This window comes from Streptomyces sp. (genome assembly GCF_019510245.1).
Classification (GTDB): Bacteria; Actinomycetota; Actinomycetes; order Streptomycetales; family Streptomycetaceae; genus Streptomyces.
This window is the reverse complement of sequence record NZ_JAEKKT010000193.1, coordinates 31276-86876: the sequence shown is the minus strand read 5'-3', so window position 1 is coordinate 86876 and position 55601 is coordinate 31276. Positions and strand designations below refer to the sequence as shown.

Below are 55601 nucleotides of genomic sequence, written 5' to 3'. Positions count from 1 at the left end.
CCCCGACGATCTTGCCGTCGGCGTTGCGGGAGACACCGACGTCGAGGACGGCGGCGCCCGGCTTGACGTCCTCGGGGCGGATCAGGTGCGGGGAGCCGGCGGCGGCGATGATGATGTCGGCGCGCTTCAGGTGCGAGGCGAGGTCCCGGGTGCCGGTGTGGCACTGGGTCACCGTGGCGTTCTCGCTGCGGCGGGTGAGCAGCAGCGGCATCGGGCGGCCGATGGTCACGCCGCGGCCGACGACCACGACCTCGGCGCCCTTGATCTCGACGCCGTACCGGCGCAGCAGGGTGAGCACCCCGTTGGGGGTGCAGGGCAGCGGCGCGGGCTCGCCGAGCACCAGCCGGCCGAGGTTCATCGGGTGCAGGCCGTCCGCGTCCTTGTGCGGGTCCATCAGTTCCAGGATGCGGTTCTCGTCGATGCCCTTGGGCAGCGGCAGCTGCACGATGTAGCCGGTGCAGGCGGGGTCGTCATTGAGCTCGCGGACGACCGCCTCGATCTCCTCCTGGGTCGCGGTGGCCGGGAGTTCGCGCTGGATGGAGGCGATGCCGACCTGCGCGCAGTCGCGGTGCTTGCCGGCGACGTACTTCTGGCTGCCGGGGTCGTCCCCGACGAGGATCGTGCCGAGGCCGGGCGTGACGCCCTTCTCCTTCAGCGCCGCCCGGTCAGATCGGACTTGATCGCGGCTGCGGTGGCCTTGCCATCGAGAATCTGGGCGGTCATGGCTCCATCCTCGCGGATGCCGGTCTCCCGGTTCCAGTCGGGTGTGCGGTCATGATCAATGATGTTGCACTTGCACAACACATCGCTAATCGGACTGGACAACAACTCGCCCGTACTTAACGATGAACGGCGCAGTATCGCGGTCCGGTGGGGGGCAAACCGCTCAGATCATGACGTACCTCCGTGCTTGTCCGCGTCGTCCCCGCAGGTCAAACGGAGGAAACCCGTCATGAGTTTCGGCGCGCCCAACAACCCCTACGGCCAGCCGCAGGACCCACAGCAGGGCCAGCCCGGCTACGGTTACCCGCAGCAGCCCGGCTACCAGCAGGCCCCGCAGGGCGTCCCGCCGCAGCAGGGATACGGCTACCCCCAGCAGCCGGGCTACCCCCAGCAGGCCGGTTACGGTTACCCGCAGCAGGGTTACGGCGCGACGCCGCCGTACGCGAACTGGGGCCAGCGCTTCGGCGGCACGATCGTCGACGGCCTGGTCTTCCTGGTGCCGTACATCCTGGTGCTCTTCAGCAGCAAGGCCGCGGTGCTGGGGATCATCGGCGGTCTGGCGATCCTCGGCATCGCCATCTGGCAGCTGATCATGGAGGGCCGCACCGGCCAGACCATCGGCAAGAAGGCGCTGGGCATCCGTCTGGTCAAGGAGGCCACCGGTCAGCCGATCGGCGTCGGCATGGCCTTCGTGCGCCGTATCGCGCACATCCTGGACAGCCTCGCCTGCTACCTGGGCTGGCTGTGGCCGGCGTGGGACGCCAAGCGCCAGACGTTCGCCGACAAGGTCTGCGGCACGATCGTGATCCGCAGCAACTGAGCGTCCGCCGGCACCCCGAGGGCCGTGCCCCCCGCGCAGGGGGACACGGCCCTGGTGTTTGCAGTGATCACGCCGCGGCTGCCGCGCCGCGGCGCTCAGTGCTTCTTGCTCCGTGCTCTGTGCTCTGTGCTCTGTGCTCTGTGCTCTGTGCTCTGTTCTCAGTGCTCTGTTCTCAGTGCTCAGTGCTCAGTGGAAGAAGTGCCGCGTCCCGGTGAAGTACATCGTCACGCCCGCCTTCTTCGCGGCCTCCACGACGAGTTCGTCGCGGACCGAACCGCCCGGCTGCACCACGGCCTTGACGCCGGCGGCGGTGAGGATCTCCAGGCCGTCGGGGAACGGGAAGAACGCGTCGGAGGCGGCGTAGGAGCCGCGCGCCCGCTCCTCCCCCGCCCGCTCGACGGCGAGCTTCGCGGAGTCGACGCGGTTGACCTGGCCCATGCCGACGCCGACCGAGGCGCCGTCCTTGGCGAGCAGGATGGCGTTGGACTTCACGGCCCGGCAGGCCTTCCAGGCGAACGCGAGTTCCGCCAGCTCCGCCGCGCCCAGCGCCTCGCCGGTCGCGAGGGTCCAGTTGGCCGGGTCGTCGCCGTCGGCCTGGAGCCGGTCGGTGACCTGGAGCAGCACACCGCCGTCGATCGCCTTGACCTCGACGGGGTTGGCGGGGGCGCCCGGGGCCTTCAGCACCCGGATGTTCTTCTTCCTGGCGAGGGCCTCGAGGGCGCCCTCCTCGTAGTCGGGCGCGACGATGACCTCGGTGAAGATCTCGGCGACCTGCTCGGCCATCTCCCGGCTCACCGGCCGGTTGACGGCGATGACCCCGCCGAACGCGGACAGCGGGTCGCAGGCGTGTGCCTTGCGGTGCGCCTCGGCGACGTCCGAACCGACCGCGATGCCGCAGGGGTTCGCGTGCTTGATGATCGCGACGCACGGCTCGTCGTGGTCGTACGCGGCACGGCGCGCGGCGTCCGTGTCCGTGTAGTTGTTGTACGACATCTCCTTGCCGTGCAGCTGCTCGGCCTCGGCGAGACCGCCGCCGGCGGCGTCGACGTAGAGGGCGGCGGGCTGGTGCGGGTTCTCGCCGTAGCGCAGGGTGCTCTCGCGCTCCCAGGTTGCGCCGAGGAAGTCGGGGAACCGCGACTCGTCGACCGGGGCGTACTCCGAGGCGAACCAGGAGGCCACCGCCACGTCGTACGCGGCCGTGTGCTGGAATGCCTCGGCGGCGAGCCGCTTGCGGGTGGCGAGGTCGAAGCCGCCCTCGGCGACGGCCTTGAGGACGTCTGCGTAGCGGGCGGGACTGGTGACGATCGCGACCGAGGGGTGGTTCTTGGCGGCGGCGCGGACCATCGACGGACCGCCGATGTCGATCTGCTCGACGCACTCGTCGGGCGTGGCGCCGGAGGCGACGGTCTCGCGGAACGGATAGAGGTTGCTGACCACGAGGTCGAACGGCTCGATGCCGAGCTCTTCGAGCTGGCGCCGGTGGTCCTCGAGGCGCAGGTCGGCGAGGATGCCGGCGTGCACCCTGGGGTGCAGGGTCTTGACCCGGCCGTCCAGGCACTCCGGGAAGCCCGTGAGCTCCTCGACCTTGGTGACGGGGACGCCGGCGGCGGCGATGCGGGCGGCGGTCGAGCCGGTGGAGACGAGTGCGACACCGGCCTCGTGCAGCCCGCGGGCGAGCTCTTCGAGCCCGGTCTTGTCGTAGACGCTGACGAGCGCGCGACGGATGGCCCGCTTGCCGCTCTCGGCCGTGACAGTGCTCTCGGCGGTCACTGGATAACTACCTTTCGTCCCTCAATGCGATAGCCGTTGCGGGCGATCCGCCCCACGACCTCGACGAGCAGCCTTCGCTCGACGTCCTTGATGCGCTCGTGCAGAGCGCTCTCGTCGTCCTCGTCCCGGACCTCCACCACGCCCTGAGCGATGATCGGCCCGGTGTCGACGCCGTCGTCGACGAAGTGGACGGTGCAGCCGGTGACCCTGGCGCCGTACGCGAGCGCGTCGCGTACGCCGTGGGCCCCGGGGAAACTGGGCAGCAGGGCGGGGTGCGTGTTGACCGTCCGCCCGCCGAACCGCGCCAGGAACTCCTTCCCGACGATCTTCATGAACCCGGCGGAGACGACGAGGTCGGGTTCGTGGGCGGCCACGGCCTCGGCCAGCGCCCGGTCCCACTCGTCCCGGGTCCCGAAGTCCTTCACCCTGGTCACGAAGGTCGGGATCCCGGCCCGCTCGGCACGCGCGAGCCCCTCGATGCCGGCTCGGTCGGCACCGACGGCGACGACCTCGGCGCCGTAGGCCTCGGCGCCGTTCTCGGCGATCGCGTCGAGGAGCGCCTGGAGGTTGGTGCCTGATCCGGAGACCAGCACGACGAGGCGCTTGGCCACGGGCTTGGCGGCCACGGTGGGGCCCTTTCTCGGGGAAGCGTCGGTACGGCGGCCGGACTCGCACCCGCTTTGTACATTCGTACGAGTGCTTCGCTCCCCGGGATACGGGGAAGTCTACGAAGCGGCCGACCGTCAGCAACGATACCGGCACACCGGGCGGCCCCCACGGGACGGGGGCGTGGCCGGAAGGTAGCGTCTGGGAGGTACCGAGGCGGGAACGCGTGCGGGATACGACGCGTTCACGGGGTAGGCGGTCGTTTCGGCTGCTGTGCCGATCACCCGCAGCCATCCGCCGTATCCAGCCATCAGCTCTGTTCTGTACATCTTGATCTAGGGGAAGACGCTCACTTGATGCCGGACCGCAGCCTGGGACTTCGCATGCTTCCCCCGCAGTCGGTGCAGGGAGGGACGCGTTCCGCCGTGCTGCTGCGGGAGCGGCCGGCCTCGCCGCCGGACGCGCCCTCGGACCGGCCGAAGGGCGACCAGCAGGACGACAACCCCTTCGCCCCGCCGCCGGAGGGCGCGCCGGACAGCCCGTGGCGGCCGCGCCGTCCGGCCGGTGACGACGACGGGGAAGCGCCGTGGGGCAGTCAGTGGAGCGACCGCCAGCCCGGCCGGCAGTCCGGCGGCTTCGGCCGGCGTCCCGACGGCGGCCCGGGCGGCGGCGGCCAGAACGGCCCCGGCGGCCCCGGCGGCCCGGGCATGCGCTGGGACCCGACCGACCCGGCCCAGCGGCGCGCGCGGTACGCGCTGCTGTGCGGCATGTGGGCCTTCCTGTTCGCGCTCTTCAGCTGGCCGTACGTGGCGCTGCTGCTGGGTGCGCTGGCCCTCTACTGGGGCATCAGCGCGCTCCGTGCCAAGCCCCGCAACCCGGACGAGGCCGTCACCGGCCGCCCCCAGACCACGGCGGCGATCAGCGGCCTGGTCACGGCGTCCCTGGCGCTGGCCCTGGTGGCGGCCAACTTCACGGCCCAGATGGTCTACCGCGACTACTACACCTGCGTCTCGGACGCCCTCACCAACGAGGCCAAGCAGTCCTGCGACCACCTGCTGCCGCAGGAGCTGCGGGGGGTCCTGGGGAGCGGGAACAGCTGACGGTTTCGGGGGTGACGCGCAGCCGGGAGGGTCAGGGGCCGTGGGTGTCCTCGGCCGACTTGGTCGGCTCGGTGGGCTCGGACAGCTTTCGCAGCGCCGTCCAGCGGGCCTTGCGCGCCGCCTCGTCCTCCCAGGGGCCGGGCGGCGGGTCGGTCGGCAGCCCCTCGTGCGGCTCGGCCGGCAGCGCCTCGTACCGCTCGGAGTCCCCGTCGCCGTCGGCCTGATCGGGCAGCAGTCCGACCACGAAGACCGAGGGCGGGGTCGAAGCGGGGGCCGAGGCCGGGGCGGGCGCCGAGGCCGACGGCGTCGGGCTCCCCTGGGCCTGCTCCCTCTCCGTGGCCTGCCCGTCTCGCGGCTTCCGCCCGGCGAAGCCCAGCCATGCGGCGAGCGAGCCGGCGCCCTCCCACCGCCACGCCCGCAGCATCAGGGCTCCCGGCAGGCCCACCGCGAGGAGCCAGCCGCCGGCCGCCGCGCCCGTCTGCCACCAGACCGGCCCGAAGGCGGTGAGCGCGGCGACGCCCAGCGGACCGCCCGCCAACTCGGCCAGCACCGCCAGCAGGAGCGCGCACAGCAGCGCCGCCAGGGCCGCCACCCCGGCCGTGCGCTCGGCCGACCAGCGCCGCTCCGCCGCCCGTGCCGCCACGAACCACGCCATCGTCGCCCCGGCCGCCACCGGCACCGCCCCGGCCACCCAGTGCACCGGAGTCCCGGGACCGTGCTCCGGCACGGCCGCCAGCAGCGGGAAGGGCGGGAGCAGCGGTGCCGGATTCGAGGCCAGCGGGTTCACGAGATGCCCGGCACCGAGCGCGAAGCCGGGGCCCACGGCGTACGACGCGGACCACACCGCCGCGTTCGGGATCAGGGAGACGCAGAGGAACAGCACCGCGCACCGGCCCGTCCAGCCCTCCGTCAGCTGGAGGAACGAGGCCCGCGCCGCATCCCCGTGCCCCACCAGCGACACCGCGAGCAGCAGCGTCCCGCCCCCGAAGAACACGGCCGTGCCGGCGAGGGACGCGCGCAGGGCCGTACCCCACCGCACCCGTGTGTCGCGCCCGAGCAGCCGCCGCCGTACCGCACCCGGCAGCACCGGCACCAGGCGCAGCAGCGGTTCACGCGGACGGCCGTACGCCGTCCACACCCCGGCGCCCGCCGCGCACGCCGCGAGCAGGGGCGGGGAGACCGCCACCCACGCCCATTGGGGCCGCAGCTCCCCGCCGGACGCGTACAGGGCGGCGCAGCCGCCGACGCCGAGGTAGCCGGCGACGACCCCCGCCCAGGCGGTGCGGGCGCGGACCGGCGGCGGCGCGTAGGGGTCGTCGCCTTCCGGCGCGTCCACCGCGTACCGTGCCGCCCGGTGCAGCAGCAGCGCCGGCACCAGGAGCAGCAGCAACGGCGTCACCCCGACCGGGGCCGGTACTCCGGACAGCGTGCCGGTGCGGACCAGTTCGACGCCGTGGGCGAGCAGCCACAGCGCGGCCGCGACGTGCAGCGCGCCGCCCGGGCCGCTGTCGGGGTACGGCGAGCTGACCCACAGCGCGATCGTCAGGACGGCGAAGGAACCGAGCCCGAGTCCGGCCGCGAGCGCACCGGCCGCCAGGCTCGCGCCCAGTCCCGGGGAGCGGTCCCGCACCCGGCTGAGCAGCGGCGGCGAAGACGGTCGGCGGGACGGCAGCGACGGTCGGCGGGCGGTCATCCGAATCACGACCGCCATGCTCCCAACGACACGCGCTTTTCCGTCGTAACCGATGAACAGCCGAAGTGTCGCCCAATATATGTTTATGTGCTTTTTCGAAGGGAGGTGCGCCCGATGACGCAGAGCCCTGCCCGTACCGACGAGGCCGGACCGTCCCCCGCTCTGACGCCCGCTCAGGCCTTCGACGCGCTCTACGCGTTCTGCGCCCCGGCCCTGGTGCGGCAGGCCTACCTGCTCACCGGCCGCCGGGAGCTGGCGCAGGAGGCCGTCGAGCGGGCCTTCCAACTCGCCTGGCAGAACTGGCCGCAGGTGGCCCGCGACCGGGACCCGGCCGGCTGGGTGCGGGCGGTGGCGCACGAGTGTGCGCTCTCTCCCTGGCACCGGTTCCGGCTGCGCTACCGCCACCCCGAACCGCCACCGGCCGACGCGGCCGACCACGCGCTCCTGGAGGCGCTGCTGAAGCTGCCCGCGTCCTACCGGCGCACGCTGCTGCTGTACGACGGCATCGGCCTCGACCTGCCGGAGACCGCGGCGGAGACGGAGGCGAGCACGCCGGCGGCGGCCGGCCGGCTCACCCGCGCGCGGCGGCTGGTCGCCGACCGGGTGCCGGAACTCGCCGACCCCGCCGCGCTGCACCGCCGGCTGGCCGAGCTGGCCTCGGCGGAGGGGCTGGGGGCGGCTCAGCCGCCCACCGTGCGGACGTACGCCGAACAGCGGATCCGTTTCTGGACCCGGTCCGCGCTCGCCTTCACGGCGACGATCATCGCGGCGACCACCCTCACGCTGCGGACGGCGCCGACGCACTACGAGGCGCCGATCGGCCCGGCGCAGGCGATCAGCGGGGTGCCGGCGGAGGTGGGGCTGGGGCCGTTGTCGGCGGGGGAGCGGGCGCTCCGGCTGAAACTGCAGAGCCTTGCTTACAACGGCCCGGAGAGACTCGTGCCGGTGGCGAGGTAGCGCGGTCGGGTGCGGCTGGGTGGGGGCCGGCCGCGCAGTTCCTCCCCCGGCCGAAGGCTGCGGGAGGAGCTGCGCAAGCGCGGGTGAGCGAAACGCCGGTAGGCCCGTCCCCGGGGTGGGGACGGGCCTACCGGCGTTCAGTCAAGCGGCGTCGGGAACGACGCTCAGCCGGCGAGGATCTCGCGCGCCAGCTTCGCCGTCTCGGTCGGGGTCTTGCCGACCTTGACGCCCGCGGCCTCCAGGGCCTCCTTCTTCGCCTGGGCGGTGCCCGACGAACCGGAGACGATGGCGCCGGCGTGGCCCATGGTCTTGCCCTCCGGCGCGGTGAAGCCCGCGACGTAACCGACGACCGGCTTGGTCACGTTCTTCGCGATGAAGTCCGCGGCCCGCTCCTCGGCGTCGCCGCCGATCTCACCGATCATGACGATCAGGTCGGTGTCGGGGTCGGCCTCGAACGCGGCGAGCGCGTCGATGTGCGTGGTGCCGATGATCGGGTCGCCACCGATGCCGACGGCGGTGGAGAAGCCGATGTCACGGAGCTCGTACATCATCTGGTACGTCAGCGTGCCGGACTTCGAGACCAGGCCGATACGGCCCGGCTTGGTGATGTCGCCCGGGATGATGCCGACGTTGGACTGGCCGACGGTGATGATGCCGGGGCAGTTCGGGCCGATGATCCGGGTCTTGTTGCCCTTCTTGCCGGCGTACGCCCAGAACGACGCCGAGTCGTGCACGGCGATGCCCTCGGTGATCACGACGGCCAGCGGGATCTCGGCGTCGATGGCCTCGACGACCGCGTCCTTGGTGAACTTCTCCGGCACGAAGATGACGGAGACGTTGGCGCCGGTCTTCTCGACGGCCTCGGCGACCGTACCGAATACCGGTACCTCGGTGCCGTCGAAGTCCACGGTCTGCCCCGCCTTGCGCGGGTTGACGCCGCCCACGACGTTGGTGCCGTCGCCGAGCATGAGCTTGGTGTGCTTCATGCCCGTGGCGCCGGTCATGCCCTGGACGATGACCTTGCTGTCCTTGTTGAGCCAGATAGCCATGGTGTGTTGTGTCCTCGTCCTGAGTGCTTACTTGGCGGCGTTTGCCAGCTCGGCGGCCTTGTCGGCCGCGCCGTCCATGGTGTCGACGCGCTGCACCAGCGGGTGGTTCGCGTCCGTGAGGATCTTGCGGCCCAGCTCGGCGTTGTTGCCGTCGAGACGGACGACGAGCGGCTTGGAGACGTCCTCGCCGCGGTCCTCCAGGAGCTTCAGGGCCTGCACGATGCCGTTGGCGACCTCGTCGCAGGCGGTGATGCCGCCGAAGACGTTGACGAAGACCGACTTGACGTCGGGGTCACCGAGGATGATCTCCAGGCCGTTCGCCATGACCTGGGCGGAGGCGCCGCCGCCGATGTCGAGGAAGTTGGCGGGCTTGACGCCACCGTGGTTCTCACCGGCGTACGCGACGACGTCCAGGGTGCTCATGACGAGACCGGCGCCGTTGCCGATGATGCCGACCTCGCCGTCGAGCTTGACGTAGTTGAGGTTCTTCTCCTTGGCGGCGGCCTCCAGCGGGTTGGCCGCGGCCTTGTCGTGGAGCTCCGCCCAGTCCGCGTGGCGGAACTCGGCGTTGTCGTCCAGCGACACCTTGCCGTCGAGGGCGATGACGTCACCGGAGGCGACCTTCGCGAGCGGGTTCACCTCGACGAGGAGGGCGTCCTCCTTGATGAAGGTGTCCCACAGCCTGACCAGGACGTCGGCGACCTTGTCGGCGACCTCGGCCGGGAACTTCGCCGCGGCGACGATCTCCTTGGCCTTGGCCAGGTCCACGCCGTCGATCGCGTCGATCGGCGTCTTGGCGACGGCCTCGGGGCGGGTGGCCGCCACCTCCTCGATCTCCATGCCGCCCTCGACGGAGGCGATGGAGAGGAAGGTGCGGTTGGCACGGTCGAGGAGGAAGGAGACGTAGTACTCCTCGAGGATCTCCGGGGCCGTCTCGGCGATCATCACCTTGTGGACCGTGTGGCCCTTGATGTCCATGCCGAGAATGTCCGTCGCCCGGGCGACGGCCTCGTCCGCGGAGGCGGCCAGCTTGACGCCACCGGCCTTGCCGCGACCACCGACCTTCACCTGCGCCTTGACGACGGACTTGCCGCCCAGCCGCTCGGTGATCTCGCGCGCCGCCTCAGGCGTGTCGATGACTTCACCGGCCAGCACCGGTACATCGTGCTTGGCGAAGAGGTCCCTCGCCTGGTACTCGAACAGGTCCACGCGCTTCCGTCCCTATCAGTGATCTCGCGGTTCGTTGGATGCGTGGGCGTGCCGCGAAGGGCAACGTGACGTCCGCAATGTGTCACAAGGGGTGCGCACACGGTGTCCGAGCGCGCGGCATGTCCGTCTCGCAGATTATCGCCGCTCGCTGGGGGTCTCTAAATCGGGAGTCACACCTGAGCGGTGATACCTGTCACATGATGCCGGGTATTCGGGGTTCTCCTGGCACGGCGTGCCGTCCTGCGTGCGAAGTGCGAGGCCTCACCGGGCTGGGGTTGGCCCGGTGAGGCTTCAGGCCCCGAGGACTTCCGGTCCTCGGGCCGGGCGGCCGCCCCCCGCCCCAGGGGAGAGAGCCGGCCCGAACCGTGGGATTCCGGCCGGACGGACCGACGGCGTTCGGCCGTCCGCACCGCGCCGCCCACGGAGTCGCAGGGAGAGCCGGTCACACGGGCCTACGCCCCGCGGCCGGCCTCCGGGGTGACGGAGGTGACCGAGGTGACGGCCGAGGGAGCGGGCGAGGCGTAGGGCGAGGGGAGGTGGTGGTGGCCGGGGGCGGTGTCCGTGAGCATGGCCGCGGCGCGGTGCTGGAGGGCCTGGGCGTGCGCTCGGGCGGTGGCCTGCGCCCGTGCCGTGGCCGACGCGGCACGGGCCGCACGGGCGCCCTGGATGGCCTGGGCACCGCGGATCCGGCCCGCGCGGCCCGACACGGCGGGCGGCTCTTCGGCGGCGGCCGCCGCGGGCCGGCCGAACGCCCCCGCCCAGGTGCCGCCGGCGGCTGTGACCATGGAACGGCCGATGTACTCGTTCATTCGTGCGTCAGTCCTTCGGGGCTCCGGCGCGCTCTCCACGCGTGCACGGAGCCGGGAGAGCTTCCGGTGGGAATCGGAAGCGCGGCTGGGGACATCGCCGCCCGGAGCGCTCGGCAGGGGTACCGAGACGTGCTCACGGAGTCCGGAGGGGGACCGCGAGGGTCCGGGCGGGCGGGCAGACCTGTTCCGCCCCCGCGCGACAGGTCAGTGGCGGGGAAGGGGGGTCGCCGGCCCTAGCCGGGGAAGAGGGGGATGTCCCGGTACCTGTCCCGGGTCCCGGCCGCGTCGAGCCGCGCGGCGGCACCGGGCACGAGGCTGAGCGGCGCCCGGTCGGCGAAGGTCACGGCGTGTGCGTCAGTGTGCCGGGAGGCAGCACCGTCCACCGCCGACTTGCCCAGCGCGCCGTCCGGGTCACCGGCGGGCGCGGGGTGGGCGGGCGCGCCGGTGGCGCGGCCGGCACGGTGGGTGCCGGTGTGCGGCTCCCTGCCGGACGTGAAGGTCACGGCGGCGGTGCTCCGCGGCCCGTACGACGCGGCGGTGGCCGCCGCCGCTTCCGTCGCGGCTTGCGTACGGGGCTTCTCGTGCCCCGCGTCATGCGTGACGGGTGTCCGCGGCTGCGCCTGCGTGGGGCCGGGCGCCGGCGTCACCGGGGCCGGTTCCGACCCGGCCGGCGGGTCGGAGACGACGGGAACCTCCGGCAGCTGCACCACCGGCACCGCGGGCAGCTCCGTCACCTGCCGCACCGTCTCGGTGAGCGTCTCGGTCAAAGCCGTCACGACGGGAGAGGTCACGGTCCTGGTCACCGTGTCGCCCACCGTGCCGGTCACGGACCGGACGACCTCGCCGACGCCGTCCACCACCGGCACGGCCCCGACGACGGGCTTCCGCGCCGCCCCCGGCTCCCGATGCGGCGTCAGCACGTCCGGCAGCGGGGGCTCCTGGTTCGCCGTCACCGTCGCCGTCACCACCGACGTCAACGACGGCGCCGGCGACGGTGCCGACGGCGCCCCCTCGGCCGCCTGCGCCCGCTGCCCGCAGAGGAGAGCGAGCGCGAGCACTCCGCCGACCAGCAGCGCCAGTTGCAGCGCACGCCGTCCCGGCGCCGTACGCGACACGCGCACGACGGCACCGGACAGAACTGCTGGCGAGGTCAAGACGGGGAGGGTCCTCCCGTGCGGCGGAACAGAGCAGAAAAGGTCCAACGGCGTGAAGGCCGGTGAAAGACCAGTGGAGACTTCGATCCTTGCACGGGACTCCCGAGGGTGCGCAAGCCCCCCGTTACCGATGGGTACTCATGTCCCTTTTGGCGACGGCGCGGACATCGTCGAGTCGACAAGTCACCCATCCGGCACGGTCGTCACACGGTGTCCGGCACCGGGATCGGCCGCTTCTCGATCGCCGCCGCCATCACCTCGGGGAAGAGGTCCGGCGTACACGCGAACGCCGGTGCCCCCAGCGCCGCGAGCGCCGCCGCGTGCTCCCGGTCGTACGCCGGCGCGCCCTCGTCGGACAGCGCGAGCAGCGCGACGAACTGGACGCCCGACGCCTTCATCGCCGCGACCCGCTTCAGCATCTCGTTCCGTATCCCGCCCTCGTAGAGGTCGCTGATGAGGACGACGACGGTCTCCGAAGGCCGGGTGATCTGCGACTGGCAGTACGCCAGCGCCCGGTTGATGTCCGTGCCGCCGCCGAGCTGGGTGCCGAACAGGACGTCCACCGGATCGTCCAGCTGGTCCGTGAGGTCGACCACCGCGGTGTCGAAGACGACGAGCCGGGTGTCGATCGACCGCATGGACGCCAGGACCGCCCCGAACACCGACGCGTACACCACCGAGGCCGCCATCGACCCGGACTGGTCGATGCAGAGCACCACCTCCTTCTTCACCGACTGCGACGCCCGCCCGTACCCGACGAGCCGCTCCGGCACCACCGTCCGGTACTCGGGCAGGTAGTGCTTGAGGTTGGCCGCGATGGTGCGGTGCCAGTCGATGTCGTGGTGGCGCGGGCGGCTGATGCGGGCGCTGCGGTCGAGGGCGCCGGTGAGGGTGGCCCGGGTGCGGGTGGCCAGCCGCTTCTCCAGGTCGTCGACGACCTTGCGGACCACCGCCCGGGCCGTCTCCTTCGTCGTCTCCGGCATCGCCTTGTTGAGCGAGAGCAGGGTGCCGACCAGGTGCACGTCCGCCTCCACCGCCTCCAGCATCTCCGGTTCGAGCAGCAGCGCGGCCAGCCCGAGCCGGTCGATGGCGTCACGCTGCATGACCTGCACGACGGAGGACGGAAAGTACGTCCGGATGTCGCCGAGCCAGCGCGCCACCGAGGGCGCCGAGGCCCCGAGCCCCGCCGAACGCTCCCGCCCCGACTGCGCCCTGTCCCCCTTCCCGTAGAGCGCGGCCAGCGTCCCGTCCATCGCCGCGTCCCGCCCCGACAGCGCACACCCGGTCCCGTCGGCGGCCTCGCCCCCGAGCACCAGCCGCCACCGCCGCAGCCGCTCGTGCGCGGGATCAGCGGACCCGGTGCCGCTGCCGGCATCTGCGTCCGTGTCGTCCGGTGTCATCTCCCCGCCTCCACAAGGTCGTTGTCGGGATCCGCCGCGCCCAGCGCCGCCTCTTGCGCCGTGTCCTCCGCCGCATCGAGTTCGTCGAGGCCGAGCAGCAGCCGCAGCACCGGCAGCACGGCGTCGGCGCGCGCGGCGTCCGGCTCGGCGCCGAAACCCGGTGTCCCGGCGGCCTGCCCCGCGCCCCGCGGCCGCTCCCCCGGGCCACGGCGCACCAGTTCGCCGATGGTCCGGCGCACCCCGGGCTCGTACACCGAGAACGTCCGGCGCAGCAGCGGCAGCACGTCGGTGAACGCCTCCGCCGGCACCCCGGTCAGCCAGGCGTCGACCAGGCCGAGCAGCCGCTCGTCGTGCACCAGCAGCATCCCGCCGCCGCCGCTCCCGCCGACGAACCCCTCGATCCAGGCGGCCGCGTCCGCCGGCGGGGTTCCCGGCGAGAGCACCAGCCCCATCAGCCGCGCCGCCTCCTGCGGCTCCAGCTCCCCCTCGTCCAGCAGGATCCGCACGGCCCGCCCGCGCAGCACGCCGGGCACGGTGTCCCGCCCGGAGAGCGTGCGCAGCACGGCCCGCCAGCGGAGGCGGAGGTCCGAGTGGCCGGATCCGGCCTGCGCCGCCTCCCCGAGCAGTCCCACCGCCGTGTGCACCGCGTCCACATGGCCGCGCATCTCGTCGGCCGCGTCCGCGTCGAGGGCGGCGCAGGCCGGCGGCAGCCCGACGAAGACCCGCTCGGCGAGACCCGCGGCGACCCCTGCGAGCGCCTGGGTGTCGGTGCCCCGCACGTCGCCGTAGCGCAGGGAGCGGACCAGGGCCGGCAGGGCCTGGGCGAGCCGGCCGACGTCCGTGTCCAGCGCGGCCCGGTCGGCGAGCACCCGCATCACCACCGGCAGCGCGTCCGGCAGCCCGGCGAGCAGGCAGTGCTCGGCGAGCCCGGTGACGTCGGCGAGGGCACTCGCCTGCACCGCGTCGGCCTCGGCCCTGGCCGTCGCCGCGCCCTCGACGGTCGTCCCCCACACCCCGGCCTCGGCCACCCGCACCGACAGCTCCGGCTCCCAGCGCAGCCGCCACGTCTCCCGGAACGTGCCCGTGCTTCCCCGCGACTGCGCGGGCTCCCCCCATCCGACACCGAGCAGCCGCAGCCTGTGCAGCAGCCGGCTGCGCCCGGCGTCGCCCTCCTTGCGCAGGTCCAGCTCCAGCTCCCGCTCCAGCGCCTCCGGCTTCAGCCTGAGCCTGCGCTGCTCCCGGGCCAGGTCCCGCTGCAACGGCACCGCGGGCGCCGCCTCCGGCACCTCCCCCAGCACGTCCCCGACCACCAGCCGGTCGTGCACCAGCGCCAGCGGGACGTCGGAGCCCTCGCAGAGCACCGCCCGCACCGCGTCGGTCGTCTCCCCGAGGCCGGGCAGCGGGCGGCCGCGCATCACCGCGAGCGTCTCGGCCAGCCGCACCGCCTCGATGACATGGGCCGAGGAGACGATCCGGTCCTCCTCTCGGAGCAGTCCGGCCACCTTGGTGAGCCACCGCTCCACCGGTCGGTCCGGGGCGCGGAACAGGTGGCCGTACCAGCCCGGCGAGTCGATGCCCGCGCCGTAGCCGCTCGCCCGGGCCAGCCTGCGGTTCGTCCACGGCACCCAGGTCATGTCCGCCTTGACCTTGGGGAGTCCCTTCAGCAGTTCGCGGTCGGCGGCGACGGTGGTCTTCGCGCCCAGCGCCGGCACGTGCCACGCCCCGCACACCACCGCGACCTGCTCCCCGAACTCCCGCTGTGCGGCGCGCAGCCGGAGCCGCATGTGGGCCTCGCGCACGGCATCCCGGTCGCGGCCACCGCCCCCGTACGTCTCGCGCAGCGCACCCATCGCCTCCGCCACCGCTGCGAACGGCGCGAACACGTCCCGCTCCCCGGCCCCGCCGCGGTGCTCGACGACGTCCTCCCACCAGCGCTCGGGATCGTCGTGACCGGCGGCCTCGGCGAGCGCGGCGAGGGGGTCGACGCGGACCTGCCGCTGCCCGGCGCCGGGTCCGTCGTCCGGTTCGCACGGGTCCTCCCGCCGCTCCCAGGCCAGCATGTGCGTCGCCGGCAGGTCGATGAAGCGGGCCGGGGCCCCGTGCTCCAGGGCCCAGCGGAGCGCCACCCACTCGGGGCTGAAGTCGGCCAGCGGCCAGAACGCCGAGCGGCCGGGCTCGTCCACGGCGTGCGCGAGGAGCGCGACCGGTGGCCGCATCTCCGGGTCGGCGGCGAGCGGGACCAGCGAGTCGGCCTCGGGCGGCCCCTCGATCAGCACCGCCCGCGGCCGGGCGGCGTCCAGCGCGGCCCGTACCGCCCGCGCGGAGCCGGGCCCGTGGTGCCGTACCCCCAGCAGCAGCGGTCCGGGGCCGGGCGACCGCCGCCACGCCGTGTCGTCGCTCACGCGCTCACCTCGCGGCAGGCGCGGTAGAAGTCCTTCCAGCCGTCCCGCTCGCGGACGACCGTCTCCAGGTACTCCTGCCAGACGACCCGGTCGGCGGCCGGGTCGCGGACGACCGCGCCGAGGATGCCGGCCGCGACGTCACCGGCGCGCAGCACGCCGTCCCCGAAGTGGGCCGCCAGGGCGAGGCCGCCCGTGACGACGGAGATCGCCTCGGCCGTGGAGAGCGTGCCGCTCGGCGACTTGATCCTGGTGCGGCCGTCGGTGGTGACGCCGGCGCGCAGCTCGCGGAAGACGGTGACGACACGGCGGATCTCCTCGATGCCGTCGGGCACGGCCGGCAGCTCCAGGGAGCGGCCGAGCTGGTCGACGCGGCGCGCGACGATGTCGACCTCGGCGTCCGGGCTCTCCGGCAGTGGCAGCACCACGGTGTTGAAGCGGCGGCGCAGGGCGCTGGAGAGCTCGTTGACACCCCGGTCGCGGTCGTTGGCGGTGGCGATCAGGTTGAAGCCGCGGACCGCCTGCACCTCCTGGCCCAGCTCGGGGATCGGCAGGGTCTTCTCGGACAGGATCGTGATCAGCGTGTCCTGGACGTCGGCGGGGATCCGGGTGAGCTCCTCGACCCTGGCCGTCATGCCCTCCGCCATGGCCCGCATGACGGGGCTGGGCACGAGGGCGTCCCGGCTCGGGCCGTGGGCGAGCAGCTGCGCGTAGTTCCAGCCGTAGCGGATCGCCTCCTCCGGGGTGCCGGCCGTGCCCTGCACCAGCAGGGTCGAGTCGCCGCTGACGGCGGCGGCCAGGTGCTCGGAGACCCAGGTCTTGGCGGTGCCGGGCACGCCGAGCAGGAGCAGGGCGCGGTCGGTGGCGAGGGTGGTGACGGCGACCTCGACGATGCGGCGCGGGCCGACGTACTTCGGCGTGATCACCGTGCCGTCCGGCAGGGTGCCGCCGAGCAGATAGGTGGCCACCGCCCACGGCGACAGCTTCCAGCGGGCCGGGCGCGGCCGGTCGTCCTGCGCGGCCAGTGCCGCGAGTTCGGCGGCGAAGGCGTGCTCGGCGTGCGGTCGCAGTGCGCTCTCGACGGTCGTCGGGTCGGTCGGTTCCACGGACACAGTCATGGCTGAGGCCCCCTCCAGCTCGGCCGGTTCGGATCTGGTGTCCACCGTGCACCACGCCACTGACAATCGCTCTGACCTGCGCAGACGCGCCCGTCGGGGCGATTGTCAGTGGCGGGATCTACCTTCGGTGGCATGACTCAGCAGGGGGTGCGCTGGAGCGCGGACCAGGTGCTGGCCCTGGCGCCTGACGCCGCGTCACGCACAGCGGGAAGCAGGCTCGGAGCGGCGGGGCCGTGGTCCGGGGCCGGGAGTTGCGAGGAGGGGACGGTATGGGGACTGTGCAAGGGCAGCGGCAGCAAGCCGTACCAGACGATCGTGGACATCGCCGACCCGGCGGGTCCCGCCTACAAGTGCAGTTGCCCGAGCCGGAAGTTCCCCTGCAAGCACGCCCTCGGCCTGCTGCTGCTCTGGGCCGGCGGGGGCGACTCGGTGCCGGCGGCGCAGCGGCCGCCGGACTGGGCCGAGCAGTGGATCGCGGGCAGACGCGAGCGCGCGGAGGGGAAACGGGCGGCGGGCACCGGGAGTTCCCCGGCCGCGGCTGATCCCGCGGCGGCCCGGCGTCGGGTGGAGCAGCGGGCCGAGCGGGTCACGGCGGGCGCCACGGAGCTGGAGCAGCGGCTGTCCGACCTGCTGCGCGGCGGCCTGGCCGCGGCGGAGCAGGCGGGGTACGGGTTGTGGGAGGAGACGGCGGCCCGCATGGTCGACGCCCAGGCTCCCGGACTGGCCGCGCGGGTGCGGGAGCTGGGGGCGATACCGGGCTCCGGACCGGGCTGGCCGGTGCGGCTGCTCGAGGAGTGCGCGCTGCTGCATCTCCTCGACCAGGGCTGGCTGCGCCGCGACCGGCTCCCGGCGGGTCTCGCGGCCACGGTCCGCTCCCGGGTCGGCCTGCCCGCGCCGGCGGACGGCCCGCCGGTGCGCGACCGCTGGCTGGTCCTCGCCCAGTACGACACGGCGGACTCGAAGCTGACGACCCGCCGGATCTGGCTGCACGGCGCCGACTCGGGCCGTACGGCGCTGCTCCTCTCCTACGGCGCGGCCGGCCGCGCCCCCGAGCTGGCGCTGCCGGTCGGCCTCGCGCTGGACGCGGAGCTGTCCGCCTATCCGGGCGCGGGTCAGTACCGGGCGGCGCTGGGTGAGCGGTTCGCCGCTCCCGCGCCCCTGCCGGCACGGCCGCCGGGCGTACCGACGGCACGGGCGGCGGCCGGGTACGGGGCGGCACTGCGCGACGACCCATGGCTGGATTCGGTGCCGGTGACGCTCGGCCGGGTGGTGCCGGTCCCGGACGGCGACTCCTGGCAACTGGCGGACGCGGAGGGCGAGTCGGCGCTGCCCCTTGCTCCCGGGGCGCGTTCCGGACCGGGTCTGTGGCGGCTGGTCGCGCTCTCGGGCGGCGCCCCGGTCACGGTCTTCGGCGAGTGCGGCCACCGCGGCTTCACCCCGCTGACGGCCTGGCCGGAGGAAGCGGGCGAGGCGGTACCGCTGTGCTGACCCGGCCGGCACCCGAGCCGGCTCGCAGGACCCGTAGGACCCGAAGAACCCGCAGAACTCCTGGATCTCGTGGAACTCGTGGAACTCGTGGAACTCGTGGAAGGGGAACCCCGTGACCGCTTGGGAGGATCTCGTCACCACGGCCCTGCTGGGCACGGACCGGCGTCCGCCCGCGGCCGACGCACCGGGCCGTGAGGCCCCGGTGGCCCTGCTGGACGAGGCGGCCTTGGCAGCCGTACGCCGGCGGGCCGGGCTGCGTCCGGCGCCGGCCGCGCGCCGCCCGGAACCGGCCCCCGAAGACCCGCGCCCCGCGCTGCCGGCCGCCGCGGCACGCAGGCTGGCGATGCTGCTGTCCGACCGTCCCGGCACCGCGGCCGGTGGCCGCCGGGGCACCTCGCCCGACCTGATGGAGCTGCTGCCGCAGTGGCTCGCGGCGGCCAACGCACGCGGGTTCGCCGCGCCCCCGCAGGCGCTGCCCGCCCTGCTGGACGCGGCCCGGGGCCGTACCGACCTGCGGCCCGCCGCGCTGGCCTTCGCCGGACCGCGCGCCCTGTGGCTGGCCCGGCTCAACCAGGACTGGCGGTTCGCCCTGCGCGCGGCCCCGGGCGGCGGTGCGGCCCTGCCCGGTCCCGAGGACACCGACGCGATACGGCAGCTGTGGCAGGAGGGTCTGTTCGCCGAGCGGGTCGCCCTGCTGGCCGCGCTGCGGGCCCGTTCGCCAGAGGCGGCGCGCGAGCTGCTGGCCGGGACCTGGGCGACGGAGCGGGCCGAGGACCGGCTGATGTTCCTCGACTCGCTGCGCACGGGACTGGCCGCCGGGGACGAGCCGTTCCTGGAGCAGGCGCTGTCGGACCGCAGCCGTAACGTGCGGACCACGGCGGCCGAACTGCTGTCCGCGCTGCCCGCCTCGGCGCTCGCCGGGCGGATGGCGGTGCGGGCCGGGGCATGCGTGGCGGTCGACCACACCGGGGACGGACCGGTGATCGCGGTGGAGGCACCGCCGGAGTGCGACCCGGGGATGGAGCGCGACGGGGTCGTGGCCAAACCGCCCACCGGACGCGGCGAACGGTCGTGGTGGCTCGGGCAGTTGGTGGAGGCGGCCCCGCTCTCCACGTGGCCCGCCCGGCTCGGCGGCCGTACGCCCCGGGAGATCGTGGCGCTGGCGGTGGCGGACGGGTGGCAGGGCGAGCTGCACGCGGCCTGGTGCCGGGCCGCCGTACGGCAGGGGGACGCCGAGTGGGCGAGAGCGCTGCTCGGGGTGCCGGGGGCACCGGAGGCGGGCGGCCCGGGCGCGGTGTCCCTGGCCGAGCGGGCCAAGCTGCTGGGCACGCTGGAGGACGGGGAGCGGGCCGGCTGGGTGGCCGGTTTCATCGCGGCGCACGGCCTGTCGGAGGCGTTCCAGCTGCTCGGCGTGTGCGCCGTACCGTGGTCCGCGCCGCTCGGCCGGTCCGTGGTCGACGCCCTCGACATCGCGCGGGACGCCGGGAGTTACCCGTGGAGCTTCAGCGGGGTGATGGGCCTGGCCGAGCGCTGCCTGGATCCCGCGGAGGCCGGCCGCCTGGACGCACTCCTCGCGGTCCCGGACGAACGCGAGGACGCCGCACCGGGAGCCGGCGGCTACTGGGCAGAGGCCTTCCAACGCCTGGTGACGACCCTGGGACTGCGGGCGGCGATGCTCGCGGAGCTCGACGACCGCACCCCCTAAGAAACGCGAGCAACGGCGCCCCGAAGGGGGCGCTGGGGGTATCCCCGGCCGAAGGCTGGGGGATGAACTGAGCGACCAGCCCCCACCGACCCGCACCCCACACACGACGCCGGACCACGAAGTCGGCACCCCGCGAACGCGGCCTACGCCTGGGTCGGCTGCCGTACGTTCTCCCGGACCCACTCCACGATCGACGCCGTCGTCGCCCCCGGCGTGAAGATCGCGGCGACGCCCTTCTCCTTGAGGGGGGCGATGTCGTCCTCGGGGATGATGCCGCCGCCGAAGACGAGGATGTCCTCGGCGTCACGCTCCTTGAGGAGGTCGATGACCGCGGCGAAGAGGGTGTTGTGGGCGCCGGAGAGGATGGAGAGGCCGATGGCGTCGGCGTCCTCCTGGATGGCCGTGTCGACGATCTGCTCCGGCGTCTGGTGGAGCCCGGTGTAGATGACCTCCATGCCTCCGTCGCGCAGCGCCCGCGCGATGACCTTGGCCCCGCGGTCGTGGCCGTCGAGCCCCGGTTTGGCCACCACCACGCGGATCGGACCGGCTGCCACACCCATCACTGCCTCCATGCCCACGAAACGAACACGCCACCATCCATGCGTACCGAGAAGTACCGCACATTCGGCGCGTTCCGCCACCCACCTCAAGTGAACGAACGTTATCTCCAGCATCCCGCACCCGGCAGTTTCGGGGAGGTTACAGAGGGGGAAATCACACACAGCGGGACACGTCAGGGAGCCGCAGCGTGGTCCGCGGGGACGGTACGGGGCACGCGACACGGCACGTCGTCGCACCCCCGCCGCCCCCGCTGCCTTCGCCCGGTCTCCCCATGAGGGCACACGGGGGACGGAGCTGTCCTCGGCGTGCCGACAGGAGGTCGGCCGATGAAGGTCACCGAGGTACTACTGGAGCCCTTTCTCCCGTTCTGCCGCCGCTTCCTGCCGAGCAGACTCGCCGGTCTCTCGCTCGCCCTCCTGAAGTCGACCGCCCTGGAGGCCGCGATCCTGGCCGGGCACCTGCTGCTCTACCCGACCGGCCTCACCCCCGAGCGCCGGCCGGCCGTACCGCCCGCACCGTCCGCGGAGCCCGACGGCACGGCCCGGCTGCCGGTCCGGGCGGCCCCGCCGGTCGTCCTGCTGCACGGCTTCATCGACAACCGCTCGGTCTTCGTCCTGCTGCGCCGCACCCTCGCCCAGCACGGCGGCCAGCGCGTCGAGTCGCTCAACTACTCGCCGCTGACCTGCGACATCCGCACCGCCGCCGAACTTCTCGGCCGGCACATCGAGGAGATCTGCGAGCGCACCGGCAGCGGCCGGGTCGACGTCGTCGGGCACAGCCTCGGCGGGCTGATCGCGCGCTACTACGTCCAGTGCCTCGGCGGTGACCTGCGCGTCCGCACGTTGGTGACGCTCGGCACCCCGCACTCCGGCACCCGGGTGGCGCCGCTGGCGGACGCGCACCCGATCGTGCGGCAGATGCGCCCCGGCTCGGAGGTCATCGAGGAGCTGACCCGGCCCGCGCCCGGCTGCCGTACCCGGTTCGTGAGCTTCTGGAGCGACCTCGACTCGCTGATGGAGCCGGTGGAGACGGCTCGCATCGACCACCCGGACCTGATGGCGACGAACGTGCGGGTGACCGGGATCGGCCACCTCGCCCTGCCCGTCCACCCGGCGGTCGCGACCGGTATACGGCAGGCCCTCGACGAAACACATCCGGAGGAGCGGGTCGCGGGCGGACTGACGGTGGCCTGAGGGAGTACTGGAGAGCCCTTCGGGGGCCGCCGGGGGCCTCCGAGGACCGCCGAGGACCACCCCTCACCTCGAACACTCCTCGAACACAAGGCCAAACCCGCGCCCGTCGTCCCCCGAAACACGACCGAATGCCCGTTTACCGAAACAGCGAAACCTGTTGAAGATTGTCGCGCCCGCATACCGCCGGGTACAGTCGCCGCACTGCTCTGGCAGCCCCTGTTGTCGAGGCGAAAGAGAAGTTGGTGAACGACCGTCACCCGTCGGGGACCATGACCACCCCGGCCCCGGCTTCCGACGCCGACCAGGCGCACTACGCGTCGTACGGCACCCAGGAAGCCCAGTACGGCGACTTCACCACGTACGGCGACCACACCGCCACCGGAACCGGCACCGCTTTCCACAGCGACCCGCTCTTCGGCAGCCTTCCCGGCGAGGGCCAGGCCACCGGGGCGTACGACACCACGCAGTGGCAGACTTCCGGCGGCCACACGCTGAACTACGACCCGTACGCGGCCCAGCACCACGCCGCCTACGACTCCGGCGCCTACGACAGCACCGCGTGGACCGTCCCGGCGCAGGGCACGGCCGCCGACACCAGCGGCCACTGGGACGCGAACGCCTGGCTCCAGCCCGACCAGCCGGGCATGGCCGGTGCGACCCAGCAGTGGGAGTGGGGCACCCAGGCCTTCGACACCGGCGCGTACGACGCCACCCAGTGGAACTCCGACGGCACCCCGGCGCAGGCCCCCGAGCACGGGCACGGGCAACAGCACGAGCCGTACGCGGACTTCGACGAGCACGGGGAGCAGGCGGAGCACGGGCAGTACGGGGAGCAGGCGGAGTACGGAGAACAGGCGGAGTACGGGGAGTACGGCGCGCACGACGGGTTCGGGGAGTCCTCCGCGGACGCCCAGGACGGCACGGAGGTCGCCGCGACCGGGGAACTGCCTGCAGGAACGCCACTGCTGGAGGACCAGGAAGAGGTCACCCCGGCCCCGCCCGCGGCGACTCGCGCCGGCACCCGCGCGGGGGCGCGTTCCCGCCGCCGTACGCCCCCCAAGCGGTCCGCGCTGCTGACCGTCGCCGTGCCCTCGGTGTGCGTGATGGGGGTCGCCGGGATCGCGGCCGCCTCGGTCGGCAGCCTGACCGACGACGGCAAGGACACCACCGCCTCCGCCTCCGCCTCCGACGTGCAGTCGGTGAAGCCGTCCGCCGCCAACAGCAAGCTGGACGCCCAGCTGAGGACGCTCTCGGCGGGCGCCGACGACTTCGCCGACCGGGCCAGCCGGACGCAGGAGCGCATCGACCTCAAGGCCCAGCAGGAGACCGAGAAGAAGAAGGCGGCGGCGGAGGCGGCCCGCAAGGAGCGGCTGCGCCCGAAGTACGTGCTGCCGGTCACGCAGAAGGGCCTCAGCGCCTATTTCGGCCAGGCCGGCGTCAACTGGATGTCCGTCCACACGGGCATCGACTTCCCCGTCTCCTACGGCACGACGGTGATGGCCGCGACCGACGGCGTCGTCTCCACCAAGTGGAACAGCGCCTACGGCAACATGATGATCGTGACGGCGAAGGACGGCACGGAGACGTGGTACTGCCACCTCTCGTCGTACCGCGTCGCCGCCGGTACGACGGTGAAGGCCGGCGACCCGATCGCGTACAGCGGGAACTCCGGCAACTCGACCGGTCCGCACCTGCACTTCGAGGTCAGGCCGGCCGGCGGCGCCGCCATAGACCCGCTGCCGTGGCTGCGCAGCCACGGACTCGACCCGACCTGACCCGGCCGGTTCCGGCGGCCCCGCCGCGGCGGGGCCCGGTACGGGGCCTTCTCCCCTGCGCCTTCTCCCCCTGCGCCCTGTCGCCTAGAGCTTCTCCACCGGCGCGTACCGAAGGAGCAGCCGCTTCGGCTTGGCGTCGCCGAAGTCGATCGTCGCCTCCGCGTTGCCGCCCGTGCCCTTCACTCCGACGACCGTGCCGAGGCCGAACTGGTCGTGGGTGACCCGGTCGCCGACCGCCAGCGAGACCACCGGCTTCTCCGAGGTCCGCCGGGTGGCGAAGCCGGACGCACCCGACGCCGAGGAGCGCGAGCGGGTCGAGGAGAGCGAGGCCGCCACGCCCGCGGCGGGCCCGGAGGAGACCGGCGCCATCGCCCCGGTCCGCTTCCACTCCAGATAGGCGCCCGGGATCTCCTCCAAAAAGCGCGAGGGCGGGTTGTACGACGGCTGGCCCCAGGCACTGCGCATCGCCGACCGCGTGAGGTACAGCCGCTCCCGCGCGCGCGTGATGCCGACGTAGGCGAGGCGCCGTTCCTCCTCCAGCTCCTTGGTCTGGCCGAGGGCGCGCATGTGCGGGAAGACGCCGTCCTCCATACCGGTCAGGAACACCACCGGGAACTCAAGGCCCTTGGCGGTGTGCAGGGTCATCAGGGTGATGACGCCGTCGCCGTTCTCGTCCTCGTCGGGGATCTGGTCGGAGTCGGCGACCAGGGCCACCCGCTCCAGGAAGTCGGCGAGCCCGCCCGGCTGCTCGCCCTCGCCGGACTCCTGCTCGAACTCCAGTGCCACGGAGGCGAGTTCCTGGAGGTTCTCGATGCGGGTCTCGTCCTGCGGGTCCGTCGAGCTCTGCAACTCGGCCAGGTAGCCCGTGCGTTCGTAGATCGCCTCCAGGACCGTGGCGGGTCCGGCGCCGGACTCCACGACCGTGCGGAGGTCCTCCATCAGCGTGTTGAACCGCTTGACCGCGTTCGTCGACCGCGCGGCCATGCCGTACGCCTCGTCGACCCGCTTGAGCGCCTGCGGGAAGCTGATCTTCTCCCGCTGGGCGAGGGCGTCGATCATCGCCTCCGCGCGGTCGCCGATACCGCGCTTGGGGACGTTGAGGATGCGCCGGAGCGGGACCGAGTCCTCCGGGTTGGCCAGCACCCGCAGGTAGGCCAGGACGTCCCGGACCTCCTTGCGCTCGTAGAAGCGGACGCCGCCGACCACCTTGTAGGGCAGGCCGACCCGGATGAAGATCTCCTCGAAGACGCGGGACTGCGCGTTGGTGCGGTAGAAGACGGCGACATCGCCCGCCTTCGCCTCGCCCGCGTCCGTCAGACGGTCTATCTCCTCGGCGACGAACTGCGCCTCGTCGTGCTCGGTGTCGGCGACGTAGCCGGTGATCTGCGCGCCTGCGCCCGCATTGGTCCACAGGTTCTTCGGGCGGCGGGACTCGTTGCGCTCGATGACCGCGTTGGCGGCGGAGAGGATCGTCTGGGTGGAGCGGTAGTTCTGCTCCAGGAGGATCGTCGTCGCGTTCGGGTAGTCCTCCTCGAACTGGAGGATGTTGCGGATCGTGGCGCCCCGGAAGGCGTAGATCGACTGGACGGCGTCGCCGACGACGCAGAGCTCGGCGGGGGGCAGGTCGTGCTCGCCGGGCGGGGTGTCCGCCTGGGGTGCGCCGGTGCCGACCAGCTCGCGCACGAGCGCGTACTGGGCGTGGTTGGTGTCCTGGTACTCGTCGACCAGGACGTGCCGGAAGCGGCGGCGGTAGTGCTCGGCGACGTCCGGGAAGGCGCGCAGCAGGTTGACCGTCGTCATGATCAGGTCGTCGAAGTCGAGGGCGTTCGCCTCGCGCAGCCGCGACTGGTAGAGGGCGTAGGCCTGGGCGAGGGTCTTCTCGAAGCCGTCGCTCGCCCGGGCGGCGAAGTCCTCCTCGTCGACCAGCTCGTTCTTGAGGTTGCTGACCTGGGCGCTGAACGACTTCGGCGGGAAGCGCTTGGGGTCGAGGTCCAGGTCGCGGCAGACGAGGGCCATCAGGCGCTTGGAGTCGGCCGCGTCGTAGATCGAGAAGGAGGAGGTGAAGCCGAGCTTCTTGCTCTCCCTGCGCAGGATCCGCACGCAGGCGCTGTGGAAGGTCATCACCCACATCGCGTTCGCGCGCGGGCCGACGAGGTGCTCGACCCGCTCCTTCATCTCGCCCGCGGCCTTGTTGGTGAAGGTGATCGCGAGGATCTGGCCCGGGTGCACCTGACGCGCGCCGAGCAGGTGGGCGATGCGGTGAGTGAGCACGCGCGTCTTGCCGGAACCGGCGCCGGCCACGATGAGCAGCGGGGAGCCCGCGTGCACCACGGCCGCCCGCTGGTTGTCGTTGAGCCCCTCCAGGAGTGCTGCCGGGTCCAGGGCCGGGCGGGGGGCGCCGTCGCGGTAGTAGGCGTCCCGGTCCGGGGGCACGTCGAACTTCCCGTCGAACAGGTCGTCCGGAACCGACTCCGGAGCGTGCTCGTCCTCGGGCGGCGGCGGAGGTTCCTCGTCATGGCCGCGGGGGGCCTGGAGGCTCGCCAGGAAGCTGTCGTCAAAGAGGCTGCTCATCGCTCTCCGAGTCTAGGGCGCCCCACCGACAACCGGCCCCCGCCCCGAAAACTCACCCCCGTAACCGAACAGATCCCCTCGGTGACGGCCGGTCGACGCACGCCACACAGCCGTGAACGCCACCCCGAACCCCTTGATCCTTCCGGGCAGGTCACCCATAAGTCGCAGATCACCCTGTCTGAACAAGTCCCCACACCGAGGTCACGAAAATGTATCGGGCATATCGCACATCAAACTTCACAGGGCCCACACGAGTTGGCTAGCGTGCCGGGCAGGCCGTACGACCCCCACCGGCGAACGTCGCCGGGCCGCACGGCCTCCGCCGAGTCCGGGGCGCCACCGCGCATCCGGAGCCGGGGACCCACACCGATCCCGGGGTGAATCGGTCCCGACTCCCCTCCGGGGAACGGACCGTAGGGCAACCCTTCCGAACCACCCGCCCGAACCCGACAGCTAACTCGGTAGGCGGACCGCTGGAAGGAGTCGCCCCCGTTGGCGTCGCATCGCAAGTCCCGGCCGTCAGGAACGCGCGCGGCAGGCATACGCACCCCCGCCCTGGCCACCGCCGCCCTCACCTCCATGGCCCTGTTCTCCCAGACGGCCGAGGCCGCACCCTCCGAGGACGGCAAGCCGAGCCTGGAGGAGGTCGAGAAGAAGGTCGACGCCCTGTACCGGCAGGCGGAGTCGGCGACCGAGAAGTACAACGCCGCCAAGGAGCGGACCGGCAGGCAGCGCAAGCAGGTCGACACCCTGCTCGACGACGTCGCCAGACGCACCGACCGGCTCAACAAGGCGCGCGAGGCACTGGGTTCGTTCGCCGCGGCCCAGTACCGGACCGGGGCGAGCGTTCCCGACACGGCGACCTTCCTGCTCGCGGACACCCCCCAGGGCTACTTCGACCAGGACCAGCTGATGAGCCGCCTGACCGCGCGCCAGAAGGGCGCGGTCGACGACTACGTCACCCAGCAGTCCGCGACCATGAGGAAGCGGCAGGAGGCCACCCAGAGCCTCGAGACGTTCACCGAGACGCAGGACGACCTCAAGACCGCCAAGACCACGGTGCGGGCGAAGCTGGCCTCCGCGCGGGAGCTGCTGTCGCAGCTGACCGCCGCGGAGAAGGCCCGGCTGGCGGCGCTCGAGAAGCAGCGGCAGGAAGCGGCGGACCGCAAGGCGGCGGAACTGGCGAAACAGCAGGCCGCGGCGGCCGACCAGGGGACGTCGTCGTCCGCCGCGTCGGGCAGCCCCGCTTCCGGCACGTCGAGCGGCTCCTCCTCCGCCTACGCCACGAAGGCCGACAAGGCGATCGCCTTCGCCCGGGCGCAGATCGGCAAACCGTACGTCTGGGGCGCCACCGGCCCCGGCTCCTACGACTGCTCCGGGCTCTCCCAGGCCGCCTGGAAGGCCGCGGGCGTCTCCCTGCCGCGCACCACCTACGACCAGGTGAACGCCGGCACCACCGTCTCCCTCGCCGACGCCCGGCCGGGCGACCTGGTCTTCTTCTACGACGACGTCAGCCACGTCGGCATCTACATCGGCGACGGCATGATGATCCACGCCCCGAAGCCCGGCGCCTACGTCCGCGAGGAGTCGATCTACTACGGCGGCGAGTCGATCATCCACAGCGTGGTGCGCCCGGCCTGACCCGACGGGGGCGCTCGGCACGCCAGGGGCGCCCCCGCCCGCTGCTCTCCGCCGGCCCGCACGCACCGCGGCGCCCGCCTCCCGCCACGTACCCGCAGCCGCTCCCCCGCAGCCGCCCGCACTCCTGTCCGCCGCGACCGTACGGTTCGCGCGGTCGGCGCGGTTTTCGGGCCGTACGCGCGCGTGCCCCGCCCCTACGGCGGCCGGCTCTCCCTAGCATCAGGGGGCATGTCCGGTCGATCCCCCCTCAGCGCCTGGTGGGCGCAGCGTCCGCCGGCGGCCGGGGCCGCCGTGATGGCCACCGGCATCGTGTCGGTGGGGCTGCACCTGGCGGCCGCGGAGACCCTGTCCCGGGCGGCGCTGGTGCTGACCTGCGTCATGTGGGTGGCGCTGGCCGCGGACTTCGTCGTACGGCTGGCGCGCGATCGCCGGCGGTGGGCGCAGGAGGCGCGGACACCGGGCGCGCTCACCGCCGTGGCGGCGACGACGGTGCTGGGGACGCGGTTCTCGGCGCTCGGGTGGCAGACGCTGGCCGAGGCCCTGCTGGCGCTGTCGGTGGTGCTGTGGCTGCCGTTGCTGATCCTCGTCGTGCGGCACTGGAAGCCGCGGATGCCCGGCACGGTGTTCCTGGCCTGTGTGGCCACGCAGGGGCCGGCCCTGCTGGGTGCGACGCTGGCGGCGGCGGTGACCACGGCGTGGCTCGCGCACCTCTCGCTGGTCCTCTTCTGGCTGGGGCTGGCGATGTACGGGCTCGCCGTGCCCCGGTTCGAGTGGCGGCAGATCGCCCAGGGGCCCGGCGACCAGTGGGTGGCGGGCGGTGCCCTCGCGATCTCGGCGCTGGCCGGGGCGCGGCTGCTGGCCGCCGACAGTGCGCGGCTGTACCTGTGGAACGACGACGACCGCGGCGTCCTCACCGCGGTGACGGTGGCGCTGCTGGTCCTGGGCCTGGCCTGGTACGTCGTGCTGCTGGCCGCGGAGGTGGCGTGGCCCCGGCCGCGTTACGACGTGCGCCGCTGGGCGACGGTGTTCCCGATGGGGATGACGGCGACGGCGACCCTGTCGGTCGCGGCCGCCGTCGGCGGCGCGTGGCTGAAGTGGCCCGGCCGGATGCTCGTGTGGGTCACGGTGGCGGCCTGGCTGGCGGTGGCGGCCGGTGCGGCGGCGGACGCCCGCGCGGCCCTCAGGAGGGCCCGCTGAGGAGGCCGTGGATCAGGTCCACAGGACGGCGATGAAGATGTTCACCGTCGTGAGCAGGCCCACCAGGCCGAAGGCACCCTTCTCGACCTTCTCGTCGTCCCGCTTCACGTAGACGAGCCCGAGGATCACGATCAGCAGGGCGAGCTTCACGCCGATCTTGATGGTGTTGACGTGGTGGTCGTCGGCCTCGTTGAGACCGACCAGGACCACGCCGGTCGCGAGCATGGTGAACGCGCCGTGCAGCATCCCGGGGACGAACCGGGCCGTGCCCTGGCCCATCGCCTTCATCTGGGTGAGGAAGCCGCCGAGGAGCGCGGCGATGCCGATGATGTGCAGGCCGACGAAGAGATGGATGAGTACGTCCATGGCCCCGGAGCCTAATCAGGGGCCGCCGGGGCACCGGCCACCGGCCCCTCCCCCGGCGTCCCCGCCCTCAGCCCGCCGCCCCCGCATATATGCACCCCATAGCACCCTGCGTCCCCCATCAGCCGCGGAACCACCGCTTCGGTCATCCCGCCCCGCGAAGCCGACGACTCCGGACTGGAATCCCGTTCACATACCGTCGGGTAACGATCCGGTCACGCCAATTCCGCGCATCGCGTTACCAAGCCGACACGCCCGGGCCTAGCGTCCTCCCCCAGGTGACCGACTCCCCACCGCCGCCCGGGCCAGGGGCGGCAGTCGGACACCACCGCCGAGAAGGTCCGGCGGCGGCCCGCTCCCCCTGTGGCGGGCCGCCGCCGGACGCGCAACCGCACTCCCCCGCGGCCGGACGGACGCTCCCCCTGGCGTGCCCACGGACGCGACGACGGTCGTACGAAAGGACGGGACAGTCCAGGTGGCAGCGCACCGCAAGCCCCGACAGCGCTCGCTCGGCGGGAGTACGGCCCGCACGGCCGTCACCCTCGCCCTGGCGGGCGCGGCCACCGCCACGGCCTTCGAAGGGACCGGAAACGCCGAGCCGCAACTGACACCGGCGCAGGTGAAGGCCAAGGTGGACCAGCTGTACCAGGAGGCCGAGGAGGCCACCCAGAAGTACGACGGAGCGAAGGACAAGGCCGACACGGCCCAGCGCCGGCTGAAGTCGCTGCAGGACGAGACCGCCCGCGCCCAGCAGAAGCTCAACTCCGCCCGGGACGCGCTCGGTTCCTTCGCGGCCGCGCAGTACCGCGACGGCGGCATCGACCCGGCCTGGCAGCTGGCGCTGTCCAGCGACCCCGACCAGTACCTGGACGACGCGGCGTTCGCCGAGCGGGCCGGCGACCGGCAGGCCGGTGCGGTGGCACGGGTCCGGCAACAGCTGCGGGGGGTCGAGCAGTTGCAGGGAGCGGCAGAGGTCGAGCTGACGTCGCTGCGGTCCCGGCAGGCCGAGCTGAAGCGCGAGAAGACCGCCGTCAACGGCAAACTGGACGAGGCGCGCCGGCTGCTGGAGCGGCTGTCGCCCGGGCAGCGGTCGGCGGTCGCGGCGGACGACGGCACCGGACGCGCCTCCCGCTCCGCTGCGGACGCCCGCGCCCCCCTGACCGCCGGCGGCGTCGCCGCCACCGACTCCCGCGCCGCGGCTGCCATCGCCTACGCGTACTCGAAGCTCGGCAGCCCCTACGTCTGGGGCGCGACCGGCCCCGACGCCTTCGACTGCTCGGGCCTCGCCCAGGCCGCCTACCGCTCCGCAGGCGTCTCCATCCCCCGCACCACCTACGCCCAGATCAACGCCGGCCGCCGCGTCTCCCGCTACGAACTCCAGCCGGGTGACCTGGTGTTCTTCTACTCGGGCATCAGTCACGTCGGCATCTACATCGGCAACGGCCAGATGATCCACGCGCCCAACCCGTCGGCGCCGGTACGGATCGCCCCGATCGACGAGATGCCGTTCGCGGGGGCGACGCGGGTGGTGTGACAGGTCACCAGCGCAGCGGTGGGACAGGTGTCACGCGCCACCGTCGACGCCTCCGAGCCACAGTCGACGGCCAAGGTCGTCCAGTTCGCTCTTGCGGTCCTCGCATTCGGGGATGGCCTGACGCAGCAGAGCCCAGTAGTCGGCTCCGTGTCCCGGGATCCTGATGTGGGCGAGTTCGTGCGCGATGACGTAGTCGACCAGATGCGCGGGCAGCTGAAACAGGGCCCAGTGCAGCGCCATGGTCCCCTGGCCACCGACGCCCGGCCGGTACGTCCCCCAGCGGTTACCGACATCGCGTACGACGATGTCGGGCTCACGGACCTCCATACGGGCGGCCCACGGCTGGAGCCTGCCCTGCGCCCAGCGCTGTCCGGCCCGTCGGTACCAGGCAACGAGCGCGCGACGGGCCTGGACCGGATCCCGCGCGAGTCCTTCACCGATCACCATCCGCCCGGCATGGAGCCGGACCGGGGCCTGCCCTTCGCCGTCGATCAACAGACGGTAGCCACGTCCCAGATAGGTGAAGGGCTCACCGTCCCGGAACTTCCGTTCGGGGTGGGCTGGCGGGTGTTCGGCACGCCGTCGCAACTTATCGGCGAGCCACGCCTGCCCCTCCCGCAGAAAGGTCTCGGCACGCTGGATGTCACAGTCCTGGGGTGTATGCAGGACCAGGGAGCCGTCGCGTTCCACCGTGAGGCCGAGACGTCGGCGGCGGGCGCTGACGGCCACCCGGAAGTCCCGGCCGCCCACCACGACCACCTGACCGTCCTCCAGGACGGTTCGGCACGGGTCGGTCAGGTCGGCTGTCGTCGGCACGCCGCCTATTGTCCCCGAGCTGCGGTCCGGAACGCCGCCGCATGCCGCTGGGCGTGCCCGGTCAGCGCCTGTGAAAGGTTCCGCAGGGGCTCCCGCCCGCGATCTCGCGCCTTGACGCCCGCCTTGCGCAGGCCACGCCAGATCTCGCTCTGCAGCGAGTCCAGACTGGCCTCGCTGTCCGCCCATGCAGCACTCGACACATGCCGCTCGATGATCGCGGCCAGTTCGACCGTCACGTTTCTGAGGAGGGCGGGTTCGGGCAGGTCGAAGGCCGCGTCCTCGGTCATCCGGTCGGAGAGCTTGGTGTAGAGCTGCTGCTCCCCCGGCGTCAGGTCGGCGACCTCGGGATCGACCTCCTCCGCCTGCCGGGCCCGGTCGATCAGCGGCCCGATGCGCACCTTGATCTCGTCCCAGCGTCCTGCGAACTCCTCCAGAACAGCTTCCAGTTCCTCTGAAAGCGTCCGCAGCACCGGCCGGTCTTCCGTCCTGCGTCTTTCCTCCAGGTGGTAGCGCAACGCCTGCACCTGCTCCGCGGCCGATTCCTGCACATCGGGTATCCGCCCCACCACCTCGTCGAAGTCCGGCGCGAGGATGGAGACCGGAGCGATGACCTGCTCGATCTCCGGCAGCTCGAGGTGGTCCGCCACCATGGCGCGCACCTTGCGCCCATACGCCCGCACGGAGAACTCTCCGCCCTCCGCGTCTCGGTAGTGCCTGCGGACGCGCTTCTGGAGCAGCGTCCACTCGCGGGCCTCGGGGATCAGCTTCAGTGCGGCCTCGTGCGGCAGTACCCGCTCCAGCGCGGTGAGGAAGCCACTAATACGGCTGTCGAACTCGGAGCGCACGGTCTCGTCGGCGAGCGTGAGCATGCCGCGCGCGATACCACCGGGGCTGTCGAGCCCGGTGATGCCGATACCGGCCAGGAAGTCCCGCAGCTCCCTCGCGGTCCGTTCCATCTCCGGAACCTCGTCCGTGAGGCTGCGCACGGACCGGAGCGTCCGACCGTCCCCCTTGTACGCGGGCAGGGTGACGGCGAGATCGCTGAGCACGCCGTAGTAGTCGACCACGCGTCCCTCGAACTTGCCTCGGCGCGGCCGGTTCACGCGAGCGATCGCCTGCAGCAGTTCGGCGTCCTGGATGGGACGGTCGAGGTACAGGACCTGCTCGATGGGCGCGTCGAACCCCGTGAGCAGCATGGACTTCACGATGAGGAAGGCGACGGGCCGCGTCTCCTCGGCCTCCGGCCGGGCGGACCCGCTCCAAGGGTTACTGCCGCCGCTGCCCGCTGGCGCCCGGTCCTCCTCGGGGGTGCGGCGCGTCACCCACGGATTGTCCGGCGGAAGCTGCGGGAAGGGCTCCAGGAAGCGCTCGATGTGCTGCTGCTGGGCCACCGGATCGGTCCACTCACGCCACTGACCGCGCTTCTTCTCGCTGCCCGCCGAGATGACGGGCACGAAGTCGATCCTGCGCAGGATCTCCTGGTACTGCCACGCCCGCAGCAGCACGAGATCGTCCCAGGTGTAGTCGGTGATGTCCTTGTGCCGAAGAGACTCGGGATCGAACTCCACCACCCTGTCGAGAAGTTCCGCTCGCGCCTCCTCCAGCATCTGCCGGTACAGCACAGTGGCACTCCGGCTGACGGCCGCGACCTGCGCCTTGAATCCACCGGTCAGCGGCCCGGTGACATAGTGCTCCAGCATGTCGACGGCCTTGGCCCTGATCACCGGTCGCGACTCGGCGACGGTACGGCTGGTCGGCTTGAGCTGCCTGCGCATCCTGGCCTGCCGATCGGCCTGCAACTCGGCGATCAGGTTCTCGAACTTGGCGTTCAGCTCGTCCGTGTCGCGGACCCCGGCCGGACCCGTGCGTCCCTCGTAGCGGACGGGAACGACGACCTTGTCCCGCTCGGCCTCGTCCATGAGGTACGAGTCGAGGAACGTGCCGTCCGGCTCCAGCCCGAAGATACGGCCGGTGTCCGTCAGCCGCCCCTTCATGATCGGCGTACCCGTGAAACCGACCCGGGCCGCCTTCGGCACGGAGTCACGCAGGCAAGCGTGCAGCACGGAGGTGTGCGACCGGTGCGCCTCGTCGACGAGGACCAGAACATACGGCGAGTCGCTGCACTCCGAGAACTGCCGCCGTACCTCGTCGACGGCCGTCTCACCCGGGGTGGGGTCGGATGCCTCCTCCTCCGAGGCGCCCTCGGCGAGCCGCTCCTGCGCGGCCTCGAACTCCGCCACCGGATCCCGGTCGTCACTGGACTCACCGTCCCCGGTGCCGACGACACCGGGGATCCGCCCGAGGTACTTCTGGATCATCGTGAAGACGACGGCGCGTCCACCGCGCTTGCCCGCACGCTCCAGCATGCCTTCCACGTCGGAGCGGGACTGCGCGACCCGGACGTCGGAGCCGCCGACCCGGACGGCGGCGGCCAGCTGCTGTTCCAGCTGTCTGCGGTCGGTGACGACGAGCAGGGTGAAACGGTTGAGCTGCGGGTCGCGGCTGGTGTGAAGCCGACGGGCGAGGAAGGCCATGGTGAGACTCTTGCCGGAGCCCTGGGTGTGCCAGATGACCCCACCGCGCTCGTCCTGTCCGGCGGCAGGATCGTCCACTGTCCTCCCGGTACGCAGCTTCCGGACGATCTTCTCGACGGCACGGTACTGCTGGTGCCGGCACACGGCCTTGACGGTGACGGGCGGCTCTCCCGGCTTGGTCTTCACGGGCATCTCGAAGACGTAGTGCCGCACGATGTTCAGCAGATTGCGTGGCTTGAGAACGATCCCGACGAGACGATGCCGGTCGTTCGGCGCCCCGCCCGGTTCGAGCAGCCGGCTGCCGTCACCCCGCCGTACCGCCTGCAGCGCGCTGGCGAAGTCCTTCGAGCGCCGCGTGCTCCCCTGCGGCGGCGACGAGCAACTGCACGGGCGCGAAGAACTCGGGCACCTGCGAACGCGGATCACGACGGTCGCACGCGTCGTCATCGTCGATCGGTACACCCGCGTACCCTCGCAGGTCACGGATGGCCTCACCGACGGCGTCCTTGACATCCGGTCCCTTGCACTCGATGACGACGAGAGGGACGCCGTTCACGAACAGCACGAGGTCGAGGACGATCTCCGCGCCGTCGAAGGTCCGCACGCGCAACTGGTTTACGACGAGGAAATCGTTCCTCTTAAGGATCTCGGCGTCGTCGAGACCTTCCAGATCCCAGTCGATGAGCTGGGCGTGCACGGTGGACCCGTGGTGGTGCTCCTCGTCACCGGTGACAGGCGTCCCCTTGATCAGCCGACTGGTCACCTCACCGTTGACCGCGACGAGCGAGGTGGTGGCCACGTTGCGGGCGGTACGGCGCAGGTCGTCGATGGCGGCATCGGCATCGGTGTCCGTCATCCAGGCCCCGCCCCCGCCGGGCAGCCGGTTGACGCGCTGCACGGCGGCCCGCAGCCGCTTCAGCAGAAGAAGGTCGCTGTACGCCCGCTCGTCACCGTCGGGGGCGGCCTTGCTGAGGTCGGGACCGTGGACGTGCCGCCACCCCATCGCCTTCAACTGGTCGATGACCGGCTGTTCCGTCTCGTCTCTCTCGGCCGTACCCCGCGTCATGGACTGCGTGCCCCTCCCCCGTGCGCCGCGCCACGTTGCGCTGCGCGCTGCTGATGGGCCAACGGTTGTGCGGCCGTCGACGGTTCCCATTCTGCGACGGGTGGGGTGCGCGTGACACGTCTCCGGGGGCGGCCGGGGGCTAGGGTGCCGGGACCGGTCAGGTTTTGGCCGGTTGTCGACGGTCGCGGGCGGCGACGGCGTCGCGTGCGAGGGCGACTGCGGTGTGACGGGGTACCGGTGGCCTGGGCTGGGGCGGTGCCACCGGGGCGGTGTGTACGGCGTCCCTACGACACCCTCGGCACAGGCCGCCGACGAAGGCCGCGGGGCGTCCGGGGACGCCGCAGTCGGTGCACTCTGGCATGAGGCGGCGGGGGCGGGGCAACGGGGAGGCGGGCAGGTCCTGTTCCGGAGCTGGGGCTGAGGCTGGGGGCAGCTTGTCGCGCAGGCGGCGGGCGACGAACCCACGCGGGGCGTGGACGGTGTCGGGCAGATCGGCAGTGAGGGTCTTAATCACGGAAACAGCGCTCGCACCTCGCTCCAGCCACGGGAGAACCAGGTCGGTGAGAGCGTCACAGTCGGCGGCGGAGAGGGCGAGCCGGGGTTCGACGGTGCCGAGTCGAGCGAGGGCGCGGTAGGCGGTGTCGGGGAGCGGGTCGCTGGAAAAGGTGGGCTGGTCAGGTGTGGAGTTGACGTGGTTCGTCGACTGATGGTCCAGGGCCGGTACTTCTCCCAGCCGGGCACTGATCTCCCGTTCCTCACCGTCCAGGAAGCGGGCCCACCAGGCGTCATCGCGAACGGTACGAGACCAGAAGGTGCGGAACACCCAGCGCGTACCGCCTTCGCTGGTTGCGGCGAGACCACGGACCCGGTGCAGGTGGCCCGCACGCGAGAGGGCGTTGAGGGCGGTACGCACGGCCTGCTGGCCGTAGAGGGGCACGGCCTTGGCGAGGCTCTTGACGTCCATGGCTGCGCCGTCGGGGAGGCGGTCGACGAAGCCTGCGATGTAGGCCTCGCGCTCGGGCAAGTGGGAGATGTCAGCGCCGGTACGGGTGGCTGTGCCGGGCTCGGCAGGGACGGTGCGTTTCCCGTACCCGGGGTTGGCCATGGGGTGTGCGGGGGTGGGCAGGGCGACGTTAGAGTTTTCGCAAGCCACGAGATCGTCCTTACCGATCTTGAGGTGAGACCCCGGCGGGTGCTGGTAACACCCGACCGGGGTTGTTTGTTGTCGCGAACGCTAGAGGGTGGCGACGGCGCGTCGCAAGCTGGTCACGAAAAGTCATGACGGCTGGCAGCGGGGCGGGTTGACCCCAGGGAGGGCGGGTGGTGGGTTCAACCCAACCACCCATTCCTCACAAACGGATCTCGACTCCCGAGCCTTGAGACTCGAAGCTCAAGCGCCGGTACGGGCGTGGGCGAGGAAGGCGCTCCAGGAGGCCTCGGTGACGGCGAAGCGGGGGCTTCGGGGGCCGAGCTTCGAGTCTCGGACGTGGATGGTGTGGGGGCAGGCGGCGACTTCGATGCAGGAAGCGTCCTCGAAGTCGCTATGGGTGGACTTCCGCCAGGCGAGGGCTACTTCGAGGCAGTTACCTCCTTCAGTGCCGCTGTAACTGGACTTGAACCACCGCAGGTCCCCGCTCATTGCTCCTCCGCCATCTTGCCGATGAATCGCGCGGACTCCGTAAGACCCAACGCCTGCCGAAGGATCATCGCATTGCGTTGCATAGCGATGCTGACCCGATCCGCGTCCGAGTACAGCACCCCTGTCGTCTGGCCTTCTTCGTATCCAAGGTGCTCGTGCTCCGGCGTCTCCAGCAAGACCAGCGGCCCATTGAGCCCCGAATGGGCACCGACAGTCGGCAGCACCTGCACGGTCACATTCCGTTGCTCAGCCACCGTCAGCAGGTGACGCAGTGGGCGCGTATGCGCTTCGGGGCCGCCGACCTTGTTCCGCAACGCAGCTTCGCCGATGACGAAGCTGAAAGACCGGGTCTGCCTCCCCAAAAGGTCCTGCCGCTTGAGTCGGGCCGACACCCGTTCTTCGACCGTTTCGTCGTCCAGGGGTGGCCAGTGAGCCTTGGGCAACGCACGGGCAGTCTCCTCCGTCTGGAGAAGTCCGGGAATGAGCAGCGGCTCGTACGAACTCAGCGCCATGGCCTCGGACTCGTACCGGATGAAGTCCTGCGATAACGTCGCGAGCGGCTCCGGCTTCAGATACTCCTGCGCGGCGACGAGCTTCCCGCCCGCCCCGCACACTTGGTCGGCGACTTGCAGCAACCGCAGTGTGGGCCGACGTCGGCCGTCCTCATGGACTTGACGTACTCGTAGTCGTACCCGGCCTCCTTGGCCAGCGCCTCCCGGCCGACACCGGCATCCGTGCGCCACATCTTGATCTGGCTGCCGCAATACCGCCAGGCGATCGGCGGCTGGGAGTTCACCTCGGTCGACACGCACACCTCCGCCGGGTCCACGCCGGGTACAACCACCTGCTGTACCCGCGCCGTTACTCGCGAGGCTACGCGTCAGCCGGGACCGTGATCTGGCCAAATACCGAAAGTGCGCCGCAAGGGATGAGGAGCACATGCAGTCCCCACACCCCTCACTGCCTACGACGACCGCCCCCAAGGACATCGAATGGCGCCTGCCGCGTCACGCCCGAAGCGTGGGCAGAGCACGCGAGTTGTTCCGCGAGCAGGCGGCCTCTTGGGGCTTGCCGCAGGAGCTGACCGACACGGCCGAACTCCTCCTGAGCGAGCTGATGACCAACGCATACCGCCACGCAAAGGTCCCGGCCGGCCGCGAGATCTGGGCCCGCTGCGTGGTCACGGACGACCGAGTCCGCGTGACGGTGACGGACGCGAGCGACACGCTCCCGACGCCGGGCACAGCTTCTGTGTACGCCGAGTCGGGTCGGGGCCTGGCATTGGTCGCGGCACTGGCGGATGACTGGGGTGCAGGCAGGAGGGGGAGCGGAATTGGAAAGGAGCTGTGGTTTGAGTTGACGCTCGGCACCGCCTAGCTCCTCCGCGTTACTGATCACATATGCGCCAAGTTCGTAAGGTTCCTCGATAGCAAATTGCCGACGATGCCCCGGCGAAGAGTTCGAAGCTTCTGCAGCTCTGACGTATCCGACTTTAGCCTGGCATCGAACGCCTCGACCGGGGCAACCATCCACCTCTGCGCTTCAATTGATGGAAGCGGAAGTCGAATTGCCGCAACAAGCGCCCCGTTCAAATTGGTCTGATTTGAACCCTGGCCGATCTTACGGATTTCTTCGTAGTGTCCCTCCAGCCAATAGCGCAGGTACCTGTAGTCAATCTTTTGCGGATCACACACGATGGCGGCAGCCGCCTGATTGACAGTCGCGGCGACCCCCAGGACTGCACTTCTTCCTCGCGTGACGCCTTCTCCATACATGGCTAGCAATACGCTCCCAGGCGGATATACTCGAAGACCCGTCTCCTCCACCGCCTTCGCCGTCACGCGCTCCGCTGTTTCATTAATTATGTCGAAGCAGATCTCCGCCGTCCTTACCCACGAAACAGTGCCTCCTGACCAATAGTCAGAACGGGAGCGGGACGGAGTGCTGCCAGAACCCACGACAGCAACGTCTGCGATAGTTACAATGGGTGCATTCCGATGCGCCAACAGAATGCGAGCAACTTCCTCACGAATCAAACGAGCTTTGGCGATAGCCGTTTCAATGGCACGCTCCTGCTGCCCGAACGCTTCGAGCACCTCGACAGTACGTCGCTGCTCCTCCAGTGGCGGGCATGGAACAGGCATCCGCTTGAGCTGCGTCGAGTTGATGCTCGCCAAATTCGTTGTCTGTTTGGCGATACTCAAGAAGTAGCGGCGCCCATTGTCTGATGCCAGATAAATGGCGAGGTACTCAGGGAGTAGTTTGGCCGGATTGCAGCGCACCCGGAACAGGTGATTCTGATGCAAACACGGAGAAATGCGCCCATCCCATACGGCGCCTCGTCCTACTTTGTCAAAGTCACCACCCTCAGTGATCAGCACATCCCCCTTGCGCACGGAATACCGCTGCACCTCTGACTGAAGAACCCGCACCATCTTCAAATCCGAGGTGTCAATGAAGCCATCCTGCACATTAGCCACACGGAGATACGGCAGTTCTACACTCACGGCCTCCGGGACGGTACGCCCCAGCGTGACACCGCCCGTCACCTCAGCAAGTTCAGACAGCGGTTTAGGCGGAAAATCGAGCTCAGCCGACATACCCCAGCTCCCTCAAAAACCCCTTCAAAGCCTCCGTAGCCGCAACCCGCCGCCCCTCGATCTCGCGCAGCGAAAGCCCGTACTTCTGCTCCCAGACCCGATACGACTCCGCCAACTCCCGCCGCCGCCGAACCACATGCCCGTCCAGCTTGTTTGAAAGGTCCGCGCGGAGGATGCCGAGCACCACGTCCCGCTCCCCGCCCCTCTCCGCCAGCTCCCGGCGAGCCTTTTTGAGACCCACCTTCGGCGACGGCTGAGCGACGTCGGTCTCAGCCTCTTCCTCGGCGGCAACCGGCAACTCCAGCTCAAGCAGCGCCCCTTGAACGGCCGCCGCCTCCTCCGCCGCAACCGCCCGCTTGCCCTTACCAGCGCCCCCCGCAGCCGCCCCCTTCTTCTTCGCGGCCTTCTCCCGCTCCGCGTCCCGTTTCCTCCGGATCGCCGCCACCGGCCAGAACCCGTCCTCCAGGTCCTCGACCAGCCGCTTCGCATCCGTACGGCGCTTGAGCAGGTCACGCATCTCCGTCTTGCTCAGCACCGCCTCCGCCAGCGCGGGATCAATGCCACCGCCCCCACCCGAACCGGACTCAGAATCGGAATCGGCGTCGGAGTCGTCGCCGTCCAGCATCGCCTGGCGTGCCTCCGCCAGCGCGGCCTCCGCCTCCTGCGCCGCCTTCACCTTGGCGTCCAGCTCGGCGTGCGTACGCTCCGCCGCCGCGAGGTCCTCCAGGAACTTCGGCGCGATCGCGGCGACGACCTTGTGGTCGTAGGCCTGCCGCCGCTCCGCCGCCGTACGCTCCCGTCGGCCGCCCGTGCGCGGGTCCGGTTCGGGGGCCAGCATCGTCTCGACCGTCTCCACCCAGCCGTCGACCACGCCCGCGAAGCCGTTCACCGACAACGCCTTCAGCTCGTTCTTCGCATCGTGCCACCAGCCGGCCACCGCGCCCGCGAGGGCATACCGGTCAAGGAGGCCGACTCCCAGCAGGCGTTCCCCGAAGCTGCCGATCAGGTCCTTCCGCAAGCGGGCCAGTTGCGCTTTGCGTTCCTGCTCGGTGCGGTCGTCGCCGGACGCCGGTTCAAGTGCCGCGATCTGGTCCGTCTCTGCCGTCCACCACACGTCGAAAGCGTCCCACAGCTTCTGCTCCCGACCGCTCGCCAGCTCCGTGAGACGCGCGGCGTCGGGACGGCGTTCCGGCGGTGGGAAGTCGACATACGCAGGGTCCTCGGACCGTACGTCGAACAGGTCCGACACCTTGATGTCGTAGGCGTCCAGAAGTTCCTTCTTGGCCTCCACCTCCGCGACCGGAACGCCACCCACCAGGTGCGCCCGGACGTCCTGCGGTTCCGGCGGCGGGGTGTTGTCGACGTAGCGGCGGATGTTGAAGTTGAAGTCGTTGTCGGCCAGTTCGTCACGCGTGACTGCGCAGGCGAAGCCGGGGACGTCCGCGAAGATCTCGTCGTCCTGCCAGGAGTGGAACGTCGAGACGATCTTCTCGATGTGCTCGGGGAGCAGGATGTTCTGTGCCCGCTCGGCGTGGAACTCGCGGTCGGCGTTGATGAACAGGACCTTGCCGCGACGATCCGGGCGACGGCGGCTCGGCGGGCGCAGCACGAGCACGCAGGCGGGGATTCCGGTGCCGTAGAACAGATTCGGCGCGAGGCCGATGACGGCCTCAATGAGGTCGTGCTCCATGAGGAGCCTCGCGCGGATCTTCTGCTCGTCGCCGCCACGGAAGAGCACACCGTGCGGCATGACGGTGAAGACCGCACCGGAACGGCGTTTCACCATGTCCAGCATGTGCTGGAGGAACATCAGGTCCGCCTTGCCGCGCTCGGACGTCTCGCCGTACGGCATGCGTTCCTGCAGGCGCGGGATCTCGTCCTTCTTGTAGTCCATCGAGAAGGGCGGGTTGCTGAGGACGAGGTCGAAGCCGCCCTCGGGGTGCAGCGGGGCGGTCAGGGTGTCGCCGGTACGCAGGGAGAACTTCTTCGCGCCGTGGAACAGCATGTTCATCGTGGCCATGACCCAGGAGCCGCTGTTCGCGTCCTGGCCGGCCAGGCCGAGGTTGCGGGAGTCGCCACCGTGCTCGTCCACGTACTCCATGGCGTGGATGAGCATGCCACCGGAGCCCACACACGGGTCGTACACCCGCATGTCGCCGTGCGGGCGGGCCAGTTCCACCATCATGCGGACGACGGCGCGGGGGGTGTAGAACTCGCCGCCCTTGCTGCCCGCCGAGTCCGCGAAGTCCTTGATCAGGTACTCGTAGGCGGCACCGATCATGTCGGGGAACTCGAAGTCCTCGCCGCGCAGCCGGATGCCACCGAAGTGGTCGATGAGAGAGGCGAGGCGCTTGTCGGCAAGTTCGGCGGCGGACTTGCGGGCGCTGCCGCCGCCTCCGATGCGGTTGAAGTTGACGTGGGCGAACAGGCCGCGCAGCTCGCTGTTGCCGGGCTGTCGTTCGAGCTCGTCCAGGGCAGGCTGGAGGTACTCAGTGGCCACGTTGTCGACGGCGCCGGCCAGCCGGTCCCACCGGGCCTCCACCGGGACGAAGATCGCGCCATGTGCGTCATACCACTCGTACGACTCGGCCTCCTCCTCCGCCTCCTCCTGGCTGTCCCCCTCCGCCAGACGCTCCTTGATGATCGCCTCGCGAGCCGCCTCGAACTCGTCGTTGACCCGCTTGAGGAACAGCAGCACGAAGATGAAGTCGCGGTACTCGGCGGCGTCCATGGTGCCGCGCAGGATGTCGGCCGCCGCGAAGAGATGGCGTTCCAACTGCGCGAGCGTGAGCTTGGCCACGTACGGCTCTCCCCTGGTGACTGGTGATCGGCTTCCGGCGGCAACGTGGGGTTGCGACGCGAGGGTGCAACCGAAGCCTACGGTCTTCCGGGAGCCTTCTTCACCGTGCGCGTGAAGTGACCGAACGTGACCGCGTGCGGAGCGTCGTCAGTAGTCGGAGACGTCCATGCCGTCCTCGACGAATCTCCAGACGTCGGTGTACGGATCCCAGCTGTTCTGGTCGGTGCGCCCGGCGTGGCGGCTCGCGAAACCCTCGGCGTATCGCCGCGCGGTCTTGTACCGGCCGCTGAGCTGGCCGGGCATGACGTGCTTGGCCTGCTCCTCGGAGACCGAGCGGATCGTGGGGCCGTAGGTCTGCGCGAATCCCGGCTGCTGCTTGAGCCGGTTCGCCGCGCTGTCGCACACGCCGCCGAAGTCACTGGTGTAGTTCTGGTAGTGCAGCAGACGCCAGAGTTCGAAGCAGGGGTGCGAATAGGCGACGTGCAGCCCTTCCCTCCTGGCGTCGGCGAACGCCGTGGGGATGTCCTTGTGCTGGTCACGGTCGAACAGGCACCACACCTGTGGCCAGTTCCAGTGGTCCGGTTCGAGCCCAGCCTTCTCAGCCGCACGCCGAACCTCGCGCCACTTGGTGCTCGCGTCCTCGACCAGCGGGAGCGGCTTGCGGCGCTTGGTCGGCGCGGCACGGTTCTCGACCTTGCAGACGATCTCGCGTCCGGGCTCCTTGCGGGTGCCGTTCTCCGTCACGAAGGTGATGAAGCCCGGCTCCGTCACCGCACCCTCGGTGAACACGTATACCTCGCGCCGCAGCTTCCGCTGCCGCTTGGCGCGCGCCGGATTGTCCCGCCCCCTGTCCCTCGCCATCAGGAACGCTCTGCCTCCCCTGCCAGTGCCGTGAGCACCTTGCGTCCGATCTGTCCCTGGTCGACGTTCGGTACGGCTCCGTATGCGCCGGCCAGGTATGAGTCCTCCAGGTCCGCCTCGGACGTGGGGTCGAAGTCGCTCAGCGGGTACAGCTCCGTCGCTCCCCGCTTGTCCTTCTCCGTCAGCCAAATCTGCCCTGGTTCGAGCAGGCGGCCCCCGCGCGGGCTCTTCAAAAGGGACGCGTCATGGGAGGTGAAGAGCAACTGCGCGTTTTTCGTGTTGGACCAGGGTGCCTGAAACAGCCGGACCACCTCGGAGGCGAACTTCGGGTGCAGGCTCGCGTCCAGTTCGTCGACGAGGAGTACAGCACCACTGTCAAGGGCCAACAGCAGCGGGCCGATCAGAGCGAACCAGGAACGGGTGCCGTAGGACTCCTTCGCCCAGTCCAGGGCCACCGCACTGTCGCGGTCGCTTCCGTGCAGCAGCCGGACGACAGGGGCTCTGCCACCCGGCCGGCGTTCCACCTCGGCGCCCTGAATGCCCAGGTCCGCCACTCGCAGCAGCTCCCGGACCCGTTCGCTCTTCTCGGCGTCGAAAAGTTGCTCGGCCGTGTAGTTCTCGCGGTCTCTCAGTTCGGTCTCGGGGGTGATGTCCCAGAGATTCGACCGGAACCAGTCGTAGATACGGGACAACTGTGGGTGGTTGTCGCTCGCCGCACGGCTGAGGAGGAGGGCGTTGTTGCGTGTGGTGCGTGCCAGTCGCGCACGGTCATGAACACGCTCTCCCGGGAAGTCGTACACACTGGCCCGCGTCGCATCCCGATCCAGCCACACCTGCCGACGCCCCTTGGGGTAGGCGTGCAACCACTCCGCTTCGACGCGCCGATCCCCCAGTTCGAATCCGTAGGTCCAGCGCACACCGTCGTCCAGAACGAAGTCGGCTTCGTAGAAAGTGCTCTGTCTCTCGGACTCGGCGTCGAGCGCGAAGGGTTCACGCTCGGGGATACCGGTGTACGACGTCCATGGTCCGTAGGAGTCCAGCACCGCGCTTTTCATCTTCTTCAACGCGGTGATGACATTGGACTTGCCGGAGGCGTTGGCTCCGAAGACACCGAGAACGGGATAGACGTCCAGTTGCTTGCCATCGGAGAGCCGGACCGCCCGCGCGGCGTCGGATTCCTCATCGGGCGGAACCGTGAAGGACAGCTCCTGCTCATCGCGCAGTGACCGTACGTTCGCCGTACGGAAACGCAGCAGCATGTGAGCCCTCCTCCCGTCGGGCACAGCGTATCGGTGTGATCGTCGGTACGCCTACGGGATCGTCAGACCAGGCGGCGTGCCGTCGCCCAGCGGGTGAGCTCGTGCCGGTTCGACAGCTGCAGCTTCCGCAGCACCGCCGACACGTGGGACTCGACCGTCTTCACGGAGATGAACAGCTGCTTGGCGATCTCCTTGTAGGCGTAGCCGCGGGCGATGAGGCGCAGGACCTCGCGCTCACGCTGGGTGAGGCGGTCGAGGTCCTCGTCGACCGGCGGGGCGTCGGTGGAGGCGAAGGCGTCCAGGACGAACCCGGCGAGCCGCGGCGAGAAGACGGCGTCGCCCTCCTGGACCCGGAAGATCGAGTCGACCAGGTCCGTGCCGGTGATCGTCTTGGTGACGTAGCCCCGGGCGCCGCCCCGGATCACGCCGATCACGTCCTCGGCCGCGTCGGACACGGACAGCGCGAGGAAACGCACCGGCTGCTCGGCGTCCGCCGTCAACGGTGCGCACCGGCGCAGCACCTCGACCCCGCCGCCGCCCGGCAGGTGCACGTCCAGGAGGACCACCTCGGGCCGGGTCGCGGTGATCACCGAGACCGCCTGGTCGACGTCGGCTGCCTCGCCGACCACCTCGACGCCGGTCTGCTCGGTCTGGCCGATCTCGGCCTGGACGCCCGTCCGGAACATCCGGTGGTCGTCGACGAGGACCACCCGCACCCGACGCCCGGCCTTCTCCGCGCCTTCCGCCGGGCCGTTCGCCTCGGTCGCGTCGCTCATGACGTCTTCTCCGCCCTCTCCATCTCCAGCTCGACCTCCGTGCCGCCGCCCGGCACGGACCGCAGCCGTGCGGTGCCCCCGTGACGTTCCATGCGGCCGATGACCGATTCTCTGACACCCATCCGGTCGGCGGGTATCGAGTCGAGGTCGAAGCCGGGACCGCGGTCGCGGACGGACACGAAGACCGTCCTGCCCTCGACTTCGGCGTAGACCTGGACGGCGCCGCCCTCGCCACCGTACTTGGCCGCGTTGACCATCGCCTCGCGCGCGGCCTGCATCTGCGCGCCCGTCCGCTCGTCGAGCGGGCAGTCCCCGACCACGACGACCTCGATGGGGACGCCGTGCTTGTCCTCCACCTCGGCCGCGTTGCGCCGGACGGCGTCGGCGAGGGTGGCGGGTTCGTCGGCCTCGTCCTTGCCGGTGCCCTCGGGTTTGTAGAGCCAGGTTCGCAGGTCGCGCTCCTGGGCGCGGGCGAGGCGGCGCACCTCCCCCGCGTTCTCCGCGTTGCGCTGGATCAGGGTGAGGGTGTGCAGCACGGAGTCGTGGACGTGGGCGGCGACCTCGGCGCGCTCCTGGGCCCGGATGCGCATCAGCCGCTCCTCGGAGAGGTCCTGGGTCATCCGGACCAGATACGGACCGGCGAGCAGCGTGATGCCGACGAGCACGGCGAGGGCCGCCTGGAGCACCGCGCCGAGGTGCGCGGCGGAGCCCTGCATGACGAAGACGCCCGAGACGCCCGCGGTGACGAGCAGGACGCCGACGCCCGCGCGCAGCAGGCTGAGCGTACGGCGCCGGCTGCCGACCTCGACCCAGCGGGCCCGGCGGGCGTTGTCCGCCTGCCGCCAGACCAGGGCGACACCGGCGGCGACCAGGACCGCGGGAAGGAGATAGGCCTTGGCGCCCCTGGTCAGGTTGACACTGCCCACGAACACCATGGACACGACGACCATGAGGAGCAGGGCGACGATCTGGCCCTTGTCGGGCTTGCGGGCGACGAGTCTGCGGCGGCCGTCCGCCGAGGTCTCGGTGGCGACCAGGGACGGCGGCTTCTGCCCGCCGACCCCGCCGACGCCGAGCGGCACGAAGAACCAGAACGCGGCGTACAGCAGCGCGCCGAGGCCGTTGGCCATGAACAGGCCGACGAAGACGAGCCGCACCCAGACGACGGGCAGGCCCAGATGCCCGGCGAGGCCCCGCGCCACTCCGCCGAGCCAGCGGCCGTCGCTGCTGCGGTAGAGCTTGCGCGGCGGCCGCGGGTCGTCGAGGGGCACTGCTGCGGCTTCCGGCATGCCATCGATGTTCACACGCCCGCAGGTGCGGAGCATCAGGGTCGACCCCCGAGACTCCCCTGATCTTCGGATTTCCTCCGGTTCCGGGCCCCGCGGCACCGTTCGAACGCTTCCCGGTCCGGCCTCGGGGCCGATTTCAGGGTTCGGCCAGGGTCATCCCGACTGCCGCTGCGGCCGCACGGCCGTCACCATTGACTCATGACTGATCACGAGCACGCCGCGACGGGTCCGGGACCCGGCCCCGGCCCGCGGCCCGCTGCGGGCACCGGGCCGTCGGATGCCGCGCCCGCCGCGGCGGGGACGGCCGCGGCGGGGGCCGGTGCCGCCGGCACCGGCGCGGACGCCGTCGGCGCGGCCTCCCCCCGGTTCCGGCGCGACCGCCGGCACAAGATGATCGCGGGCGTGTGCGCGGGGCTCGGCCGCCACACCGACCTGGACCCGGTGATCTTCCGCATCACCTTGGCCGTGCTGGCCGCGACCGGCGGGATCGGTCTCCTCTTCTACGGCTTCGCCTGGCTCTTCGTGCCGTACGAGGACGACGAGGAGAACGAGGTCCGCAAGCTGCTGACCGGCCGGGTCGACGGGCAGGCCCTGGCGGCCGTGCTGTTCGCACTGGTCGGCTGCGGAGTGCTGCTGACGATGATCAGGAACGGCCAGGTGCTGGCGTTCGCCGTCGTCCTCTCCCTGCTGCTGGCCGGCGCCGGGTACTGGTCGCGGCAGCGCGGCGCCCCCGACCCCGACCCGCTGTCCGCCCAGGCCGTCGCCGACGCCCCGCCGGAGGCCCAGGCACCGCCGATCCCGATCTCCTACCCCTCGTGGTGGCGGGACCCGATCGTCAAGGACGGCACGCACGTCGGGGGCACCGGCTACCTGTGGGGCCCGGCCGACGTCCGCGGACGGGAGGCCCCCGGGCTCGACTTCCGCCTGAGCACCCCGTGGGTCCACGGCCAGGACGCGCGGACCCGGCAGAGCCCGCCTCCGAAGCCGCGCGGACCGCGCTGGATCGGCGGCTGGATCTTCCTGTTCGCTCTCGTGGCGGGCAGTCTGGGCACGGGTCTGACATGGGACACGCACCCGCTGGGCACCAGCCTCCAGGCCGGTCTGGCCTGCGCGCTGATCGTGTTCGGGCTGGGGACGGCGCTCAGTTCGTTCCTCGGGCGCACCGGGGCCGGCTCGCTGTTTCTTGCCCTGCTCACGGCGGCCCTGCTCGCGGTCGCGACGGCCCTCCCGTCCGACATCAGCACCCACTGGACACGGGCCTCCTGGACACCCACCACCGCGGCGGAGGTGTCGCCCGCGTACGACCTCGGGACGGGCGTGGCCACCCTGGACCTGACGCACATACGCGTCGCCCAGGGGCGGACGGTGTCGACGTCGGCCGAGGTGGGCGCGGGCCAGTTGAAGATCGTCGTACCGGCGGACGTGACCGTGCGGATGAGCATCGACGTGGGGGTGGGCGACATCCGGCTGCCCGGTGACGACAAGAAGGACGTGGACGTGGAACCGGGCCGGCACAAGGACGTGACGCTGCCGCCGGCGAGCGGCGCGAAGAACGCGGGGACGCTCGACCTGGACCTCCAGGTCGGCGCGGGACAGGTGGAGGTGACCCGTGCTGCGGCATGAGTTCCAGCCGGGACGGCTGGTCGTCGGTGTCTTCCTGACGGCAGCGGGGATCGCCTACGCCGGTGACGCGGGCGGCTGGTGGGACACCGAGTGGTTCGCGGTCATCCCCGTGACGGTGGTCGGCCTCTTCCTCGCCGGGGTGACCGCGGCGCTGACCCGGGCGATACGCAGGCGCCGCGGCACACCGGAGAGGTAGAAGCCGTTCAGGAGCCCGCTAGAGGCCCAGCGAAGCCCGTGCGGAGCGGTGTCGGCGCCGGGCGCGGAGCATCGCGTCCAGGGAGAGGTAGGGCGCGCCGGCGAGCACCAGGGGCAGCCAGGCCATCAGGTAGGCGAGGTCGTTGCCGTAGTAGTACGGGGAGTTGGCCCAGCTTACGGTCAGCCAGAGGCTGAGCGAGATCAGGGCGCCGCCGAGCGCGGCCAGCCGGGCCAGCAGACCGAAGAGGGTGCCGAGGCCGACGGCCAGCTCGCCGATGGCGATCGCGGTGCCGAAGCCGACAGGGTTCTTCAGGGCCAGGTCGACCAGGGCCGGGATCGCGGCGGAGTCACGGACGGCACGCATGGTGTCGCCGATGGACCCGGAGCCGCCGGATTTGAGGAAGGCGCTGTCGGTCAGTTTGTCCAGGCCGGCGTAGATGAAGGTGACGCCCAGGAAGATCCGCAAGGGAAGGAGGGCGTATCGGGTGGCAGTGTCCCGCAGTCCGCGGTCGCCGTCGAGGTACGGAGTGTGCGTGTCCGAACGAATGCCGTGAGTCATCGCCAGTAGCCGCCTCTCGCCGCAGTACCCGGGCCCCTCAACAGACCATACGTACGACAGCCACGGCCCGCTCAACCCTCTCCCGGACGTTTTTCCGAATTTCGGCCGGACTGAGACACCCGGGAGAGTGGAGAAAGGCGGGCAGGGAGGGCCGGGTGCGGGACCCGGCCGGTTCGGGCTCCGCCCCTGGCCGGACCGGCTCCTCAGTCCGTCACCTCGACCACGCACCGGTTGGTCGCCACTCCGGCCGCCGTCACCACCTGGACCTCGACGGAGCCGGGCTCCACGTCGGCAGGGACGGGGACGGTGAGGACGTGGTCCGTGGGGTTGCTGAACCCGCCGGTGACCGGGACCAGGGGGACGTGGACGTTGACGGCGCCGATGCGGACCACCATGCGGGAGAGGCGGTCTGCGGTCTGGGCGCCGGGCGGGACGAAGCCGGTGCCGCGGATCTCGATGTCGTCGCCGGTGCGGATCGGGGCGTCCAGGTCACCGGCCTCGCGGGCGCGGACGACGGAGAGGATCACCGGGCGGCCGCCCTCGGCGTACTTGCCGGCCAGGTACGTCGCGGCGGAGATCAGGACCACCGTCGCGAGGCCCCAGGGCAGGTCGGGGAGCTGGTCGGGGCGGCGGGCGAGCCGTACGGCGGCGAAGAGCAGGGCGACGGCGCTGATGACGACGTACTGGATGTCGGCAAAGGTGCCGCGGCCGGAGTCGTCGGTGAGCAGGTCGGCGGCGCGGGGGCGGTGGGCGCGCACCTTCTGCAGGCGCTGGCCGGCGATGCGCAGGCCGACCACCCGGCGGACCAGGACGGCGATGCCGCAGACCACGGCGAGGACCGTGACCGCACCGGCGCCCCGGGCAAGGTCGAGGCCGGAGACGAGGGCGTCGCGGTCGGCGGGAGAGGAGGCGGCCGCCAGGCGGCCGGCCAGCACGAGGACGGCGTAGGCGACGAAGAGGACCCAGGAGGCGGCGACGGTGCGGGAGGTGGACATGCGGTTGTCCTCGCCGATGACGGGGGCGAGCACCCCGCCGCGCGAGCGGTGGAACCAGGAGGCGGCGGTGAGGGCGAGCGCCACGAGCAGGGCGGCGAGCAGCCCGGCGGTGCGGGCGCTGGTCCAGCCCGCACCGATGGCGGTGAGCGCCTGGATGAGAAGCATGATCACGACGACGGCCCAGACGGTGCACGCGGTGCGCAGCCACAGGCGGGCCAGCCAGGCCTGGCCCTCGGCGCGGCCGCGTTCGGCGACCACCTCGGCGGACTGGGTGAGTTCCTCGGAGACCCACTGGCGGGAGGCGGAGGCCGAGTGGGCCACCGCCGCGGGCAGCCCCTGCCCCGACGCGAACTCCTCCCGCTTGAGAAGGAATTCGGCGACCGCCCGCCGGTGTCCCTCGCGTGCCCCGTGCGGACAGTCCCCGCACGCGCAGCCGCCCCCGTGGACACCCGAACGGGCGCCCTGCCCCGCCTCCTGCACCGCCACGCCCGACGCCCGCCTTCCCCACGCCCGGGGCGCGACGCGCAGGGCCCTCCCCGGGGCCGGACGCCGTCGCGCAACTCCCTTGTGTCGAGTGCGAATTGTGCCCTACCCCACGCCGTTCGCGTTCAGTGGGCCGGTCGCGGCGGGTGAAGGTACGGCAGCCGTGTTGACCCGGCTGCGAGAATTTCCCCATGGCCGAGATCATCCAGCGGGACGGGACCTGGGCCTTCGACGGCAGCACGGTCCGGATCACGCCGGGACGCCACCGCTCCGTGCCGCTGTTCCGGCAGACCTACGGGGAGATCGCCGTACCCCTGGAGGCGGTGGCGGGGGTGGTGTACGCGCCGGAGCGCAGGCGGGGGCGGCTGAGGATGCGGCTGCGCGAGGGGGCCGACCCGTTGCTGCAGGCGACGGGCGGGCGACTGCCGGAGGCCGCGGATCCGTACCGGCTGACGGTGGACGGGGACCGGTCGGGGGTGGCCGAGTACGTGGTGGCGGAGATCCGGCAGTCGCTGCTGCTGGACCAGGTCCCGAAGGAGCCGGCGCGGACGTATCTGCTGCCGGGGCCGCCGGTGCCGGTGTCGGTGCGCTCCTCGGACGGCATTGTGTCGTTCGACGGTACGCAGGTGCGCATCGACTGGGCCGACACCTCCGACCGGGTCAAGCGGGCCACCGGGCCCCGGATCATCGGCGTCGGCGACCTGGTGCAGGTGGAGTGGCTGCCCAACTCCGGCCACGAGGACGGCTTCCTGCGGTTCGTGACCCGGGAGACGGTGTTCTCGAAGCGGCCGGCCGAGCGCGACCCCTACGCCCTCGACCTGTGGGGCAGTGTCCGCCGCGACCTGCTGACGGCGCTGGTCGCGGCGGCGGTCACGGCCCGGCTGCCGCATCCCTCGACCCGGCCGGGCGCGGAGTGCGCCGACCGGGACCGGCCCCCGCCGGCCGTGCCGCGCCAGGCGGCCGACCACCACGACGTCCTGCTGCGCAGACTGCGGGAACTGGGCGAACTGCACCGGGACGGGGTCCTCACGGACGAGGAGTTCACCCTGACCAAGGCAGCCGTCCTGCGGAGCTTCTGAGCCGCGGGCTGGTCGGCACCCTGAAGGCAGCTGGGCGCCGGGCAGCACCCTGAAGGCAGCTGAGGGCCGGGCAGCACCTCGAAGGGCGCTGTGGGCCGGGTGGCGCGCCCCGAAGGGGCGCTGGGGGTCCCCCCGGCCGAAGGCTGGGGGGAGGAACTGCGCGACCAGCCACGACGGCGCCGCAGACGGCAGACACCAGATCGCGGCGCTTCCAGCGGAGCGTCTAGCTCAGCAGGTCCGGTTCGCTGCGGCTGATGTCCTGCCACAGCGGCTGGTAGTTGATCCAGGCCACCAGGTCGCCGCCGAGCTGTTCCCGGGTGGCGACGGCGAGCTTGTGGTCGATGAGCAGGGGCCGCCCCGCCGCCTTCGCGGTCAGCTGGACCTGCGCGGACTTCTCCATGGACAGGAACCACCAGGCCGCCGCGTCCACCGAGTCGCCGACGGTCAGCAGCCCGTGGTTGCGCAGCACCAGCGCCTTGCGGGAGCCGAGCGCGGCGGCGATCCGGCGGCCCTCCTCGGCGTCGACGGCGACGCCGGTGTAGGCGTCGTAGAGGGCGTGGTCCTCGTAGAAGGCGCAGCTCTCCTGGCTGATCGGGTCGAGCAGGTCGCCGAGGGCGGACAGGGCACGGCCGTGCACGGAGTGGCAGTGGGCGACGGCGACGACGTCCGGGCGGGCCGCGTGCACCTGGGCGTGGACGGTGAAGGCGGCCTGGTTGACGTGGTAGCGGCCCTCGATCACCTGGCCGTCCTGGTTGGCCAGGACGAGGTCGCCGACGGTGACGTGCTTGAACGACATGCCGAACGGATTGACCCAGAAGCAGTTCGAGTACTCGGGGTCGCGGGCGGTGATGTGCCCGGACACCCCGTCCTCCAGTCCGGCCCGGCCGAAGATCCGCAGCGCTCCGGCGAGCCGCTCCTTGCGGTGCCGGCGCTCGTCGTCGAGCGAGTCGTACATCGGCGGCATCGCGAACTGGAGCTGATCGGTGGGCAGCGGCAGGGGCGGAGTCGGCCCGTGCATAGGTCCTCCAGCACTGGGTTTGTGTTACGGGCGGAAGTTACCGCCGGTCAGCGCAGGAAAACAGAGCTGTTCTGTAAAGATGACGCACGCGAGCAGATCGCGACAGAAGATGTCGGGAATCGACAGCCGGGTGACGCGTACGACACACGTCGAAGAGGTGGCACCGCCGCAACGGCACCACCTCTTCTCAGGACCTCTTCTCAGGGCCGCTTCTCAGCGGCCGCTTCTCGGGGCCTACTCCCACTCGATGGTGCCCGGCGGCTTCGAGGTGACGTCGAGGACGACCCGGTTGACGTCCCGGACCTCGTTGGTGATCCGGGTGGAGATCTTCGCGAGGACCTCGTACGGCAGGCGCGACCAGTCGGCCGTCATGGCGTCCTCGGAGGAGACCGGGCGCAGCACGATCGGGTGGCCGTAGGTGCGGCCGTCGCCCTGGACGCCGACGCTGCGGACGTCCGCGAGCAGGACCACCGGGCACTGCCAGATGTCGCGGTCGAGGCCGGCCGCGGTCAGCTCCTCGCGGGCGATCGCGTCGGCCTCGCGGAGCAGGTCGAGCCGCTCCTTGGTGACCTCGCCGACGATCCGGATGCCGAGGCCCGGACCCGGGAACGGCTGGCGCTGGACGATCTCCTCCGGCAGGCCGAGCTCCTGGCCGACCATGCGGACCTCGTCCTTGAAGAGCTTGCGGAGCGGCTCGACCAGCTTGAACTCGAGGTCTTCCGGCAGGCCGCCGACGTTGTGGTGGGACTTGATGTTCGCGGTACCGGTGCCACCGCCGGACTCCACCACGTCCGGGTAGAGGGTGCCCTGGACCAGGAACTCCACGGCCGGGCCGGCGTCGGCGATGATCTCGGCCTGGGCCTGCTCGAAGACCCGGATGAACTCGCGGCCGATGATCTTCCGCTTCTGCTCCGGGTCGGAGACGCCGGCGAGGGCGTCCAGGAAGCGGGCCTCGGCGTCGACGACCTTCAGCTGGACGCCGGTCGCGGCGACGAAGTCCTTCTCGACCTGCTCGGTCTCACCCTTGCGCATCAGGCCGTGGTCGACGTACACGCAGGTCAGCTGGGAGCCGATGGCCTTCTGGACGAGGGCGGCGGCCACGGCGGAGTCGACGCCGCCGGACAGGCCGCAGATGGCGCGCTTGTCGCCGACCAGCTCGCGGATGGCGGCGACCTGCTCGTCGATGACGTTCCCGGTGGTCCAGGTCGGCTTGAGGCCCGCGCCGCGGTACAGGAAGTGCTCCAGGACCTGCTGGCCGTGCGTGGAGTGCATGACCTCGGGGTGGTACTGGACGCCGTAGAGCTTCCGCTCGTCGTTCTCGAAGGCCGCGACCGGGACGACGTCCGTGGAGGCGGTGACGGTGAAGCCCTCGGGGGCGGCGGAGCAGGCGTCGCCGTGCGACATCCACACGTGCTGCTCGCCGGGGGTGCCCTCGAACAGGGTCGAGGCCGTCTTGGAGACGTGCAGGTCGGTACGGCCGTACTCGCGGGCACCGGTGTTGTCGACGGTGCCGCCGAGGACCTGTGCCATCAGCTGGAAGCCGTAGCACATGCCGAAGACCGGGACGCCGGCCTCGAAGAGCTCGCGGTCCAGGCGGGGGGCGCCCTCCTCGTACACGGACGAGGGGCCGCCGGAGAGGATGATCGCCGCCGGGTTCCTGGCGAGCATCTCGGCGACCGGCATGGTGCTGGGCACGATCTCGCTGTAGACCCGGGCCTCGCGGACGCGGCGGGCGATGAGCTGGGCGTACTGCGCGCCGAAGTCGACGACCAGGACGGTGTCGGGAGCGGCGGCAGCGGGAGTCGCTGATGACACGGGGTGCCTTCCGGCGGTCGGGCGGGGGTCTGTGTTCACCGATTCTAACGGGGTGGGCGCGGGACACCTCGCCGTACTCCTGTGGCATACTCCCCCCATGCTCACCCAGACGACCTTCCTCTTTACCTATGGCAACCGGCCCACCGGCTGCCATGGTCGTGCTGCTTGAGCAACTGACAAGCGACTTCCCAGGCGCCCCGGGCCGACAAGGTCCGGGGCGCCTGGTGTTTTCTCCGGATCGGTCGCTCCGGGGCACCGCACCCTTCCGGCAAGGACAGACGAGGAGCCCCCATGAACGCGATCGACGTGACCGGTGCCCGTACCCACGAGGCCGCCGAGGTGATCACCGGTGCGCGGGAGCGCATCGACGCGCTCGACGACCGGATCATCGGCCTGATCCAGGAACGGATGGCCGTCTCCGCCGTCGTCCAGGAGGCCCGGATCGCCTCCGGCGGCCGCCGGGTGAACCTCTCCCGGGAGATGGAGGTCCTCGGCCACTACAGCGCGGCGCTCGGCAGGCCCGGCACGGCGCTGGCCATGACCCTCCTGGAGCTGTGCCGGGGTCGCATCTGAGTCGGGCGGATCTGAGTTCGGGGCTCTTCTCACCCGTACGGCGCGTGACCGGCCCGCGGGCCGCTTCGTTGGAGGAGTGTCCGTGTCAGCCAGGGGCGGGCCCGAAAGAACCACGCGTGGCTTCGCTGGGGCGATGAGGCGTACGGGACGTACCGTGCGCCGTGGGACCTCGCTCCAGTCAAGTGACCGGACGGCAGGGGACAGCAGCCCGGTCACCCAAGAGACGGTCGGCTCCGGGGACGCCCGGGGCCGACCGGCGGAAAATGCAAAAATGCACAAGGGCTGGGTCAAACGGTTGCGGAGGCCGCGTACATCCAGCACGATGCGTAGCAGGCCCCCAAGGCCTTCGGAGTTCCCAAGTCCCGCTTCAGGCAACGCAATTGCCGTGCACCGACCGTCCGCCAAAGGTCGAGACCTGCCGTACGCCCCGTGCGCGCCGGGGCGCCGACCCGGGGCTCGGACGGCGGTACAGGGCACAGCGACCAGCGGCGCAACCCCCCGGCGCCGCTCCCAGGCACCGACGCTGCCCTGACGTCGGTGCTGACGAAAGAAGGGCCCCGCGGCTCCGTCCCGCGGGGCCCTTCGCCTGCGCCCGGCAACAGACGCGGAAGGACAGCACACCTAGGTCCTGCTGACCGTGCCGCAGGCCTCCTCCTTGGTGATGTCGCGGCTGCGGTCGTAGGGGTCGACGGACGGGCCGGTCGGGGCGGCGCCGCCGGTCGCGGCCTGGGACGGGAACCGCGGGTGCAGGTAGCCGTCGTCGATGCCGCAGGTCGAGTTGCCGGC

At 71.5% G+C, this 55601-nt stretch carries 45 protein-coding genes, 1 pseudogene and 1 riboswitch; of the genes and pseudogenes, 15 read left to right on the top strand and 31 right to left on the bottom strand.

What is annotated here, in order from left to right:
* A pseudogene (locus tag JF597_RS39235) lies at positions 1–723 on the bottom strand (bifunctional methylenetetrahydrofolate dehydrogenase/methenyltetrahydrofolate cyclohydrolase); the annotation flags it as partial.
* A 229-nt stretch (positions 724–952) separates the two neighbouring features.
* On the opposite strand from JF597_RS39235, the gene JF597_RS39230 reads away from it, so the two are divergent.
* A complete protein-coding gene (locus JF597_RS39230) occupies positions 953–1543 on the top strand; it encodes an RDD family protein (protein WP_294008128.1) in 591 nt (196 codons plus the stop codon).
* Positions 1544–1729: 186 nt separating this feature from the next.
* Here the strand turns inward: JF597_RS39230 and purH are convergent, their stop codons facing one another.
* On the bottom strand, positions 1730–3313 hold the full coding sequence (purH, locus tag JF597_RS39225) for a bifunctional phosphoribosylaminoimidazolecarboxamide formyltransferase/IMP cyclohydrolase (RefSeq protein WP_294008126.1): 1584 nt from the start codon (positions 3311–3313) through the stop codon (positions 1730–1732).
* Entirely contained in the window at positions 3310–3939 is a 630-nt protein-coding gene (gene purN, locus JF597_RS39220; protein WP_294008124.1) for a phosphoribosylglycinamide formyltransferase, read from the bottom strand. The genes purH and purN overlap by 4 nt, the downstream gene beginning before the upstream one ends.
* A 336-nt stretch (positions 3940–4275) precedes the next feature.
* On the opposite strand from purN, the gene JF597_RS39215 reads away from it, so the two are divergent.
* The gene (locus JF597_RS39215; RefSeq protein WP_294008122.1) at positions 4276–5019 is read left to right on the top strand and encodes a hypothetical protein; all 744 of its coding nucleotides are present in this window, start codon (positions 4276–4278) and stop codon (positions 5017–5019) included.
* Between the two features lie 31 nt (positions 5020–5050).
* Here JF597_RS39215 and JF597_RS39210 read toward each other — a convergent pair whose 3' ends face one another.
* On the bottom strand, positions 5051–6553 hold the full coding sequence (locus tag JF597_RS39210) for a DUF6350 family protein (RefSeq protein ID WP_366916508.1): 1503 nt from the start codon (positions 6551–6553) through the stop codon (positions 5051–5053).
* Here JF597_RS39210 and JF597_RS39205 point away from each other — a divergent pair.
* Complete coding sequence (locus JF597_RS39205; RefSeq protein ID WP_366916506.1) at positions 6503–7669, top strand: RNA polymerase subunit sigma-70; 1167 nt, start codon at positions 6503–6505, stop codon at positions 7667–7669. The genes JF597_RS39210 and JF597_RS39205 overlap by 51 nt on opposite strands.
* A gap of 164 nt (positions 7670–7833) precedes the next feature.
* On the opposite strand, the gene sucD is transcribed toward JF597_RS39205, so the two are convergent.
* The 7 genes from sucD to JF597_RS39170 all read right to left on the bottom strand — a co-directional run bounded on the left by sucD (position 7834) and on the right by JF597_RS39170 (position 16807).
* A complete protein-coding gene (gene sucD, locus JF597_RS39200; protein ID WP_294008116.1) occupies positions 7834–8718 on the bottom strand; it encodes a succinate--CoA ligase subunit alpha in 885 nt (294 codons plus the stop codon).
* Positions 8719–8745: 27 nt separating this feature from the next.
* On the bottom strand, positions 8746–9927 hold the full coding sequence (sucC, locus tag JF597_RS39195) for an ADP-forming succinate--CoA ligase subunit beta (RefSeq protein WP_294008114.1): 1182 nt from the start codon (positions 9925–9927) through the stop codon (positions 8746–8748).
* Positions 9928–10379: 452 nt separating this feature from the next.
* Entirely contained in the window at positions 10380–10736 is a 357-nt protein-coding gene (locus JF597_RS39190) for a hypothetical protein (RefSeq protein WP_294008112.1), read from the bottom strand.
* A gap of 233 nt (positions 10737–10969) precedes the next feature.
* Positions 10970–11857 (bottom strand): hypothetical protein, encoded by an 888-nt coding sequence (locus JF597_RS39185; RefSeq protein WP_294008110.1) that lies wholly within the window; start codon positions 11855–11857, stop codon positions 10970–10972.
* 236 nt (positions 11858–12093) lie between these two features.
* Complete coding sequence (locus JF597_RS39180) at positions 12094–13290, bottom strand: VWA domain-containing protein (protein WP_294008108.1); 1197 nt, start codon at positions 13288–13290, stop codon at positions 12094–12096.
* Positions 13287–15692, bottom strand: coding sequence for a DUF5682 family protein (locus tag JF597_RS39175; RefSeq protein WP_294008106.1), 2406 nt, complete (start codon positions 15690–15692; stop codon positions 13287–13289). The genes JF597_RS39180 and JF597_RS39175 overlap by 4 nt, the downstream gene beginning before the upstream one ends.
* Positions 15689–16807: an AAA family ATPase gene (locus JF597_RS39170; RefSeq protein ID WP_294008104.1), complete on the bottom strand. Its 1119-nt coding sequence runs from the start codon at positions 16805–16807 to the stop codon at positions 15689–15691. The genes JF597_RS39175 and JF597_RS39170 overlap by 4 nt, the downstream gene beginning before the upstream one ends.
* A 132-nt stretch (positions 16808–16939) precedes the next feature.
* On the opposite strand from JF597_RS39170, the gene JF597_RS39165 reads away from it, so the two are divergent.
* Positions 16940–18295 (top strand): SWIM zinc finger family protein, encoded by a 1356-nt coding sequence (locus JF597_RS39165; RefSeq protein WP_294008102.1) that lies wholly within the window; start codon positions 16940–16942, stop codon positions 18293–18295.
* A gap of 112 nt (positions 18296–18407) precedes the next feature.
* Positions 18408–20000, top strand: a complete 1593-nt coding sequence (locus JF597_RS39160; protein WP_294008100.1) for a DUF5691 domain-containing protein — start codon at positions 18408–18410, stop codon at positions 19998–20000.
* 143 nt (positions 20001–20143) lie between these two features.
* Here the strand turns inward: JF597_RS39160 and JF597_RS39155 are convergent, their stop codons facing one another.
* Positions 20144–20560: a cobalamin B12-binding domain-containing protein gene (locus tag JF597_RS39155; protein WP_294008099.1), complete on the bottom strand. Its 417-nt coding sequence runs from the start codon at positions 20558–20560 to the stop codon at positions 20144–20146.
* Between the two features lie 327 nt (positions 20561–20887).
* Here JF597_RS39155 and JF597_RS39150 point away from each other — a divergent pair, with 327 nt between their 5' ends.
* Both JF597_RS39150 and JF597_RS39145 read left to right on the top strand, forming a co-directional pair.
* Positions 20888–21754 carry an alpha/beta fold hydrolase gene (locus JF597_RS39150; protein ID WP_294008097.1) on the top strand — a complete coding sequence of 289 codons (867 nt, stop codon included), beginning with the start codon at positions 20888–20890 and terminating at the stop codon, positions 21752–21754.
* 242 nt (positions 21755–21996) lie between these two features.
* Positions 21997–23529, top strand: coding sequence for a M23 family metallopeptidase (locus tag JF597_RS39145; RefSeq protein ID WP_294008095.1), 1533 nt, complete (start codon positions 21997–21999; stop codon positions 23527–23529).
* Between the two features lie 84 nt (positions 23530–23613).
* Here JF597_RS39145 and pcrA read toward each other — a convergent pair whose 3' ends face one another.
* Positions 23614–26100 carry a DNA helicase PcrA gene (pcrA, locus tag JF597_RS39140; protein ID WP_294008094.1) on the bottom strand — a complete coding sequence of 829 codons (2487 nt, stop codon included), beginning with the start codon at positions 26098–26100 and terminating at the stop codon, positions 23614–23616.
* Positions 26101–26410: 310 nt separating this feature from the next.
* Positions 26411–26585, top strand: a riboswitch (cyclic di-AMP (ydaO/yuaA leader).
* Positions 26586–26592: 7 nt separating this feature from the next.
* Here pcrA and JF597_RS39135 point away from each other — a divergent pair.
* Both JF597_RS39135 and JF597_RS39130 read left to right on the top strand, forming a co-directional pair.
* The gene (locus tag JF597_RS39135) at positions 26593–27741 is read left to right on the top strand and encodes a C40 family peptidase (protein WP_294008092.1); all 1149 of its coding nucleotides are present in this window, start codon (positions 26593–26595) and stop codon (positions 27739–27741) included.
* Positions 27742–27969: 228 nt separating this feature from the next.
* Positions 27970–28938 (top strand): tellurite resistance/C4-dicarboxylate transporter family protein, encoded by a 969-nt coding sequence (locus JF597_RS39130; RefSeq protein WP_294008090.1) that lies wholly within the window; start codon positions 27970–27972, stop codon positions 28936–28938.
* Between the two features lie 12 nt (positions 28939–28950).
* Here JF597_RS39130 and JF597_RS39125 read toward each other — a convergent pair whose 3' ends face one another.
* Positions 28951–29304, bottom strand: coding sequence for a hypothetical protein (locus JF597_RS39125; protein WP_294008089.1), 354 nt, complete (start codon positions 29302–29304; stop codon positions 28951–28953).
* Between the two features lie 472 nt (positions 29305–29776).
* On the opposite strand from JF597_RS39125, the gene JF597_RS39120 reads away from it, so the two are divergent.
* Positions 29777–30835 (top strand): C40 family peptidase, encoded by a 1059-nt coding sequence (locus JF597_RS39120; protein WP_294008087.1) that lies wholly within the window; start codon positions 29777–29779, stop codon positions 30833–30835.
* 30 nt (positions 30836–30865) lie between these two features.
* On the opposite strand, the gene JF597_RS39115 is transcribed toward JF597_RS39120, so the two are convergent.
* From JF597_RS39115 to JF597_RS55775, 7 genes are all read right to left on the bottom strand, one after another.
* A complete protein-coding gene (locus tag JF597_RS39115) occupies positions 30866–31651 on the bottom strand; it encodes a SprT family zinc-dependent metalloprotease (RefSeq protein ID WP_294008085.1) in 786 nt (261 codons plus the stop codon).
* A gap of 5 nt (positions 31652–31656) precedes the next feature.
* Positions 31657–34398, bottom strand: coding sequence for a DEAD/DEAH box helicase family protein (locus tag JF597_RS39110; protein WP_294008083.1), 2742 nt, complete (start codon positions 34396–34398; stop codon positions 31657–31659).
* A gap of 91 nt (positions 34399–34489) precedes the next feature.
* Entirely contained in the window at positions 34490–35251 is a 762-nt protein-coding gene (locus tag JF597_RS39105; protein ID WP_294008081.1) for a type I restriction endonuclease, read from the bottom strand.
* A gap of 157 nt (positions 35252–35408) precedes the next feature.
* Positions 35409–36275, bottom strand: a complete 867-nt coding sequence (locus JF597_RS39100; RefSeq protein ID WP_294008080.1) for a hypothetical protein — start codon at positions 36273–36275, stop codon at positions 35409–35411.
* A gap of 366 nt (positions 36276–36641) precedes the next feature.
* Positions 36642–36890 carry a DUF397 domain-containing protein gene (locus JF597_RS39095; RefSeq protein WP_294008078.1) on the bottom strand — a complete coding sequence of 83 codons (249 nt, stop codon included), beginning with the start codon at positions 36888–36890 and terminating at the stop codon, positions 36642–36644.
* A complete protein-coding gene (locus JF597_RS39090) occupies positions 36887–37525 on the bottom strand; it encodes a DUF5753 domain-containing protein (RefSeq protein ID WP_366916505.1) in 639 nt (212 codons plus the stop codon). Before JF597_RS39090 ends, JF597_RS39095 begins: the two co-directional genes overlap by 4 nt.
* Complete coding sequence (locus JF597_RS55775; RefSeq protein ID WP_366916504.1) at positions 37459–37698, bottom strand: hypothetical protein; 240 nt, start codon at positions 37696–37698, stop codon at positions 37459–37461. The genes JF597_RS39090 and JF597_RS55775 overlap by 67 nt, the downstream gene beginning before the upstream one ends.
* A gap of 131 nt (positions 37699–37829) precedes the next feature.
* Here JF597_RS55775 and JF597_RS39085 point away from each other — a divergent pair, with 131 nt between their 5' ends.
* A complete protein-coding gene (locus tag JF597_RS39085) occupies positions 37830–38267 on the top strand; it encodes an ATP-binding protein (protein WP_366916503.1) in 438 nt (145 codons plus the stop codon).
* Between the two features lie 17 nt (positions 38268–38284).
* Here JF597_RS39085 and JF597_RS39080 read toward each other — a convergent pair whose 3' ends face one another.
* The 6 genes from JF597_RS39080 to JF597_RS39055 all read right to left on the bottom strand — a co-directional run bounded on the left by JF597_RS39080 (position 38285) and on the right by JF597_RS39055 (position 46475).
* Positions 38285–39490: a restriction endonuclease subunit S gene (locus JF597_RS39080; protein ID WP_294008075.1), complete on the bottom strand. Its 1206-nt coding sequence runs from the start codon at positions 39488–39490 to the stop codon at positions 38285–38287.
* On the bottom strand, positions 39480–42290 hold the full coding sequence (locus JF597_RS39075; RefSeq protein ID WP_294008073.1) for a class I SAM-dependent DNA methyltransferase: 2811 nt from the start codon (positions 42288–42290) through the stop codon (positions 39480–39482). Before JF597_RS39075 ends, JF597_RS39080 begins: the two co-directional genes overlap by 11 nt.
* A gap of 147 nt (positions 42291–42437) precedes the next feature.
* Positions 42438–43151 carry an RloB family protein gene (locus JF597_RS39070; RefSeq protein ID WP_294008071.1) on the bottom strand — a complete coding sequence of 238 codons (714 nt, stop codon included), beginning with the start codon at positions 43149–43151 and terminating at the stop codon, positions 42438–42440.
* Positions 43151–44410 (bottom strand): ATP-binding protein, encoded by a 1260-nt coding sequence (locus JF597_RS39065; protein WP_294008069.1) that lies wholly within the window; start codon positions 44408–44410, stop codon positions 43151–43153. The genes JF597_RS39070 and JF597_RS39065 overlap by 1 nt, the downstream gene beginning before the upstream one ends.
* 62 nt (positions 44411–44472) lie before the next feature.
* Positions 44473–45186, bottom strand: coding sequence for a response regulator transcription factor (locus JF597_RS39060; protein ID WP_294008067.1), 714 nt, complete (start codon positions 45184–45186; stop codon positions 44473–44475).
* Complete coding sequence (locus tag JF597_RS39055; protein ID WP_294008065.1) at positions 45183–46475, bottom strand: ATP-binding protein; 1293 nt, start codon at positions 46473–46475, stop codon at positions 45183–45185. Before JF597_RS39055 ends, JF597_RS39060 begins: the two co-directional genes overlap by 4 nt.
* 198 nt (positions 46476–46673) lie before the next feature.
* Between JF597_RS39055 and JF597_RS39050 the strand changes: the two genes are divergently transcribed.
* Entirely contained in the window at positions 46674–48098 is a 1425-nt protein-coding gene (locus tag JF597_RS39050) for a PspC domain-containing protein (RefSeq protein WP_294008063.1), read from the top strand.
* A complete protein-coding gene (locus JF597_RS39045; RefSeq protein ID WP_294008061.1) occupies positions 48085–48294 on the top strand; it encodes a hypothetical protein in 210 nt (69 codons plus the stop codon). The genes JF597_RS39050 and JF597_RS39045 overlap by 14 nt, the downstream gene beginning before the upstream one ends.
* Positions 48295–48312: 18 nt before the next feature.
* Here JF597_RS39045 and JF597_RS39040 read toward each other — a convergent pair whose 3' ends face one another.
* Positions 48313–48852: a DoxX family protein gene (locus JF597_RS39040; protein ID WP_294008059.1), complete on the bottom strand. Its 540-nt coding sequence runs from the start codon at positions 48850–48852 to the stop codon at positions 48313–48315.
* Positions 48853–49055: 203 nt separating this feature from the next.
* On the bottom strand, positions 49056–50333 hold the full coding sequence (locus JF597_RS39035; protein WP_294008057.1) for a hypothetical protein: 1278 nt from the start codon (positions 50331–50333) through the stop codon (positions 49056–49058).
* Between the two features lie 188 nt (positions 50334–50521).
* On the opposite strand from JF597_RS39035, the gene JF597_RS39030 reads away from it, so the two are divergent.
* Complete coding sequence (locus JF597_RS39030; RefSeq protein WP_294008055.1) at positions 50522–51409, top strand: DUF4429 domain-containing protein; 888 nt, start codon at positions 50522–50524, stop codon at positions 51407–51409.
* 223 nt (positions 51410–51632) lie between these two features.
* Here JF597_RS39030 and JF597_RS39025 read toward each other — a convergent pair whose 3' ends face one another.
* A complete protein-coding gene (locus JF597_RS39025) occupies positions 51633–52427 on the bottom strand; it encodes a class II aldolase/adducin family protein (RefSeq protein ID WP_294008053.1) in 795 nt (264 codons plus the stop codon).
* A gap of 234 nt (positions 52428–52661) precedes the next feature.
* Positions 52662–54242, bottom strand: coding sequence for a glutamine-hydrolyzing GMP synthase (gene guaA / locus JF597_RS39020; protein WP_294008051.1), 1581 nt, complete (start codon positions 54240–54242; stop codon positions 52662–52664).
* A 291-nt stretch (positions 54243–54533) separates the two neighbouring features.
* On the opposite strand from guaA, the gene JF597_RS39015 reads away from it, so the two are divergent.
* Entirely contained in the window at positions 54534–54815 is a 282-nt protein-coding gene (locus JF597_RS39015) for a chorismate mutase (RefSeq protein WP_294008049.1), read from the top strand.
* Positions 54816–55601 lie beyond the last annotated feature (786 nt).

Excerpts from the sequence above, each read along its gene's own strand:
- JF597_RS39230 (WP_294008128.1), top strand. The coding sequence starts at position 953 with ATGAGTTTCGGCGCGCCCAACAACCCCTACGGCCAGCCGCAGGACCCA.
- JF597_RS39215 (WP_294008122.1), top strand. The coding sequence starts at position 4,276 with ATGCCGGACCGCAGCCTGGGACTTCGCATGCTTCCCCCGCAGTCGGTG.
- sucD (WP_294008116.1), bottom strand. The coding sequence starts at position 8,718 with ATGGCTATCTGGCTCAACAAGGACAGCAAGGTCATCGTCCAGGGCATG.
- JF597_RS39190 (WP_294008112.1), bottom strand. The coding sequence starts at position 10,736 with ATGAACGAGTACATCGGCCGTTCCATGGTCACAGCCGCCGGCGGCACC.
- JF597_RS39180 (WP_294008108.1), bottom strand. The coding sequence starts at position 13,290 with ATGACACCGGACGACACGGACGCAGATGCCGGCAGCGGCACCGGGTCC.
- JF597_RS39170 (WP_294008104.1), bottom strand. The coding sequence starts at position 16,807 with ATGACTGTGTCCGTGGAACCGACCGACCCGACGACCGTCGAGAGCGCA.
- JF597_RS39165 (WP_294008102.1), top strand. The coding sequence starts at position 16,940 with ATGACTCAGCAGGGGGTGCGCTGGAGCGCGGACCAGGTGCTGGCCCTG.
- JF597_RS39155 (WP_294008099.1), bottom strand. The coding sequence starts at position 20,560 with ATGGGTGTGGCAGCCGGTCCGATCCGCGTGGTGGTGGCCAAACCGGGG.
- JF597_RS39150 (WP_294008097.1), top strand. The coding sequence starts at position 20,888 with ATGAAGGTCACCGAGGTACTACTGGAGCCCTTTCTCCCGTTCTGCCGC.
- pcrA (WP_294008094.1), bottom strand. The coding sequence starts at position 26,100 with ATGAGCAGCCTCTTTGACGACAGCTTCCTGGCGAGCCTCCAGGCCCCC.
- JF597_RS39130 (WP_294008090.1), top strand. The coding sequence starts at position 27,970 with ATGTCCGGTCGATCCCCCCTCAGCGCCTGGTGGGCGCAGCGTCCGCCG.
- JF597_RS39125 (WP_294008089.1), bottom strand. The coding sequence starts at position 29,304 with ATGGACGTACTCATCCATCTCTTCGTCGGCCTGCACATCATCGGCATC.
- JF597_RS39105 (WP_294008081.1), bottom strand. The coding sequence starts at position 35,251 with ATGACGCGGGGTACGGCCGAGAGAGACGAGACGGAACAGCCGGTCATC.
- JF597_RS39095 (WP_294008078.1), bottom strand. The coding sequence starts at position 36,890 with ATGAGCGGGGACCTGCGGTGGTTCAAGTCCAGTTACAGCGGCACTGAA.
- JF597_RS39085 (WP_366916503.1), top strand. The coding sequence starts at position 37,830 with ATGCAGTCCCCACACCCCTCACTGCCTACGACGACCGCCCCCAAGGAC.
- JF597_RS39080 (WP_294008075.1), bottom strand. The coding sequence starts at position 39,490 with ATGTCGGCTGAGCTCGATTTTCCGCCTAAACCGCTGTCTGAACTTGCT.
- JF597_RS39070 (WP_294008071.1), bottom strand. The coding sequence starts at position 43,151 with ATGGCGAGGGACAGGGGGCGGGACAATCCGGCGCGCGCCAAGCGGCAG.
- JF597_RS39065 (WP_294008069.1), bottom strand. The coding sequence starts at position 44,410 with ATGCTGCTGCGTTTCCGTACGGCGAACGTACGGTCACTGCGCGATGAG.
- JF597_RS39060 (WP_294008067.1), bottom strand. The coding sequence starts at position 45,186 with ATGAGCGACGCGACCGAGGCGAACGGCCCGGCGGAAGGCGCGGAGAAG.
- JF597_RS39055 (WP_294008065.1), bottom strand. The coding sequence starts at position 46,475 with ATGCCGGAAGCCGCAGCAGTGCCCCTCGACGACCCGCGGCCGCCGCGC.
- JF597_RS39050 (WP_294008063.1), top strand. The coding sequence starts at position 46,674 with ATGACTGATCACGAGCACGCCGCGACGGGTCCGGGACCCGGCCCCGGC.
- JF597_RS39040 (WP_294008059.1), bottom strand. The coding sequence starts at position 48,852 with ATGACTCACGGCATTCGTTCGGACACGCACACTCCGTACCTCGACGGC.
- JF597_RS39030 (WP_294008055.1), top strand. The coding sequence starts at position 50,522 with ATGGCCGAGATCATCCAGCGGGACGGGACCTGGGCCTTCGACGGCAGC.
- JF597_RS39025 (WP_294008053.1), bottom strand. The coding sequence starts at position 52,427 with ATGCACGGGCCGACTCCGCCCCTGCCGCTGCCCACCGATCAGCTCCAG.
- JF597_RS39015 (WP_294008049.1), top strand. The coding sequence starts at position 54,534 with ATGAACGCGATCGACGTGACCGGTGCCCGTACCCACGAGGCCGCCGAG.